General features: G+C 51.3%; 43 protein-coding genes and 1 tRNA gene (1 of these 44 cut by a window edge). 17 read left to right on the forward strand and 27 right to left on the reverse strand.

Annotation, left to right across the window (positions count from 1 at the left end; translation table 11 throughout):
* Positions 1 to 174: 174 nt before the first annotated feature.
* On the forward strand, positions 175 to 930 hold the full coding sequence (locus EYB48_RS06875; RefSeq protein ID WP_162019575.1) for a tetratricopeptide repeat protein: 756 nt from the start codon (positions 175 to 177) through the stop codon (positions 928 to 930).
* On the opposite strand, the gene EYB48_RS06880 is transcribed toward EYB48_RS06875, so the two are convergent.
* The 7 genes from EYB48_RS06880 to EYB48_RS06910 form a co-directional block, all read right to left on the reverse strand.
* Positions 894 to 3,326 (reverse strand): sensor domain-containing protein, encoded by a 2,433-nt coding sequence (locus tag EYB48_RS06880; RefSeq protein ID WP_162019576.1) that lies wholly within the window; start codon positions 3,324 to 3,326, stop codon positions 894 to 896. The genes EYB48_RS06875 and EYB48_RS06880 overlap by 37 nt on opposite strands.
* A complete protein-coding gene (locus EYB48_RS06885; protein ID WP_162019577.1) occupies positions 3,323 to 4,600 on the reverse strand; it encodes an HD-GYP domain-containing protein in 1,278 nt (425 codons plus the stop codon). Before EYB48_RS06885 ends, EYB48_RS06880 begins: the two co-directional genes overlap by 4 nt.
* Before the next feature lie 245 nt (positions 4,601 to 4,845).
* Positions 4,846 to 5,865: a transporter gene (locus EYB48_RS06890; protein WP_162019578.1), complete on the reverse strand. Its 1,020-nt coding sequence runs from the start codon at positions 5,863 to 5,865 to the stop codon at positions 4,846 to 4,848.
* Between the two features lie 184 nt (positions 5,866 to 6,049).
* Positions 6,050 to 6,739, reverse strand: a complete 690-nt coding sequence (aqpZ, locus tag EYB48_RS06895; RefSeq protein ID WP_162019579.1) for an aquaporin Z — start codon at positions 6,737 to 6,739, stop codon at positions 6,050 to 6,052.
* 162 nt (positions 6,740 to 6,901) lie between these two features.
* Complete coding sequence (locus EYB48_RS06900; protein ID WP_162019580.1) at positions 6,902 to 7,756, reverse strand: hypothetical protein; 855 nt, start codon at positions 7,754 to 7,756, stop codon at positions 6,902 to 6,904.
* 237 nt (positions 7,757 to 7,993) lie between these two features.
* A complete protein-coding gene (locus EYB48_RS06905) occupies positions 7,994 to 8,476 on the reverse strand; it encodes an SRPBCC family protein (protein WP_162019581.1) in 483 nt (160 codons plus the stop codon).
* 137 nt (positions 8,477 to 8,613) lie between these two features.
* Entirely contained in the window at positions 8,614 to 10,089 is a 1,476-nt protein-coding gene (locus EYB48_RS06910; protein WP_202927706.1) for a M28 family peptidase, read from the reverse strand.
* Positions 10,090 to 10,230: 141 nt separating this feature from the next.
* Between EYB48_RS06910 and EYB48_RS06915 the strand changes: the two genes are divergently transcribed.
* Both EYB48_RS06915 and EYB48_RS06920 read left to right on the forward strand, forming a co-directional pair.
* Entirely contained in the window at positions 10,231 to 12,273 is a 2,043-nt protein-coding gene (locus tag EYB48_RS06915; protein WP_162019582.1) for a UvrD-helicase domain-containing protein, read from the forward strand.
* A gap of 39 nt (positions 12,274 to 12,312) precedes the next feature.
* Positions 12,313 to 13,236: a TraB/GumN family protein gene (locus EYB48_RS06920; protein ID WP_162019583.1), complete on the forward strand. Its 924-nt coding sequence runs from the start codon at positions 12,313 to 12,315 to the stop codon at positions 13,234 to 13,236.
* 314 nt (positions 13,237 to 13,550) lie between these two features.
* Here EYB48_RS06920 and EYB48_RS06925 read toward each other — a convergent pair whose 3' ends face one another.
* From EYB48_RS06925 to sodC, 5 genes are all read right to left on the reverse strand, one after another.
* Positions 13,551 to 14,591, reverse strand: a complete 1,041-nt coding sequence (locus EYB48_RS06925) for a hypothetical protein (protein ID WP_162019584.1) — start codon at positions 14,589 to 14,591, stop codon at positions 13,551 to 13,553.
* A 513-nt stretch (positions 14,592 to 15,104) separates the two neighbouring features.
* Positions 15,105 to 16,178: a hypothetical protein gene (locus EYB48_RS06930; RefSeq protein WP_162019585.1), complete on the reverse strand. Its 1,074-nt coding sequence runs from the start codon at positions 16,176 to 16,178 to the stop codon at positions 15,105 to 15,107.
* Between the two features lie 654 nt (positions 16,179 to 16,832).
* Positions 16,833 to 17,081: a hypothetical protein gene (locus EYB48_RS06935; protein WP_162019586.1), complete on the reverse strand. Its 249-nt coding sequence runs from the start codon at positions 17,079 to 17,081 to the stop codon at positions 16,833 to 16,835.
* A 298-nt stretch (positions 17,082 to 17,379) separates the two neighbouring features.
* Positions 17,380 to 17,760: a hypothetical protein gene (locus EYB48_RS06940; protein ID WP_162019587.1), complete on the reverse strand. Its 381-nt coding sequence runs from the start codon at positions 17,758 to 17,760 to the stop codon at positions 17,380 to 17,382.
* Positions 17,761 to 17,918: 158 nt separating this feature from the next.
* Positions 17,919 to 18,437 (reverse strand): superoxide dismutase family protein, encoded by a 519-nt coding sequence (gene sodC, locus EYB48_RS06945; RefSeq protein WP_162019588.1) that lies wholly within the window; start codon positions 18,435 to 18,437, stop codon positions 17,919 to 17,921.
* Positions 18,438 to 18,752: 315 nt separating this feature from the next.
* Here sodC and EYB48_RS06950 point away from each other — a divergent pair, with 315 nt between their 5' ends.
* The gene (locus EYB48_RS06950) at positions 18,753 to 19,151 is read left to right on the forward strand and encodes a hypothetical protein (RefSeq protein WP_162019589.1); all 399 of its coding nucleotides are present in this window, start codon (positions 18,753 to 18,755) and stop codon (positions 19,149 to 19,151) included.
* A gap of 27 nt (positions 19,152 to 19,178) precedes the next feature.
* Here EYB48_RS06950 and EYB48_RS06955 read toward each other — a convergent pair whose 3' ends face one another.
* Together EYB48_RS06955 and EYB48_RS06960 are read right to left on the reverse strand one after the other, a co-directional pair.
* On the reverse strand, positions 19,179 to 19,985 hold the full coding sequence (locus EYB48_RS06955; protein WP_162019590.1) for a substrate-binding periplasmic protein: 807 nt from the start codon (positions 19,983 to 19,985) through the stop codon (positions 19,179 to 19,181).
* Between the two features lie 179 nt (positions 19,986 to 20,164).
* Positions 20,165 to 21,364: a GIN domain-containing protein gene (locus EYB48_RS06960; protein WP_162019591.1), complete on the reverse strand. Its 1,200-nt coding sequence runs from the start codon at positions 21,362 to 21,364 to the stop codon at positions 20,165 to 20,167.
* A 201-nt stretch (positions 21,365 to 21,565) separates the two neighbouring features.
* Between EYB48_RS06960 and EYB48_RS06965 the strand changes: the two genes are divergently transcribed.
* Both EYB48_RS06965 and EYB48_RS06970 read left to right on the forward strand, forming a co-directional pair.
* Entirely contained in the window at positions 21,566 to 22,201 is a 636-nt protein-coding gene (locus tag EYB48_RS06965) for a YcbK family protein (RefSeq protein ID WP_162019592.1), read from the forward strand.
* 134 nt (positions 22,202 to 22,335) lie between these two features.
* The gene (locus EYB48_RS06970; RefSeq protein WP_328823291.1) at positions 22,336 to 23,088 is read left to right on the forward strand and encodes a substrate-binding periplasmic protein; all 753 of its coding nucleotides are present in this window, start codon (positions 22,336 to 22,338) and stop codon (positions 23,086 to 23,088) included.
* A 77-nt stretch (positions 23,089 to 23,165) separates the two neighbouring features.
* Here the strand turns inward: EYB48_RS06970 and EYB48_RS06975 are convergent, their stop codons facing one another.
* The 3 genes from EYB48_RS06975 to EYB48_RS06985 form a co-directional block, all read right to left on the reverse strand.
* The gene (locus EYB48_RS06975) at positions 23,166 to 25,868 is read right to left on the reverse strand and encodes a M16 family metallopeptidase (RefSeq protein ID WP_162019594.1); all 2,703 of its coding nucleotides are present in this window, start codon (positions 25,866 to 25,868) and stop codon (positions 23,166 to 23,168) included.
* Positions 25,869 to 26,037: 169 nt separating this feature from the next.
* Positions 26,038 to 28,800: a M16 family metallopeptidase gene (locus EYB48_RS06980; protein WP_162019595.1), complete on the reverse strand. Its 2,763-nt coding sequence runs from the start codon at positions 28,798 to 28,800 to the stop codon at positions 26,038 to 26,040.
* A 98-nt stretch (positions 28,801 to 28,898) separates the two neighbouring features.
* Positions 28,899 to 29,723, reverse strand: a complete 825-nt coding sequence (locus EYB48_RS06985) for a D-hexose-6-phosphate mutarotase (protein WP_162019596.1) — start codon at positions 29,721 to 29,723, stop codon at positions 28,899 to 28,901.
* A gap of 139 nt (positions 29,724 to 29,862) precedes the next feature.
* Here EYB48_RS06985 and EYB48_RS06990 point away from each other — a divergent pair, with 139 nt between their 5' ends.
* From EYB48_RS06990 to EYB48_RS06995, 3 genes are read left to right on the forward strand one after another with little or no spacing between them, the layout of a single operon-like run.
* Positions 29,863 to 30,237, forward strand: a complete 375-nt coding sequence (locus EYB48_RS06990) for a SirB2 family protein (protein ID WP_162019597.1) — start codon at positions 29,863 to 29,865, stop codon at positions 30,235 to 30,237.
* Positions 30,238 to 30,253: 16 nt separating this feature from the next.
* A complete protein-coding gene (locus EYB48_RS19060; protein WP_202927707.1) occupies positions 30,254 to 30,595 on the forward strand; it encodes a hypothetical protein in 342 nt (113 codons plus the stop codon).
* A complete protein-coding gene (locus EYB48_RS06995) occupies positions 30,531 to 31,778 on the forward strand; it encodes an amidase (RefSeq protein ID WP_235934985.1) in 1,248 nt (415 codons plus the stop codon). Before EYB48_RS19060 ends, EYB48_RS06995 begins: the two co-directional genes overlap by 65 nt.
* 80 nt (positions 31,779 to 31,858) lie before the next feature.
* On the opposite strand, the gene EYB48_RS07000 is transcribed toward EYB48_RS06995, so the two are convergent.
* Positions 31,859 to 33,466, reverse strand: a complete 1,608-nt coding sequence (locus EYB48_RS07000; RefSeq protein WP_162019598.1) for a GMC family oxidoreductase — start codon at positions 33,464 to 33,466, stop codon at positions 31,859 to 31,861.
* Positions 33,467 to 33,609: 143 nt separating this feature from the next.
* Here EYB48_RS07000 and EYB48_RS07005 point away from each other — a divergent pair, with 143 nt between their 5' ends.
* Positions 33,610 to 34,632, forward strand: coding sequence for an AraC family transcriptional regulator (locus tag EYB48_RS07005; RefSeq protein WP_162019599.1), 1,023 nt, complete (start codon positions 33,610 to 33,612; stop codon positions 34,630 to 34,632).
* Here EYB48_RS07005 and EYB48_RS07010 read toward each other — a convergent pair.
* Positions 34,615 to 36,954: a PAS domain S-box protein gene (locus EYB48_RS07010; RefSeq protein WP_162019600.1), complete on the reverse strand. Its 2,340-nt coding sequence runs from the start codon at positions 36,952 to 36,954 to the stop codon at positions 34,615 to 34,617. The two genes, EYB48_RS07005 and EYB48_RS07010, sit on opposite strands and share 18 nt — an antisense overlap.
* Positions 36,955 to 37,032: 78 nt before the next feature.
* Positions 37,033 to 37,500, reverse strand: a complete 468-nt coding sequence (locus EYB48_RS07015) for a thioredoxin family protein (protein WP_162019601.1) — start codon at positions 37,498 to 37,500, stop codon at positions 37,033 to 37,035.
* Positions 37,501 to 37,770: 270 nt separating this feature from the next.
* Between EYB48_RS07015 and dinB the strand changes: the two genes are divergently transcribed.
* Positions 37,771 to 38,826, forward strand: a complete 1,056-nt coding sequence (gene dinB / locus EYB48_RS07020; protein WP_268895122.1) for a DNA polymerase IV — start codon at positions 37,771 to 37,773, stop codon at positions 38,824 to 38,826.
* Here dinB and EYB48_RS07025 read toward each other — a convergent pair.
* The 3 genes from EYB48_RS07025 to EYB48_RS07035 all read right to left on the reverse strand — a co-directional run bounded on the left by EYB48_RS07025 (position 38,809) and on the right by EYB48_RS07035 (position 40,619).
* The gene (locus EYB48_RS07025) at positions 38,809 to 39,624 is read right to left on the reverse strand and encodes a substrate-binding periplasmic protein (protein WP_162019603.1); all 816 of its coding nucleotides are present in this window, start codon (positions 39,622 to 39,624) and stop codon (positions 38,809 to 38,811) included. The two genes, dinB and EYB48_RS07025, sit on opposite strands and share 18 nt — an antisense overlap.
* Positions 39,625 to 39,653: 29 nt before the next feature.
* Positions 39,654 to 40,436 carry a substrate-binding periplasmic protein gene (locus tag EYB48_RS07030; protein ID WP_162019604.1) on the reverse strand — a complete coding sequence of 261 codons (783 nt, stop codon included), beginning with the start codon at positions 40,434 to 40,436 and terminating at the stop codon, positions 39,654 to 39,656.
* A gap of 106 nt (positions 40,437 to 40,542) precedes the next feature.
* Positions 40,543 to 40,619, reverse strand: a tRNA-Arg gene (locus tag EYB48_RS07035).
* A 225-nt stretch (positions 40,620 to 40,844) separates the two neighbouring features.
* On the opposite strand from EYB48_RS07035, the gene EYB48_RS07040 reads away from it, so the two are divergent.
* From EYB48_RS07040 to EYB48_RS07055, 4 genes are all read left to right on the forward strand, one after another.
* Positions 40,845 to 41,387 carry a c-type cytochrome gene (locus EYB48_RS07040; protein WP_162019605.1) on the forward strand — a complete coding sequence of 181 codons (543 nt, stop codon included), beginning with the start codon at positions 40,845 to 40,847 and terminating at the stop codon, positions 41,385 to 41,387.
* A gap of 8 nt (positions 41,388 to 41,395) precedes the next feature.
* The gene (locus EYB48_RS07045) at positions 41,396 to 41,617 is read left to right on the forward strand and encodes a hypothetical protein (protein ID WP_162019606.1); all 222 of its coding nucleotides are present in this window, start codon (positions 41,396 to 41,398) and stop codon (positions 41,615 to 41,617) included.
* A gap of 596 nt (positions 41,618 to 42,213) precedes the next feature.
* Complete coding sequence (locus EYB48_RS07050; protein ID WP_202927709.1) at positions 42,214 to 45,318, forward strand: TonB-dependent receptor; 3,105 nt, start codon at positions 42,214 to 42,216, stop codon at positions 45,316 to 45,318.
* A gap of 535 nt (positions 45,319 to 45,853) precedes the next feature.
* On the forward strand, positions 45,854 to 48,625 hold the full coding sequence (locus EYB48_RS07055) for a TonB-dependent receptor (RefSeq protein ID WP_162019607.1): 2,772 nt from the start codon (positions 45,854 to 45,856) through the stop codon (positions 48,623 to 48,625).
* A gap of 283 nt (positions 48,626 to 48,908) precedes the next feature.
* On the opposite strand, the gene guaD is transcribed toward EYB48_RS07055, so the two are convergent.
* The 3 genes from guaD to xdhA are packed head-to-tail and all read right to left on the reverse strand — an operon-like array spanning position 48,909 to position 54,021.
* Positions 48,909 to 50,204, reverse strand: a complete 1,296-nt coding sequence (gene guaD / locus EYB48_RS07060; protein ID WP_162019608.1) for a guanine deaminase — start codon at positions 50,202 to 50,204, stop codon at positions 48,909 to 48,911.
* A complete protein-coding gene (gene xdhB / locus EYB48_RS07065) occupies positions 50,201 to 52,528 on the reverse strand; it encodes a xanthine dehydrogenase molybdopterin binding subunit (protein WP_162019609.1) in 2,328 nt (775 codons plus the stop codon). Before xdhB ends, guaD begins: the two co-directional genes overlap by 4 nt.
* Positions 52,525 to 54,021 (reverse strand): xanthine dehydrogenase small subunit, encoded by a 1,497-nt coding sequence (xdhA, locus tag EYB48_RS07070; RefSeq protein WP_162019610.1) that lies wholly within the window; start codon positions 54,019 to 54,021, stop codon positions 52,525 to 52,527. Before xdhA ends, xdhB begins: the two co-directional genes overlap by 4 nt.
* A 524-nt stretch (positions 54,022 to 54,545) precedes the next feature.
* Between xdhA and EYB48_RS07075 the strand changes: the two genes are divergently transcribed.
* Positions 54,546 to 56,276, forward strand: a complete 1,731-nt coding sequence (locus EYB48_RS07075) for a methyl-accepting chemotaxis protein (protein ID WP_162019611.1) — start codon at positions 54,546 to 54,548, stop codon at positions 56,274 to 56,276.
* Between the two features lie 82 nt (positions 56,277 to 56,358).
* Positions 56,359 to 56,706 (forward strand): energy transducer TonB, encoded by a 348-nt coding sequence (locus tag EYB48_RS07080; protein ID WP_162019612.1) that lies wholly within the window; start codon positions 56,359 to 56,361, stop codon positions 56,704 to 56,706.
* A 79-nt stretch (positions 56,707 to 56,785) separates the two neighbouring features.
* Here the strand turns inward: EYB48_RS07080 and EYB48_RS07085 are convergent, their stop codons facing one another.
* On the reverse strand, positions 56,786 to 57,671 hold the 3' end of the coding sequence (locus EYB48_RS07085; protein WP_162019613.1) for a M3 family metallopeptidase. The gene runs 1,268 nt beyond the window's last position; 886 of the gene's 2,154 nt are visible here — the last part of the coding sequence; its start codon lies beyond the right edge, outside the window; its stop codon occupies positions 56,786 to 56,788.

Consider the following 57,671-nt stretch of genomic DNA (forward strand, 5'->3'; position numbering starts at 1 on the left):
TGGAACTCCGTAACAGTCTGTCGAGGAAACGAGCAGTGTAGCTTGAGAATTGCAACATTTGTGGCAACTGCCTACAATTCGTTACTGAAAGCAAGTACAGAGATATATGATTCTTAAAAGAAATGCGTACACTTTGTACATCATGTCAAAACGGGGAAGGCAAGCATGAAAAAAATGCGCCATCTTTTATTGTGTCTGACGATATTGCTCGCCTGTACCAGTGCGATGAGTGATGACGAGTTTGAGGATGACGAAAGTCTGCTTCAGCGTTGGGCATTGCTAGGCGATATGCAGGCGCAAAACACGCTGGGTTTGCTGTATCTGAATGGTGATCTGGGTTTTCAGAGTATAGAAGATGCCAAACTTTGGCTGAGCCGGGCGGCTTTGCAGGGACATCCGGGTGCGCAGACGAATCTGGGTCTGCTGTATCTGACCGGTGAAGGTAACGAGCGCGACGAAAGGAAAGCCCTCGAATTTCTGAACCTGGCCGCGCGCCAGCAGTTTTCTTCCGCCCAGATGGTCATGGGTTTTCTGTATGAGAGTGGTCGTGGTGTCGCTCAGAATTATCAACAGGCAGCGGCTTGGTATGAAGCTGCAGCGGGCCAGGGGAATAGCAGTGCGCAATACCATCTGGCGATGATGTATCGCGATGGCCGGGGCGTCAAACGCAATGATGTCAAAGCGGCTTACTGGTTCCGGCAAGCTGCAGATCGTGGCATGTCATCGGCCCGCTTTCAGTTGGGTATGCTGTATCTGTATGGCCAGGGCGTGGAAAAAAGTATGCTGACCGGCTATCAGCATGTGCTGTCTGCCAGCTTGCAGATAGGTTTAAAGTCTATAGATAGCCGCGATCTGGTCAGCAGTGCATTGACGGCTGAGCAGATCGCCGACATTCAGGAAGAAACCCGCAACTGGCAGCTCAAAACCTGATCAGATAAAAACAAACGCTCAAATTCACTTGCGCTGATCGCCGGCGAGCACAGAAAACCCTGGTATTCATCACATTGCAAATGCTCGAGTAAGCAGCGTTGCTGTTCGGTTTCCACACCCTCTGCGATCACTTGTTTTTGCAATGCGTGCGCAAGATGCACAATCGCTGTCACGATGGCGACGTCGCTGTCATCTTCAGGTAAATCATCCACAAATGAGCGGTCGATTTTCAGCTTGTGGATAGGGAAGCGTTTCAGATAGCTCAGGCTGGAGTAGCCTGTGCCAAAATCATCTATCGATAAACGTACGCCTAATTGGGACAAGGCCTCCAGTTTGCGCAGGGTTTCATCGGCATCACGTATCAGCACGGATTCGGTCAGCTCCAGCTCTATGTAATCGGGCGCGACTCCATATTCTTCCAGTGTCTGCGCCACGCTGCTGACAAAGTTAGCCTGTTGAAATTGCAGTGCTGAGACATTAAACGCCATGCATATACGATGCCCTGCACGCTGCCATTGCGCAGCCTGCGAAATAGCCTCACGCATTACCCAGTGACCGATAGGTACGATGGCGCCGGACTCTTCCGCAATCGGAATAAATTGTGCAGGGCTGATCTCACCCAGTTCTTCGTCATGCCAGCGTATCAGTGCTTCTGCACCAAAAATCTGCCCGGTTTTTAAATGGACTTGCGGCTGGTAATGTAAGCGGAATTCCTGCTTCTCCAGAGCCTGGCGCATGGCATGATCCAGCTTCATGCGTGACAGCAGACCGATATTCATCTTCTTTTGATAAAAACGAAAATCCGAGCGGCCACGCTCTTTGACGTGATACATCGCGCTGTCGGCATTCTTAATCAGATCCGCCATATTGGTGCCATCGCCCGGAAACAGCGCAATGCCGATACTTGAGGTAACGGTAAAGCTCATGCCATCTAACAAAATAGGAACGGCCAGTTCTTCCAGCACGCGGCGGGCACAGATTTCCGCGCCCTCTGCATTGGCTTCATGCAGCAACAGCACGAATTCATCGCCCCCCAGACGCGCGGCGGTGTCGACCTGCCGTATGCAGTGCTTAAGGCGTTCCGTCACTTCCAGCAAGACGCGGTCGCCAAACGGATGGCCTAGCGAGTCATTAATCTGTTTAAAGTGATCCAGATCCAGAAACAATAAGGCAAAGCTCCCGTTTTTGCGGCTGGCGATCGTGATCGATTGTTTGATACGCTCGGCCAGCAAGATGCGGTTTGGCAGACCGGTCAGCGCATCGGTAAATGCCAGCTCTTCGATACGCTGTTTCGCCAGATGGGTTTCGGTGCGGTCTTTGAAAAAACCGATGTAATGGATGGTTTTACCGAACTGATCCTGCACCCTGACCAGAGTGATCATGCACAAATAGGCATGACCATTTTTGCGGCGATTCCATAGTTCACCTTCCCAGAACCCCGCCAGTTCCAGTTTTTGCAGTATCTGGTCGATCAGATCTACATTACTTTCCGACGCAAAAAACTCACGCGGGGTTTTGCCACGCATTTCATCTTCGTGGTAACTGCTCAGACGTTCAAAACTGGGATTGGTGGTGATGATGCGCTGATCGGCATCAGTAATAAAGATCGCATCGGTACTGGATTCAAACACTTTGGCCGCCAGCTGCAGACGGGCTTCATCTTCCAGCTTCTGGGTGATGTCACGATAGGAAAACACCCTGCCTATTGGTCTGCCCCTTGCATACTGTGGCAAGGTTACCCGCTCCAGAATTTTTCCAGAACGCAGCACCAGCACATCGGTTGCTTCCATCAAGGGGGAACGGGTGATCGTACCCAGACGCTCGGTGTAGTGCTCGGCATCAATCATGCATTTATCCATCCATGCATAGATTGCCGCATCATCGCGCTGCGTCATCAGCTTATCTGGCAAACCCCACAGTTCAGCAAACAAGTGATTGTAGCTGCGGATGCCGCCTTCCATATCTGTCACCAGTATGCCGTCCGCCGTTGATTCCAGCGTAGCACGCAATTCAGCGATCAGTTTTTCCAATTCATTTTCGACCTGACGCTGATCGGAATGATCGCAAATGGCGACCACATACACTGAGCTGTCCATACCGACTTTGACCAGGCTGACCCGGCGCTCAACCTGCACCACGCTGTTATCGGCACGGCGCAGCAGGGTCTCAGAATAAATACTGTCGGATAAACCAGCCGCCACATCTTCCCAAAAAAACACATCTTCAGGTGCTGCAGCAATATCGATCACGGAGCTGCCGTGTAAGCTGTGCTCAGGCAGTTGCAGTATCTGATGTATCTGGCGGTTAGCCGCGATGATTTTCAATTCTATCGGGTCGACCAGTATCACTGCTTCCAGCATGCCCTCTATCAGTGCCTGAAGTTGATGTGGCTTCATGTGCTTTCTCCCAGCGTTGTGCTGGCCTCCAGTCCACGCTCAAAGAAATAGCAAAGGCGTTTGCGTGGCGACAGATAGTCGTAAGCAGCTTTTGGAAGTTGCACCGGTTTCAGGCTGCGATGTATGCCCAGCTGCTTTTCATGTTCCAGATTAATGACGAGTGCGTCTTCGCGCGGCACACGGCTGTCATGGATGATGACTTTGGGTTTGATAGGACGACTGGAATTCACCGATACCACCAGTGCATAGCGGTCATCGGTCAGCTGTACCACTGAGCCCGGAGGATAGATACCCATCATGCGGATAAAAGCTGTGAGTGTGGCCGCATCAAAGCGCGCCTTACCCTGAGTGAAAATCTGTGACAGGGCTTCATGTGGTGTGACGGCAAGTGCAGGATTGGATGGATTGCACAAATTATCGTAATGATTGACCAGCGCCACGATGCGTGCCAGAGGCGAAATTTTATCGCCGCTCACCCGGCTAGGGTAACCACTGCCGTCGATAAATTCATGATGCTGGGCGATTAGTAACATAGCTGACGGTGTCAGTGCCATTTTGCGCGCCAGTGCCACGCTGTGGCTCACATGCTCATGGAAAAGCAGTTTTTCTGCATGATTGAATTGTTCATCCATCCAACGCAGACGATCAGGCAGATTGACTTTACCTATATCGTGCAGCAATGCACCCAATCCCAGTTGCAGCATGTCGGCCTTGCTCAGTTGCATGGCTTTTCCCAGCAACAGGGAAATCACAGTCACATTAATTGAGTGTAGCGAGGTTTTTTCACCGGCTTTTTCTGACAGTAAACGGATTGCAGCTTCATCTTCACTCAGCACTTCGCCCAGGAAATCCTGAATTAATTTCTCCGTTAATTCTCTGGCCAGTACAGGTTGCGCATGTACCTGGTCGTTTACTTGCCGCAAGGTCTGGGCAGCATGGTTGAATTGTTTTTCGCAGACTTGCAGACTGGCTGCCTGGCAGGCCAATAATTCGCGGCGCAGTCTGGCGGCCTGGTTTTGTTCGGACTCCTGCGAGATAGGTGTCACGATGCTCGCCGTAACAGCGGCGGATTCTTGCGTTGCCTGGGCGCTTTTATCTGGTGCATAGCGCACCTGTTCCAGGCCCAGCGAGCGTATGGTATTGATTTGTTCCTGGCTACTGATTTTGAAATTACTTACAGGAAATGGATGATCCATCCACCCCATATCCAGGTAGATAAACATCCCGATTCTGAGCAGGGACACATCAATAAACTGGGTCTGAATATCAGTCATGGTTCCCGCTGTACGCATAGTGTTGTGGCGCAGCATTGTTCCCTTGGGGAAAAGGCTAAAAATCTTAAGCACCTAATGGTACATCAAAGTATTGCCCTAACTACTACATTGGCATACGGAATTGCAGTTTCGCAAGAAATATCTCTGTTTAATCAGCCCAAGCTTGTCATTCAGCGCCAGAGTGTCTCACGGATGACGCATAGTTTGCTGTGAGAACCGCAAACTATGCCGGGTTGATTTCCTGTCTAGTCGTCGCGCCGGCTGCGGAATGCCAGCCACCCTGCGATCAGGGTGAAACTGATGACTATCGCGACCACGATCCAGAAACCATATTCATGTTGTGCCAGTGGAATACCACCCACATTCATGCCCAGCAGACCAGCGATCATATTAATCGGCAAAGCCAGCACTGTCACGATGGTCAGCACGAACAAAGAACGGTTGTTCTGTTCATTGACGCGGGCCGCAATTTCTTCTTGCAGCAGCTTGATTCTTTCCTGCAAAGAGGCCATGTCGCTGAGTACCATGGCAAATTCTTCGGTGGATTGTCGTAATTCCTGAATATCGTTTTCGGCAACCCAGGCCGGCGGTTTTTGCAGCAGGCGGAATAAGGCTGCAGGTTCTGGCGCGAGCAGCCTTTGCAGGCGCACTAGTACGCGGCGTATCCCGCCCAGATTGGCACGCTTATGGTTCAGTCGCTCTGCCAGTAAATGGTCTTCGATCTCATCGACTTTACGAATCACGTTACGAACGATGCCGATCAGCACATCGGCCTGGTCGCGCAGCAGATGGATCAATAAATCGGTAGTTGAATGAAAGCGTTCGCCATGGTTCACCGCATGGCGTAAACGATCCACTGCTTTCAGTGAGGTGCGGCGGGTACTGATCATCATGCCCTGATTCAGACATACCCACAGCGTGGCGATATCCGAGGCTTCATAAGAAAAATCATGCACCACATCATTCACTACCGCGATCAGATGCTGATCTGCATGCTCAATCCGGGTTGAACGTGAGCCTTCGTGTAGCGTTTCGAAAAACTCTTCGGGTGCATCAGCATGTTCTTGCAGCCATTTTTCTGTCGACACATTACTGAGGTTGAAATGCAGCCAGATAAAGCTGCCGTCGTCCGTATGCTGGCGCTGTTGCAGCCAATGTGCTGCTTCTTCGCTGGAGATGGTTTTACCTGCCTGATTGGCGCAGAACAAATAGCCGCAAATTAAACCGGTCGCGTCTGAGCCATAAGAGAGGTGTTCCAATGCCATATCCAATTCCCTGCAGAAATGATCGTGATGTCAGCATTGTAAGGGCTTTGTTATGCGTATTGTGTATGTTATGCATGTTGTGCAATTCAGCACGCCCAAATTGAGGGCGCTATCAGCTATGCGCGGCGAAAAAAAACGGCAGCTTTGCAGCTACCGTTTTTTTTCGCATGCTTTTGTTTCCGTATCAGTCTTCTGCGCTGGCCAGGAAGTTATACACTGCCGCACCGATGACGGCTCCCACCAATGGCGCGACCCAGAACAGCCACAGCTGTTCTACCGCCCAGCCGCCTGCATATAAGGCAACGCCGGTACTGCGTGCCGGATTTACCGAGGTATTAGTAACCGGAATACTGATCAGATGTATCAGTGTCAGGCACAGACCAATCGCGATAGGTGCAAAACCTTTGGGCGCACGTGCATCAGTGGCACCCATAATCACCAGCAGGAACATGGCAGTCATTACCACTTCTGTGACCAGTGCTGCAACCATCGAATAGCCGCCAGGCGAATGTTCGGCATACCCATTCAGCGCAAAGCCGGCGCTTATTTCAAAGCCAGGCTTGCCGCTGGCGATCAGCAGCAGCACGCCGCCTGCCAGTAAGCCACCGGCAACCTGAGCGATGATGTAGGGTAGTAATTGTTTTCCGGGGAAGCGTCCACCTACCCATAAACCCACAGACACGGCGGGATTCAAATGGCAGCCTGAAATATGGCCGATCGCAAACGCCATCGTCAGCACGGTCAGACCAAATGCCAAAGAGACACCGTGCAAACCTATGCCCACGCCGGGAATAGCGGCTGCCAGCACTGCACTGCCACAGCCACCAAGCACCAACCAGAAAGTGCCGAAAAACTCTGCTGCATATCGTTTCATATCGATTCTCCAAAAATTAAGTTCTCGGTGATTCAGGGCTTCTCACCAGTTCCTGCATGCTAGGGCAGCAGCCATATTGGTGGCTGTTAATTTTTGTCAAAAATGAAATGAGAGAATGGCATTTAACAATCGTTCATCGAAAGATTTCCCAGGGGAATTGAATTACAACCTGGCATCATAAAACACCTGATGGCTGGCGCTTCGCTCTCCGCTGATAGTGCTGTATTTATTCAGACTGGGGTGGGTGTTACCGATCGTGTAATGCGACCAGATCAATTCCAGATCACAATAACTGACTAATGCGGTATTCGCATTATTGTTATTGGCCGCTACGCTGCGCGCATTCAGCACGCGGTCCAGATCCAGGGTATCAATGCGATAGGCGTCAGGTTCCAGTTTGAACGGCAGATCAGATTGCTCGTTGAAACTGCTGCCATCGTAGCGCGTACATTTCATGGTGACGCGGATAGACAGGTTGCCAGGCATGCTGCGGCTGAATTGCACCCGTAACTTGCCTGCACTGCGCGCCAGGGTCACAGGGCCAGCAGGATTCACGATGCTGAATGCCGGTGGCAGTGTGACCGTATTTGAGTAAGTGGTGCCGGCTCTGATGAAATTCACAATGACGAAAGGCTGTGCACTGGCATCCGGGATTTGTGCGCTGTAGCGGTTACGCAGCTCATCGGTGGCACTGAGCGCCACCGCCTGGCCATTGATGCTGGCGCTGAGCTGGTCATTGCCGCTGGGGCGAACTACGGTCAGGAGATTGGCACTTTGTCCCAGGCCGCCATTAATCTGCACCACGCCATTGCGCTGTGTGACGACAAAGTGCGTGGAAATATCCTGCAAGGCCAGATCCGCTGAATCTTTGCAATTCAGTAGGGCACAGGCAATCTCTGTACCGACCGCATTTCCCTCATTGGTGCCGGCACTGCCACCACCGCAGGCGCTCAGTATCAGCAGCATGCCCGCAACACTGCTTTGTTTCAGTAGGGATGTTGGATAGTTCTTACGCATTGCAGTCTCCTGATGGATATTGAGGACTGTATCTGCATCACCGCAGGCAGAAGCTGGCAACAACTTTTCGGGATGAGCAAATGAGCCCTGATTGTTTTCTGTTGATCAGGATTTACACACATTTGCTCAATTGGCTGCGTCTTAAGGCTTTACTGTCATCAATGTGTCAATCCTGTTAATTTTTATAGTAACAAAAAAATATCAATTTGTGTGCTTGTCTGACAAGAATTTTATGGCTCAGCTAGGTAAGGCATCCAGCCGGCCCGCCTCTGCCAGTTCCCGTATCACTTTGACGGTATCAATATCTGCTTCCTGATAAGCCGATTTACGGTAGTTGTTGTACATCCTGCTTTCCTGGTCTTTCGCTTCCGGCATGCCGTCGTCATAGGTAAAACGCAGGAACAGGCGTTGCGTTTGTGGCTCTTCGATTTGCATACGCAGTGTGGAAGGCGTGATTTCACCTTGTGCCGGTACCGCGTAATGCACATGTTGCTGATGCTCGAAAGTCACGGTATCGCGCACTTCCAGCGCACCGTATTTCAGCGTGCGTTGCATGCTGACTTCGGTGCGTTCTGCGATCAGCGCCTCATCCAGATAGGGAACAAACATTTTTGGCGCTTCGGCGCGCAATATCAGTCCGCGCCACAATTGTTCGCGCGTGATGAAGTAAGCGAGGGGGTTGAGCAGATCGTTGATTTCGATCAGATGTTCAAATTTCATGGTTTGCCCTTTCAAGTTGGGCATAGTTTACCGGAGTTTGCGCTGCTGTATGTTGCGCTGTGCCTGAAGCCAGGCACAGCGTATCGCTTCAGGCCGCTGTACAAAACCGTTATGCAAACAGTTCTGCAAACCCTGATTCAGCCTGCAGTGCGGTTTTTACGGCCCTGAATTAACTCATCACCGGAACCGAAATCCACTGGCGATTGCGCCGCCATCCAGGCAAACACCGCAAACGCAGCACAGGATTGGCGTAGGCGCGCCGGTTCGATTTTATCGAAGGTATCGTCGGCCGTATGATGCACATCGAAGTAATCATCAGCCTGCATATCCAGACTGAAGCTGGCTGCACCGGCTTCGCGCAGCACGCCCATATCCGGTCCCGGATGGGCCTGATTGCCACCGGCGCTGACGCCTAGTCCAGCCAGCACTTGCTGCATCTGGCCGACTACGGCCAAGGCTGCGGGACGCACATCGGAACGCAGCATCTTGACTGGTCCCTGACCCGAATCGGCTTCCGAGGCAGCCTGGATGCGGCTGATCTCATGGCGATGCGCAGCGTGGTAAGCGCGGCCGCCGATCAGGCCCTGCTCTTCATTGGCATACAACACCACGCGTATGCTGCGGCGTGGACGCAACTGATGACGCAGTAAAAACTCTGCCGCACCGAGCGTGATGGCGCAGCCCGCACCATCATCGACCGCACCGGTGCCCAGATCCCAGGAATCCAGATGGCCACCGATCAGCACATAGTCATCCGGCTGTTCGCTGCCGCGCAATTCACCGATCACGTTATACGAGGTGAAGTTGCCCTGCATCGCAGTCTGTATGCGCAAATCCAGCCGCACCGGTTCGCCACGGCTCAGCATGCGTACCAACAGATCGGCATCCGGATTCGAAATCGCGGCGGCCGCGATACGTGGAGCATCTTCATCGTAATGCATCACGCCGGTATGTGGCAGCCGGTGGCTGTCGGTGCCGACTGAGCGTATCACCAGAGCCAGTGCACCTTTGCGCGCTGCTTCCGAGGCACCGCGCGAACGGCCCGCAGCAACCTCGCCATAGTCTGCCGACTTCTTCAATTTGTGGTCGATGAAGACGATCTTGCCGCGTACCTTGGCAGCATCAGTATTTTTTAAGTCTTGCAGGCTGGCGACGCGCACGATGTCGGCCTGCACCCCGCCAGCCGGGGTTGATACGCTGTGGCCCAGCGCCGTGACCTGTAAGCGGTGAGCATAAGGGCTGATGACACTGGCTTGTTCCGACAAACGCTGCCAGACCGGATACTGCACTGGTTCTTTCCAGACTTTGTCCATGCCCAGCGCACGCATCTTGGCTTCGGCCCAGGCCACCGCACGCAGATCGGCTTCGCTGCCAGCCAGGCGCGCTCCGACTTCGGTGGTCAGGCTCTCCAGAATTTCATAGCTGCGGTTATCGCTAAGTGCATGCTCGCGTATCCATGCTGCAGTTTGCATCTCGCTGGCGCTGAGTTTGGCCGGAACAGCATTGGCTGTGGCTTCCGCCGCCCTGAGCAGTGGACTGGCGCTGATACCGCCCAGCGTACTGAGCAGACCTGCGATCACACGGCGACGGCCGGCCTGATATTGCTGATCCATGCATTTCTCCTGTTATTGCTGCTTATTGTTATGCTGCTGATTATTAGGCTGATTGAGCGCTATTGCGCTGCTTAGTAGCGGAATTCCGATAAGAGTTCCCGCTCTGGGCTAGAATACGTCGCTCAACCAGAAGAGCGAGTTATGTCACACGGATTAAATGCCCCCCAGCGCAATGCAGTCAACTACATGGATGGCCCGTGTCTGGTGCTGGCCGGAGCCGGCTCCGGCAAGACCCGCGTGATTACCCAAAAAATCGTGAACCTGATTGAATTACACGGTTACGACCCAAAACACATCGCTGCGCTGACCTTTACCAACAAGGCCGCGCTGGAAATGCAGGAAAGGATAGGCAAACTGCTGGCAGAGCCACGCCAGGCGCGGCAATTGACGGTATCCACCTTTCACTCGCTGGGCGTCAAAATTCTGCGTCAGGAAGCCCAGGCGCTGGGTTTGAAAGACCGCTTTTCCATCATGGACAGCGATGACTGCTTTTCACTGGTACAGGATTTGGCGATCACCACTGACAAGCAATTGATACGCCGCATCCAGACCGCCATGTCGCTCTGGAAAAATGCGCTGATCACGCCTGAGCTGGCGCTGCAGCAAGCCAAAGACGAGGATGAAGCAACGGCGGCGCGGATTTACGCCAGCTATGTCGCCACCTTGTCGGCCTATCAGGCAGTGGATTTTGATGATCTGATACGCTTGCCGGTCGAGCTGTTCCGCCACAATGAAGCGGTGCGCGATAAATGGCAGCGCCGCCTGCGTTATTTGCTGGTGGATGAATACCAGGATACCAACACCTGCCAGTATGAACTGGTTAAACTGTTGGTGACCGGTATAGGCAAGAAGCCCATGTTTACTGCGGTGGGGGACGATGATCAGGCGATTTACGCCTGGCGTGGTGCCACCATAGAAAATCTGAAAACGCTGCAAGTCGATTTTCCGAATCTGGAAATCATCAAGCTGGAACAAAACTACCGCTCCACCACCCGCATTCTGCAGGCAGCGAATGCGGTGATCGGCAACAACCCCAAGCTGTTTGAAAAGTCCCTGTGGTCAGAACATGGCTTAGGTGATCCCATCAAAGTGCTGGGCATGGCTGATGATGAACAAGAGGCTGAGCAGGTTGCGATCATGCTGTCGGCGCACCGTTTCGAGCGGCGCGCCAAATTTTCGGATTACGCGATTCTGTATCGCGGTAACCATCAGGCGCGTGTGATCGAACAGGCTTTGCGGCGCGAACGTATTCCTTACACCATCTCCGGTGGTCAGAGTTTTTTCGACCGCGCTGAAATCAAGGACATCATCGCCTATCTGCGTCTGATCGCCAACGAAGACGATGATCCTGCCTTCATCCGCGCTATCACGACGCCTAAGCGTGGCGTTGGTCAGGCCACGCTGGAAGTGCTGGGTGCGTTTGCCGGACAATGGCAGTGCTCGCTGTTTAATGCCGTGTTCAAAGGTGGCATAGAAGCGAAACTGACTGATCGCCAGCTGCGTCCGCTGCGCGAATTCTGCACCTTCATTAATCAGGTCGAGGCCCATGCCCATCGCGAGGGTCATGCCGAGCAATTGCTGGACGACCTGATGAAAGAAATTAATTACGAAGCCTATTTGTACGACAGCTTCGATGACCGCGCCGCGCAAAACAAATGGCAGAACGTACTCGACTTTACCCAGTGGCTGAAAACCAAGGGCAGTGGCGGCAAAGACGGCACCGACGATCACCGCAGTCTGCTCGACCTGACCCAGATGGTCGCGCTCATGAGTATGATGGAAGGCAAAGACGAAGAGCCGGACGCGGTACGCATGTCCACCCTGCATGCCTCCAAGGGACTGGAATATCCGCATGTGTTTTTGGTCGGCGTGGAAGAAGGCATACTGCCGCATAAAGGCGACAGCGACGCGCCGATAGAAACTCTGGCGGCGCGCATAGAAGAAGAGCGCAGGCTGATGTATGTCGGCATCACACGCGCGCAGCGCAGTCTGCATGTGACCTGGTGCAAAAAGCGCAAACGCGCCGGTGCGCCGGTACATTGTGATCCTTCACGTTTTATCAAAGAAATGAAACTGGATGAGGGTGATGCCCCGCCCAAAGAAAACGAGATACTCACGCCTAAAGAAAGACTGGCGAATCTCAAAGCCCTGCTCAGTCAGCCTAAGGATAATAATCCGCTGTGAGCAGCAGGATGTGAACCATACACCCAAACAGATAAAACCATGATCCCAACCCTTCCATTGCTGCGTCGTTTATCACAAGGTCTGGCTGCCGTTTGTGGCAGCCTGCTGATCGCTGGCAGTGTCCTGGCTGAAGGCGCAAGCCGCACACCGGAAAGCCCGGCCAAGGGGGTGTTATGGGAAGTCGTTCAAGGTGGGCAAACCGCCTATCTGTTTGGCTCAGTACATCTGGCTAAAAAAAGCTTTTATCCTTTTCCTGAAGCGGTACAGCAAGCCTATCAGCAAGCCGATACCCTGGCTGTGGAAGTCGACAGCAGCGATGCCCAGGCCAATCTGAAAGCCATGCCTTTGCTGATGTACAGCGGTGGCGACAAACTGGAAAACCATCTGCAAAAATCGACCTGGGAAGACTTGCGTAAAACCGTGGGCGCTGCCTCGGCTCAGTTCCAGCCACTGAAGCCCGCCATCGTTGCGACTGGTCTGATGATGGGCGTGTTTTCTCAACTTGGCTACGATCCGCGTCTGGGTGTGGATTTGCATTTCATCGAGCGCGCCAAAAAAGATAAGAAAACCGTGGTTGAACTGGAGAGCATGGAATTTCAGGCTCAGGTACTCGGTGGACTCAGCGATGAAGAAGGCGATGCCATGCTGGCACAAACCCTGAGTGCCATGAAAAACGGCGAAGCCCTGCGCGATACCCAGTTCATGATAGACGCCTGGAAGCGCGGCGACGCCGAGACCCTGGGCAGCATCATGGAAGACATCGCGAATAAAGACGAAGGCTCACGCAAAACCATGAAGGCCTTGCTCGACGACAGAAACCTGCCCATGGTCGAAAAAATCCTGAGCATGATGGACAGCGGAAAACGCCTGTTCATCGTCGTCGGCGCCGGCCACCTGTCCGGCAAAAACAGCCTGACCGATTTACTGCGGCAACGTGGGGTGCAGGTGAGGCAGATTAAGTAAAACGCCACCCGAATTTACTGCCAAGTCTGATTTGTTTATGGTGAAGTGTCTGTCGACGTGTGATTAAAGGTAAGGCTTAGCTGTGACCGACAGCTTGCTAACGCGAGTTGGCTTGAGCTGATGATTCGGACTCACGTCAGCAGGTCAATGCTTTCAGACCACGCGTCGGTATAAATGCCTAAGCTGAGATCCTCAGGCATGGAGTCAGCGAGGATACACTTTAGCGCGTACACCGCATTCTGCACGCGCCTTGCGTTGGCGATTGTGATCGCTCGCACTTGTTTCAAATTGAAAATAAGAAGCTAACATACCAATCACTTTTTATTCTTCCGGTGTCCCTCATAGAACTGGCGCATTTTTTTCTCTAGCTCAGAGTGGTCTAACTGCCAAAGCCCCAATCGGCCATGCACTAAGTCAAAATGGTGGATGGAGCCTTCTTCAAATTGGGCCCAGTATTCTTTTTTGCCTGCGTAATCAATATTTGGCGGGCCAGAGGATACAGGCATCAGTAAAGCATTTTCGCCTAGCCGATATGCATACGACTGCGGCCCTGTAACGGAAAGAAACTGATCCACTCTCTTGATGGCGGGAATGTAGGCAATGCTTAGGCCTACAGCCATGAGCGTAGACAAGGTAAGGGATTCCCGCGCAGGGACCCTGGCTTTTGTGAGCCACCAGTAAACAGGCAATGCACACAGCATGATCATTTGCATCCCCGGCATTAGTAGCCAAGCTGTTGTCTCAGTCCTTAACCATTCGTATTTATTGAGGAATTTGCCGTCGATCAGTGCAAATGCCAGCAGCAGGAAGAACGCTGACACAACAACGAGCGAGGCGGGGTTTTTCTCCAGCGCGAAATCTGACTTGGCAAGGGCTGGCAAACGAAATTCAGCGTTCACCCTCCGGCACATATCTGCCGTTGCTTCGCGCGATTGTAGGGCATTAAAACCAACATCAGCGGAAAGCATCAGCGGGTTTTCGCTTGATCCAATCGCTATCCAATGCAAGTTTGAACTGGCAATCCCCGTGTTGCCTAGCCACCGTAATCCCAGGTTGTTTTTCGGATAGATTTTTTCCAGGCGTTCGCCTGAAGGCAATTCTGCGATCAGGCGAACTTCATGCTGCAAGTTGACTAATATTCCCCTGGCTTCAAATCCAGATAACTTGAACCGCCTGGAGAAGAACGGTGCTCTGGCGACGTAGACGCGACACCAGTCATTTAAACCTTCACGTCCCAAAGCTTCGACAATTTGATCCTGTGCCCGCTTGCCGCGCTGTCCTTTTCTGAGGCTTAGCCAAAGTATCGGAATCAAGGTAAGCAAGAAGATTCCTTGAATTGTGGAGAGAGTGCTCATGTTCATAGGATGGTGTGATTTCTAAAAATGGCGAAATCGCCAGGTCAGTCGTAAAGTGAAGTGCAATGGGTGATTTTCTGGTGCTTAAACTGTTAAGTCTCGGTCTTAGCACTGTCATAGCGATATCCCAAAATCAGCCACGGTAATTGAAGATTGCTGCAAACAAAAAGAACAGTGTTGGAATCCATGCTTAAACCAGAAATTGTCGTAAAGAGGTCTGGAATTACCTCATCGCTGTAGCAGCTATGGATCATGACACCCAGCCATCCGGCAAACCCGGGAATGAGTGACATAACAGGCAGTCTGACGCTCAGAGAAGTACGGCAAACGGACATTTACCATAAGCTTTGGCGCGACCAATACGTACTTGGATGTGCCGGTCATTCAGTCTTTTTTACATTGAGGGCAAATCCAATAGGCCACTAAGAACCTTCACTTGTACGCAATTGCAAAAACTGACATTAACATAACGATGCATGTATGGCAATAAAGCAGCAAATGCCACATAAAGACTTAATTATGTAGACCATTCTTTTCCTTGCGGCGCTCTTCATAGAACTGGCGCATTTTTTTGTCTGGTTCAGAGTGGTCAAATTGCCAGAGCCCCAGTGGTCCATGCACCAGGTCAAAATGGTGGATGGAGCCTTCATTAAACTGGGCCCAGTATTCTTTTCTGCCCGGGTAATCAATCGTCGGCGGGCCAGAGGACAGGGGTTCCAGTGACGCGTTTTTCCCAAGCCGATAAGCGAACGATTGGAAGCCAGTATCAGAAAGAAGCTGATCTATTCTCTTGATCGCTGGAACGTAAGCGAGGCAGAGGGCTATGCTTACCAGCACTGATAAGGTCATTGATTCTTTCACCGGAACTTTGGCTCTTGCGAGCAAGCGGTAAACTGGAAATACACAAAGCATGAGTGCCGGTAAGCCGAAAATCGGGAACCCAAATTGCATTGTAGCGGTCGCCAACAACTTGTATTTGTTAAGGGATATTCCATCAACAAGTGCAAATGTCAGCAGCAGGAAAAACGCTAAAACAACCGTCAGTGAGACGAGATTTTTATCTAATGCGAATTCTGATCTGGCGTTGTCGGGTAAGCGAAAGTCTGTGTCAATTCTCAGGCACATATCCGCTGTCGCCTCGCTCGACTGTAAGGCATTAAAAGCGGTATCAGCGGAAAGCATCAGTTTGTCTTCATCTGATCCAATCGCTATCCAGGCTAAGCTCGAACTGGCAGGCCACTTCTTGCCTATCCAGCGTAGCCTCAGATTCTCTTTCGGATAGGTTTTGTCCAGGCGTTCACCCGACGGTAATTCTGCGATCAGGCGAAGCTGATCCTGCAAGTTGACTAATACGCCCCTGGCTTCGAATTCAATCAAGGTATGCGATTTTGAGAAGTGCGATGCTCTTGCGACGTAGACGCGACACCAGTTATCTACGCCATCACGTACTAAAGAATCGACAAGTCGATCCTGCGTCTGTTTAGTGAGCTTTGCTTTTCTTATACTGACCCAGTGCTTTAGTAAGAGCGGCGCAATCAGTATCAGCGCGAATATGCCATGATCAAAGCTGAAGTCGGAGATGTTCATAGGAGGCTGTGATGTTCAAACTTGGGCTGGTGCTGATTGTTGACATGGCGAGATGGCGCACTCGCGAACTCGCCGTCCAACTGCGCTGGTGCGCAGGTCAAACAACATCATGGCGCTCAGACCGGTTGCCACGTCAGGAATCTGACTTTTCATAGTGAATCATCGCTTTAGCGCACCATAGCGTCGCAAAGGTAGCGATTACTGGACAGCCCACTGCAATAAGCTCGAAACCAAGCGTCAGTGTCACCGGCTTGGGCAATGAAACTGCCAGCAATATACCGCTAGGAAGCGAAATAAGTGTGCCAAAGAAAAGGATGGTTCGGCTTAGTAAGCGCCTTCGCGGCCTGACCGCACCGTCACAGAAAGGGCATAGTGGCTGTGACAGAACAGGCGGAGACCAAGCTACCCCTGCCCGCAGTACTTTTCTGCGTACATCCACAAAATTGAGAGATCTTTGACAGTGCGGGCAGCAAGACATCAAGAATCCTGACTTGATTTACGAAGAGAAAACTGACATTAGCATAATGATGCCTATGGCACAACAAAACGCCTGTCGTTTCCACTGCCGCATAGATCAAATGTTTGTATGCAGGCTTTTACTTCATGCACTTGTCTGATTCTGTGCGTCCTGAACAACGCACAGTTTGTTGATGTTTAAGCGCTTGCTTTTTTGGTGAATTCTTTTAAGTAGCCAACGACGATGCCGACGGTGATCAGGATGGCGCCTATGCCTGCTGAGATGGCGTACCAAAGGATGGATGGTTCAGGTGGATTGACTGTGGTATTGGTGGCTGCGATCACTGCGACCAGATTGGTGAATTCATGATTGTTGTACATATTGCCCAATACCGGCAACGCGACCAGCAATACACCAAAACTCAACAGGGAAATAGCAAACTTCATCTCTATGGTCACTCCAGAAAAAACGACTATGGCGGATACGAATTAAGCTGGCAACATTAACATAATGATGTAAATGATACAACTACATTCACCTCATCATCATTCCTAAGCTGACGGGAGTTGGTACGGCCAGTCGTGTGTTTGCCACTGCGATGTGATCACTAAGTAAGCTGTCTGCACAAGAAAAATTACCTGGCGTTTCATGGCAAAAGGACGTGTGCGCAGTCAAGCGCATAATCACTGTAATGCAATTAAAAGCGATTATGCAGTTTCCGTATCGGGTGCTAGGTGTAAGACTTTACACAATTTTGCAGTGGATGAGCTCATCTTCATCAAATCCATACACAGCACAAAGCCGGTGGTAGCCATCAGCGATGATGACCTTGGCATTCACTTCATCTCTGACCAATAACAAAGGAGACAGGCTGTTGCCTTTCCTGATCTTTTTTCTGTCTTTTTCTACATGCGAATTACTGACACCGAGCAAAGATAATTGTGAGGCTCTGAAAATATCTTTAGCCTTAAATTTGACGATAGCGGCATCTCTCAGTTTCGCAACCAATTCACTGACCTTGTCATCAGCGTAGATGATGCTGAGGTAAGACTCTGCAGCCGGGTAGTCATGTTCTTCCACTTCACTGAGCCACTGGATTTGCACAGTAGTCTGGGATTTGGGCATAAAAGTTCTCCGTAATAGCAGGTGGTCAGTGCGCCTGAACCAGCACCAGACTGCGCTGTTGAGTGCATCACAGCCGTAGCCGGGTGACTTGAAGCAGGATACAGGCCCTTGCCATCGTTGGCTGCGGCCTGCACGCAATGCCGAGTCTTAGCACTGACTTACTTCACGATGCCGCAAGCGACGCGTGCGCCGCCACCGCCCAATGGTGCCGGATGATCAGAATGGTTGTCACCACCGGCATGTACCATGACGGAGCGCCCGGCCAGATCGGCGAGTTTCAGGCGCGGTGCCAGTACTGGCTGTGTTGCATTGCCAGCGGCATCGACGAATAGGGGCGGCAGATCGCCCAAATGCCCGTCGCCCCAAGGCTCGCCGTGCTTATTGCTGCCTGCCGGGTCCAGATGGCCGCCGGCGCCGAGTGCAGGAACCAGCTTGCCGTCTTTTTCTTTGGTATCGCAGTTAGGATTTTGATGGATATGAAAACCATGCAGGCCAGGCGCGAGTCCCCGCAATGCAGGCGTCAACACCAGCCCGTACTTGGTATCGACCGCAGAGATACTGCCTATGGCGGCGCCTGCTCCTTTTTCATCGACGATATTCAGGTTGATGTCTGTACTCGCGTTGACGCTGGCAGCAGCGACTGAAAGTAAGGCGATGAGAGAAAGTTGTAATTTCATGTTGACTCTCCATTGAGGTAACTACAAAGTTTTCTGGGTACCCGGAAGTCACGGACACTATCCTCAGCGTCATGAAACCTGGCAGCAGCTTGCATGATAGTGAAATATACGAAACTGCGCAGTGTATACCTACAACACGGGTAAAAAGTCTGATCCCGGCTCAAGTGGTAGTGCCGTAGCTAGCTATGCAGTCCAGCCTTACCCCAAGCATGCCGTCATCCATTACAATCTGCGTCCCGGCGGAGTAACTGGCTCCGCTGAGGATGGCTAGTCCCTCAACGACCGCGCGCCGGTCTTATTTGCAAAGTAGATGGAATGAAAACGGAAGTGAAGCGCTATCCTGACCTGCCCTGGGTCGTGTTGGAAGATATCCATGAGGCGGAAGCCTGGCTGGATTTGTATAACCGTGAACTGCAGCAGCTGATACCAGCGCAGCAGCAGTCGCAGGGGCAGGGGGTATGTTTTACTTTATTGCATGGTGGTGAGCTGTATCTGCACACCAATAGCGATGGCGATATCCTGCTCGACGTCTTGCCGGAAGCAGCCTGGGCGGTGCCGGTACTGAGCGCCATCACTGGCGTGCAGCCGCCACGCGGCCAGGTCTGGCTGATTGCAGCGGAACATTTACTGCCGCTGGTGCTGGGTTTGAATAGTCTGATAGCAAGCACCCGTCTGGTGTTGCAGCATGATTTTGGCATCCGCCGTCAGGCCTGAGCTGGCTTGCCTAAGGCTGAACGCGCCTCACTGGCTGAACATTTTCTGGAATGCGTCGCTTTGCCTGAGCTTCATCAGGGCCGCATCCAGTTTGTGTAAGCGACCCTGATTGATGTCATTGCGTATCGCAAAATGGATATCCACACTCGAGATAGCCTTGGGCTGGACGCAGAACAATTTTCCGGACTGGCTGGCCTGACCTTGAATTTCTGAGAAATAATAGTGATTCAGGCTGGATTCCAGCGCAATTGGATGTAGATAGCTGTAGTGAAAAAAGCCATCCATGCGGCCTTGTAGTAACTTGGTCATGCGTCCAGACAGGCGGCTGGTATCCTGCTCGACCTCAAACAGCTTGCCCATTTGCTGGTCCACGGCTTCGCCATAACTGGTGCCACGCACCACACCGATGCGTTTGCTTTTTAAATCCTGCAGGGTTTCGTAGCGAAAGCTGCTTTGACAGCGCGTGACCAGATGCACCCGTTCGGTATAGACCACTTGGGAAAAGTCCAGTTTGCTACGTCTTTCTGTGGTGGGAGAGATCCCGAATATCATGCCCTCACCCTGATAAGCTTTTTCCAGCGCACGTTTCCAGGGATAGCGTTGTACGATCAGTTGTACCTGCATCTCTTTGCTCAGACTGCGGAACAGCTGGATATTTTGCTCGGACAGAGGGATGACTTTGCCATACGCATCGGTTTCTTCGCTGACCAGTAAAGTCAGAAATTCCGCAGGGCTGCCGGCCCGGCTGATCTGGGATGTCAGAGCAAGGCTGCAGACCAGGCTCCAGTACAAGAGGCGGCGTAATGCCGGAACATATCTGAAAATAGACATCATCAAAAGTAGGCAAGAATTTGACTACCCACACTGGGCCGGCGACCAGTATGGAAAAAAGTCAGCTTTTTACATCTTAGCTGACTTTTTTCTGTGAATTCAGATTTCTTCCTCTACTTTTGACAGTATGTTGCATATGGTTAATATCGAAATGGCAGCATACACAGTGTGACAGCGATTGATTAGTCCAGCACCCCCGTCCGGTCTATCTTGACCTGACGCGAGCCACCCGCTTTCTTCACGTTGACCACGGCCTGGCTGGGACCGGTCACCTGCACACGTGCGGTTTCCAGCAACAAAGCTTCCGCATCGAGGTCGCCTGAGCCGCTGATCTGGGCGCGCAGGGATTTTGCCTTGCCCTGCATACTGACTTTGCCAGCACCACGCATGGTCAGATCGATCTGGGCATCAGAAGAAAAATCCGCCTCCAGGTCGCCGGAGCCGCTGAGCTCTGCTTGCAATGTTTGTTGCACGCCACCCACACGGATATTGGCCGGACCCTGATTGATCAGATGCATACTGCCGGTTTTCAGCTGGTCGATATCCACATCACCTGAGCCTTTGAGCACGGTTTTCAAGTCATCGACCTCGCCACGCAAACGCAATTCGCCTGAGCCGTGTAATTGCAGATCGGCATTTTTACTGCGTAAGCCAGAGATTTCAACATCACCGGAACCTGAGTGTTCCAGTTGCAGCCCGCTGATTGGACCACGTAATTCGACATTACCTGAACCCGAATGGCTGAGCTTGACCGGCACGCTTTGCAAGTCACTGACGTGCAGATCACCGCTGCTGCTATGGCGCGCATTGAATTCACCCGCGACGGTTGCCAGGCTGACTGAGCCCGAGCCGTCCAGATCGAGTTCAGTCGCCCCGGCGCGTAGCATTTCCAGCTGCAGATCGCCGCTGCCGGCTGACGTGATTTTGAGCTTACCGGTTTTTCCGGATACTTTCACATCGCCCGAACCATGGTGTTCCAGCGTGAATTGCTCGTTATTGAGAGATCGTACTTCTATGTCACCTGAGCCGGATTGCAGCAGGCTTAGCAATACCGGGGTACTGACCGAAACCGTTCCTGGCCGGTTAGTCCAGCTCATGCGATAAGACTTGCTCTTGGTGCGGATAATCAGGCGCTTGTTTTCCACCACCGCGATGATTTCGGGTACCAGTTTTTCATCGCCTGTGATCTCGACAGGGCTCTTCTGACCCTGAGTGATCACGACATCAAAAAAACTCTCGTTTTCTACGCTGTCGAAATCGGCGACTTCTACGCGTTGTGTGGTGGTTTTTCCATTCGCTTTGATGTCAACGCCATTCACTTTGACTTCGCAGGCGCAGAGCGCCAGAACGAACAGACTACTCAGGGTCAGGGTTTTGAACATGATAGATATTGAGAAATGATCAATGAGTCGCCAGTGTAGTCGGGTTCACCGGATTTTCGCATTGGCTTTGCGACAGATTGCATAAATCGCAGTGTCAGCGGCAAAAAGTATGACCATCTTTATTCGGATCCAGCTTGGGTATTCTGGAATCTGGCGCCATAATGTGTATACTGTGCTCACATTTTCCTACCCTGATTTCCTATGCCGACCAGACGCCAACTGCTCAAACAAAGCCTGATCCTGACAGCTGCCGGCCTGACCGTGAACCGTGTCTTTGCTGCCGATCAGCCCGCTGAAAAAAGTACGGCGCTGGAACCCCCGCCAGATCTGTTCGATGCCCAGACCCTGGATCTGGATTTCTGGGTCAAACCACGTACGATAGACTTTATCCGGCCCGCGTCGGGCGAACGCAGTCGTCTGCTGTACTGGAAAGATGGCGAAATGCTGGGCTCCGCTTATCAGGAGTTGTGCCATATCCTGCGTGATGTTCACGGTAAAAAAACTGCGCCTATCGATCCGAAATTGCTGGAAACCCTATGGGCTACCCAGGCCTATGTCGCCCGATTTGGTCTGACCCGGCCGCTGGAAATCCTGTCCGGCTACCGCACCCCGGAATCGAATAAGCATCTGATCGAACAAGGCGTCCCGGCCGCACGCAAATCCTTGCATATGGATGGTAAGGCCGCTGATATCCGGATCGGTAACCTGCATGAAGAGGTATTGGGCGGTTTGGTCAAAAGCTTCCGTCAGGGCGGTGTCGGGTTTTACTACCGGGCCAGCGCAAATGGCGGCTGGATACACGCAGATACGGGCTTACAGCGCACCTGGAAGGGGTGAACAGCCGCGACGGGTTTTGTTGTTGCTATCCGTCAGAATGTGAACATTGTTAATATTTTCTGCGCAGTACTTGTTTCTAAATTGAAATTTAGTAAGCTTTGCATATACACGCTGACTAATCGAGAGGTAGAAACGTGCGCAAAGCCTGTCTGTGCCTGATTGCGACATGGGCCATGTCTGTCATGACACTGGTTCAGGTGCAAGCACAGACACCGGCGCAGACCCATACCCCGCTCACCCTGGTGACAGAGGACTACCCGCCCTTCAATATGCAGCAGAACGGCAGTACTGAGATTTCAGGAATTGCGACAGACAAAGTGCGGCAACTGATGCAGCGCGCCGGAGAAAAATACACACTGCGCTTATTACCCTGGTCACGTGCCTATCAGATGGGTCAGCGTGACCCTGATACTTGCGTATTCTCCACCACCCGCACCGCTGAACGCGAAGCCTTATTCAAATGGGTAGGGCCGCTGGTCAAAAATAACTGGACGATTTTCGCGCGTGCTGACGATACCCGCCATCCAAAAACGCTGGAAGAACTGCGTATTTATACCCTGGGTGGCTATCGCAATGACGCGGTGGCTGAATATCTGGCCACCCGCTCTTACAAAGTCGATCTGGCCAGCTATGACACCGATAATCCGCGTAAATTACTGTACCGGCGCTTTGACTACTGGGCTACCGGTGAGTTGCTGGGCTTGTCCATCCTGAAGCAGCAAGGCTTGCAGCAGCAAATCGTCCCTTTATTTCAGTTTAATCAGACCGAGATGTATCTGGCCTGTCATCCCGGCATGGCGCAGGAGAAGGTGGACCATTTCAACCAGATACTGAAAGAAATGGAACGCGACGGCAGTAATGCGGCAATAGAGAAAAAATACAAATAAAGCGCTGTCACAATGCAGCCCCGGCAGTGCGTACTGTCGGGGCTGCATTGAGGAGTGACGGCCATTTATTCAATCACTTATCTGGTAGAGGCAGCCTTGCCAGCTTTTGCTGCATCGGCCGTCGTCACTACGCTCCAGCTCTCCGGTAGCACATATTTTTTCGCCGCCTGGTTGACTTGTTCCAGTGTCAGTGCCTGTATCGATGCTTCCAAACGCTGAAATACGCGCAGATCCTGACCTTCATGCAAGGCGGCATTCCACATATCCGCCAGTTGCTGATTGCTTTGCCGGTGCTGCGCATCTGCGCGTGCGATGTTCAGCTTCGCCTTCTTCAGCTCGGCTTCCAGAAAACCTTGTTGCTGGACATTCTGCAACACTTCAGTCACTGCCTGGCGCAGTTTCAGCAGGTTTTCCGGAGCACTGCTGGCGACTATATCCCAGCGTGCATAGGGATCAGTCTGATCGGCAGAAAATTGTGACTGCACGCTGTAACTCCAGCCCTCCTGCTGACGCAGTCTTTGCATCAGACGGGATTCCAGCCCTGCTTGCCCCAGCAAATAATTGATTACCACCAGTGCCGGAAAATCCGGATGTGCTTTACCGACAGACAGATAGCGGCGACCATAAAAGTAGGCACTGCTCTCACCCGGCGTATCGATGCTGGCTGACATGGCAGGACGCTCCGGCGCTTGCTGATGAATTTCGGCATAAGGCGATTTACTATCCCAGCCACTTAATTCCGGCGTCAGGCTGGCCAGCACATCTTGCGGTTCAAAATCGCCGACGATCACCAGATGACCGCTGCTCGCACCATAAAAATTTTTATGGAACTCAAAAAAGTCAGCGCTTTTGATGGCATTCATTTCAGAGATACTCTGCTGGCTGGTTTCCAGCCGGCGCGGATCGCTGGTCGGGTAAGTGTTGAAGTGCTGGGCGTAGCGGTCTTCGATTTTACGTAGGGGGGTTTTCCTTTCCAGATCCAGCGAAACGCGATGTCTGGCAACGATGTCCATCGCCTGCCCAAAGCCGGGTTGCTTCAGATTCAGCATCATCAGACTCAGTGCTTCGCGCAAATCGGCTCTGGTGGTGGAAAAATGTCTGACACTGCCTTGCATATGCAAGCGCGCACGTTCTGCTTCCAGGCTTTCTTTCCCGTATTGGCCCGCGCCATTGAGCAGCGCCTGATCGGTAAAATATTCCAGCCATTTTTTTTCATGCAAGGATTGCAGATTACCCCAGTGCAGACGTAAATCTACCGTGACGACTTGTCCACGGCTGGGTTTGGGCAGCAGCACGACCTCGATATTTCCTATCTTGATACGCTGAGATTGTGCCATCAGATTATCGTAAGATGCATCAAAGCCGCTGACCGGTGCGTATTCATCCACATGTTTGAATTGCTTCAGGATGTCGTTCACATCTGGCGCAGCGGGTATCTCCACTGGCTGGTTTGGCTCAGCGTACAGCAGGCCGGAAATGCGGTTATTTTTTTTCAGATATTTTTTGGCAGCGGCCTGTACCTGTTCGGCTGTCAGAGCAGCGATTCTGGCTTTCTCGACAAAAAACATGCGCCAGTCACCCAGCGCAATATATTCGGACAGACGTATCGCCAGCGCCTCCGGGTCATCCAGCGTACGGGTATAGGTAGCGGCAAATTGCGCTTTAAAGAAACGCAAATCCTGCTCACTTATCAGGCGTTGCGGAAACTGATCTATCGCTTTTTGCATCAGTTTGCTCTGGTCTTCAATTTGCTTAGCCGATTGTTGGCGCGTGATGAAATAAATCAGACCGCTGTCACGCATACCAGGACTCAGGCTGTACATGCTGTGCGATAAGCGGTGTAAAGACTGATCGGCATCGCGCTGTTCCCGCTCAGATGACACTACGGTTGCAGCGAATTTAATCGCCGCGAAATCCGGATGCAGCGCGGAGGGGACATGGTAAGCCTCGATTGCCGCGCTGAAATTCGCGGGCTTACGCACGATGACGCTGCGTTCACCTAAAGCCCCTGGCTCTACCGTTGCGATCAGCGGCAGTGACTGCGCCGGTTTCGGTATGCTGCCAAAGTATTTTTGAATACTGCCTAATACTTGCTCAGGCTGGAACTGTCCGGCCACCAGCAAGACCGCATTGTCCGGGCGGTAGTAGCGGTGGTAAAACTGTTCCAGTTCAGCGGTTTGGGCGGCATCCAGATCGCTGCGTTCGCCAATCGCAATATGTCCATAGCCATGCCAGTCAAATGCGACCGCCTTCACCTGATGCATCAGGCTGTTATACGGATTCCCTTCACGTAGTTCCAGCTCGTTTTTGACTATCGTGACTTCACGCCGCAGTTCGTCCGCGCTAAAGCGCACATTGCGCATACGGTCGGCTTCCATTGCCAGCATCCAGTCCAGCTCTGTCTCAGAAGCAGGAATGATTTCAAAAAAATTGGTACGGTCATCGGTAGTGGTGCCATTCCAGCGGCCACCACGCCGGCTGATTTCCTCAGCGATTTTTGGGAATTGCTGGCTGCTTTTGTACAGCATATGTTCGAGCAAATGTGCATAACCCGATTGCCCCGCGTTCTCGTGCCGGGAGCCGACCAGATAAGTCATATTGATCGTGACGGTATTTTTACTATTGTCCGGCATCAGTAATACCCGTAAGCCATTCGGCAGGCGGTATTCGGAAATACCTTCTGCGCTGGCGATCAGCGGCGGGTTACTGGCAGCCTGCGCTGGTGTGACCGGCGCGGCCAGTGTGTAGCATGTGAACAGTGCAATCAGGAGTGTGCGCATAATGGTTGGAGGACGGAGGTAAAACACAAGAAACGTAAGATGACTGCTGCCGGTTCCAACATGTAGCCTTAGCAGCTTTATCCTGAAAATAAAAAATCAGGCACCGCTTACAGCTGGTGCCTGACAGTTGCGCATACCTAAGTAAAACCAGGCAAGCGAATTGACTTCATCACTTGCCTGGTACGGCAGCAGCCTGCGCGGCTTTTGCCTTTACCTCATCGCCCGCGATAAAGGTGCTCATACGGGCTGGATTGACGTATTGACGGAAGGCGGCATTGACTTGTTCCAGCGTCAGATTTTTAATTTTGTCATCCATCGCCTGTGACCATGCCCAGTTGCGTTTGAGTTCAAGGTGATTGGTCCACCCTGCTGTCAAGGCGCCGTCGGTGGTGCGGCCTTGTGCGCGTTGCTGCAGCATGCCGGATTTCGCTTTCGCCAGTTCCTCGGCAGTGAAGCCATCTTTCAGGGCACGCTTGAGTTCTTCCTGGATCGCGATTTCCAATTTCTCCAAATTTTGCGGCGCTGCCGTGGCTGAGATCGCGAAACTGCCAACCGGGTCGATTTCACCGACCGATAAGCTGGAACCTCCGCCATAGGACAGACCATCTTTCTGACGTATGCGTTCCATGATGCGTGAATTCATACCGGCACCACCGAAGATGTAGTTTGCCACACGCAGGGCTGGATAATCGGCATCATCTTCGCGCATAGTAATCGTCATGGCGCTGGAGTAAACCCCGTTTTCCTTATCCGGTGTATGGAAGGTTTTACGAACTACAGCCGGATCATTCCGCTTGCTGACCATGCGGGTGTAGGGCGCTTTGCTGGTCCAGCCATCGAAGGCTTTGGCAATTGCGGCTTTGGCTGCCGCTACATCCATGTCACCGACTATCGCGATCTCGCCTTTAGAGGCACCGTAAAAGTCTGCATGATAGGCTTTGATATCTGCCAGCTTGACGGCGCGGATATCGGCCAGACTTTCATCCAGTGTTTTCGCGGCACGGAAGTCGCCTTTCGGATAGCTGTTGAAATGCTGACCCAATTCGCGGTTCACGATAGAGCCAGGTTCATTGCGTGAGGCTTCCAGGCCGACGATGGCGCGGTCCCGCAACTGGATGAATTCGCTTTCCGGGAAATTCGCTTCACGTAACACATGCGAAACCAGTTCCAGTGCGGCTGGCAGATGTTCTTTCGTGGTCTGGAAGGAGTACAGGCCACCGCTCATTTTCAACTTCGACATTTCATCCGCCAGCTGAGCGCGACTGTACTTACTGGTGCCAGTCATCAGCAGGCTGCCAGCCAGACTGGAGACTGTGCTCTTACCAAACAGGCTCTTTTCATCACCCCAGTGCAGATTCAGCGAGACATTGACCGCTTCACCACGGTTCTTTTTAGGCAGTAAAGCGACTTGCAGATTGCCGATCTGGGTGATTTCTGTGCGTTTATCGATATTTGCCGGCGCCGGATCGAAGGCTTCACCACTCAGCACTGAGGCTTTGGGTTTGAAGTCTTTCATCACCTCAGCCATGCTGGGTGCAGCCGGGATCTCTGCGCGCTGTGGTGTGTCTTCCGGGATGAACATGCCAACGGTGCGATTGTCACGCACCAGATAGCGTTTGGCGACTTCATTCACCTGTTCCGGTGTGATGCTATCGACTTCATCGCGGTCTTTGAATAAGTAGCGCCAATCACCCATTGCGATGTATTCCGACATGCTGATGCCGATGGACTCGTGATTGTTCAGCATTTTCTCGAAAAAATTATGCGTATCACGTTTGATGCGGTCGATTTCTTCTTTGCTCGGTGGCGCTTTCTTGAAATCTTCTATCGCGGCCAGCAAGGCATCGCGTGCGGCATCCACCGATTCGCCTTTTTTCACCACCGCACCGATGATGGACAAACCAGGGTCAACCTGACCGACGGCGCTAGAAAATACCTGCACTACTTTGCCGGTCTCCACCAATTGCTTATGCAAACGGCCATGCGGTGCGCTGGTCAGCACGCTGCCCGCAAAGCTGAGCGCATCGCGGTCAGGATGCAGGCCGGATGGGACTTTATAGCCTATCATGACAAACTGCACATCGCCTTTGCGGCGTACGATCACATTACGTTCACCATCCTGGGTTGGCTCTACTGTCCATAACTGTGGCAGGCTGCGTTTAGGTTTAGGGATTTTGCTGAAGGCGCCATCTATCCATTGCAAAACTTTTGCAGTATCGAACTTACCCGCGACCAGCAGGACCGCGTTATCTGGCTGGTAGTACTGACGGTAAAATGCTTGCAGGTTGTCGATTTTGACGTTTTCGATATCGCTGCGATTGCCGATGGTGGAGTTGCCATAGTTATGCCAGTCATAGGCCACACTTTGCATGCGCTTCATCAGCACGCTGCCCGGCGAATTTTCACCGCGTTCATATTCATTGCGCACGACCGTCATTTCGGTATCGAGATCTTTTTTAGCAATGAAGGAATTGACCATGCGGTCGGCTTCCATTTCCAGCGCCCATTTCAGATTGTCGTCATTGGCCTGGAATAACTCGTAGTAATTGGTGCGGTCGAGCGATGTGGTGCCGTTCATGCGCATGCCGCGCTTATTGAATTCTTCCGGAATTTTCGGATTGCCCGGCGTGCCTTTGAACAGCAGATGTTCGAGCAAATGCGCCATACCGGTTTCGCCATAGTTTTCATGGCGTGAGCCAACCAGATAAGTCATGTTGACCGTAACAGTAGGTTTGCTGGCATCTGGCATCAGCAATACGCGCAGGCCGTTCGGTAAGCGGTATTCAGTGATGCCTTCTACGCTGGTAACCTGACTGACGCCCTTAGGCAGGCTATCCGCCAGCAACAGCGGTGCGGTGAACAGCAGAGCGCCGCCGAGTATCAGCGAGCGCAATACAGGTTTGAGAGACAAAGTGATTGTGGCATTTGGCATATTTTTTCCATTGTGTCAGGTTAAAGTCAGCAGCAAATTCAGCTGCTGGCCAATAGAGTTTCCCTTCGTGTCGTCAGCACAGGGGGATGCTGTATTCCTCAGGCGAGCAGTTCGCATTGCAAGAGCTGGCTACCGCTCCAATGCGCACCGGGTGCAAGGTGTATAGGCTGGCTGATCGCTGCAGCCTCGACGCATAACATTTTTTGTTCGCCTCCGGATTCAAAGTCCGGCAGTTTGACAGCGGCAGCGGGTCCGGGGTTCCATACCACGGCATCCTTAAATCCCTGCTGCCGGATGTCCAGTCGCTGATGCGCCTGTTCCAGGCGCAGTAAATCTGGCACATCACGGTAAATGCGGTCGGTTTCGCCATTGATCTGCACATACGCATCCTGTTCTAAGCAATTATCCTGAGCCAGCACGCTGTCACGATAACGGCAATCCTGCAAACCAAGCAAGCGCGCCTGACTCAGCTCACTGACTGCCAGATAGGTATGCAGTGCTGAGGTAAAACTGAAGGCAGTGTCACCGCTATTGTGCACAGTCAGTGTCACCTGCAATTGCTGTGCAAGCAGCTGCACCCGGATGGTGGCTTGAAATACATAAGGCCAGATCGTCAGGCGGGCGATGTTTTCCTTCAGATGGAATTCCACCACTGCGGCACCATCCTCTTGCAGAAACGGGGTATCCGCCTGCCACAGTGCGGTGCGCGCAAAGCCATGTTTGGGCAGACTGCCGAGACCTGCAAATTGCGGAAAGATCACAGGAATGCCCCCGCGTATCGCCACCCCTTCTTTGAATTCCGTTTTTTGACTCAGAAATAGTTGTTCCTTGCCTTGAGCAGGTATCCATGAACAGACATGAGCACCGAGGGGACTGATTTTTGCCGTTGCACCATCGGCTGCGCGGAGATGAATGAATTCCATACGTGAAGATTTCAGCAAAGAGGATTAATGATAATTTTATATTCTATGTCAGCTTTACCACATCCTGCATGAACGCTTACAGCACACACAACAATTTCGGGTAGTATCGCCTGCATGTCATGGTATTTGGAGCTGAGGATTGAACACCCTGTGGTTAAAACATCTGCATATCAGCCTTGCATTGCTGAGTGGTGCTCTGTTTGGTTTGCGTGCTTACTGGCGCTGGACGAGGCCGGAACGCCTGCAACTGCGCTGGGTCAGGCTCACGCCCCATGTGGTTGACAGTGGGCTGCTCATGAGTGCGGTCGGCCTGATGTGGCTGACTCAGCAATACCCTTTGGTACAACACTGGCTGACGCTGAAACTGGCGGCTTTGCTGCTGTATATCGTGGCTGGCAGCTTTGCTTTAAAACGCGGAAAAACCCCGCTGGTGCGCGCGCTGGCGCTGCTGCTGGCAGTATCCGCATTCTTCAGTATTGCAGGCATCGCTCTGCATCATTCCACAACCTGGTAAAGAAAGAACTGTAACGATGAAACTTTCCCGACTCAGCCTGATGTTAGCTACTTTGCTCACGACCCACAGCAGCTTTGCGGAGATGCCGGCTACCCTGGAGCAGCAACAAAGTGCGCTGCGCAGCGGCAAGCTCAGCGCCACCGAACTCTTGCAGTATTACGGGCAGCAGATTGCCGCGCGCAATCCGGCGACTGGTGCGGTGCAAGCGCTGGATCCGCAGGCTAAGGAAGTCGCAGCACGTATCGATCAGCAAAAAAAAATACAAAGGTGCATTGACTGGCCTGCCTTTGCTATTGAAAGACAATATCGATGCGCAAGGCATGATCACAACGGCCGGTTCACTCGCGCTGGCCGATAATCTGGTGCAAAAAGATGCGCCGCTGGTGGCCAGGTTACGTGCTGCCGGTGCGGTGATCGTCGGTAAAACGAATCTCAGTGAATGGGCCAATCTGCGCTCATCCAAATCGACCAGTGGCTGGAGCAGTGCCGGTGCGCAGGTGCGTAATCCATATGATCTGAGCCGCAGCCCCTGTGGTTCCAGCTCAGGTTCAGGCGCAGCGGTGGCGGCACGCATGATACCGGCTGCGATCGGTACCGAGACTGATGGCTCCATCGTCTGCCCGGCTTCTGTGAACGGCCTGGTCGGGTTGAAGCCTACTGTAGGGCTGGTCAGCCGCACCGGTATTGTGCCTATCAGTCATACCCAGGATACGGCGGGACCGATGACACTGACGGTAAAAGATGCGGCGCTGTTGTTGAATGTAATGGCGGGTAGCGATCCGGCCGATCCGGCGACCTTGGAAGCTGATAAACGTCGCAGTAAAGATTACGCTAAAGGCTTAAGCCGCAATGGCCTGCAAGGGCGCAGGCTGGGTCTGGTCAGGCAATTGGCAGAAGGCTACGATGCCGAAACCAAAGCCTTATTTCAGCGTTCACTGGCTACCTTGAAAGCCGCAGGCGCGACCGTGGTTGAGGTGGATTTGCCAGGGCTGGAGGAGCTCGATAAAGATGAACTGACGGTTTTGCTATATGACTTTAAAGCCGACCTGAATCAGTATCTGGCAGCGACTCCGGCCACGGTGAAGCACAGGCAGATGGCGGATGTGATTGCTTTCAATCAGGCGCAGGCCGAACGGGTGATGCCTTACTTTGCTCAGGATTTGATGGAACAGGCCCAGGCTACCAGCGGTTTGCAGGATCCGGTCTATCTGGCAGCGGCGGCACGTGTCCGGCAAAAGGCAGGAATACAAGGTATCGATGCCACCATGAGACGGCATGGTCTGGATGCACTGATCGCACCGACGACTGGCACCGCCTGGCCTATCGATTACAAAGCGGGTGATGTGATCGAAGGGAGTGCCAGTACACCGGCAGCGGTTGCGGGTTATCCGCATCTGACGGTACCAATGGGGCTGGTACGTGGCTTGCCGGTCGGGCTCTCGTTTTTCGGACATGCCTGGGGTGAAGCGAGATTGCTGCAATTAGGTTATGCGTTTGAAAAAGCGCGCCCTGCCTTGCCTGCGCCGCAGTTAGTGCGCTGAGGCCAACTCAGCCAGACAAGCAGCACCGGACGCAAAACTGCTGCGCCCGGTGTGCTGTCAGGTCTGGTGGCTGAATAGATTCACACCTGGTTTTTCAAACCATCTCGTATCATCGCAGCGGCCTTCTCCCCTATCATCATGGCTGGCGCATTGGTATTGCCACCAATCAGAGTCGGCATAATCGATGCATCCACCACCCGTAAGCCTTGCAGACCAATGACTTGCAATTGTGGATTCACCACCGCCATCGCATCGACGCCCATCTTGCAGGTGCCGACCGGGTGATACACGGTATCGGCGGTCTGGCGTATGACGGCGCGGATTTCATCATCGCTGTGTACCGCAGCAGTCTGGAAGTCGCTGTCGCGCAGGCTGGCCAGCGCCGGTGCATCCATGATGCGCCGCGTCAGGCGAAAGCCTTTGACCATGTTGTCCATGTCCTCAGGATGCTCAAGGAAACGCGGATTAATCAGCGGTACCGCCAGCGGGTCCGGACTCGCGAGCCTGACATCGCCGATACTCTTAGGCCTGAGCAGGCACATATGGCAGGAATAGCCATGTCCCAGATGTAGCTTACGTGCATGGTCGTCCAGCATGGCGATCACAAAATGCAATTGGATGTCCGGCATGCTGAGTGATGGATCGGTTTTCAGGAAGGCACCACCCTCGGCACCATTGGAGGACAGGATGCCGCGCCGCTCCCGCTGATAACGCAACAGTTCTTTGCCCATGCGCAGAGTGCCAGCCGCAGAAATGCCAAGCAGATCCAGGCTTTTGGCACGGTATTTGAACACAAAATCCGGATGATCCTGCAAATTCTGGCCCACACCCGGCAAGTGTTGAAGCACGGGGATGCCCATTGCCTGTAACTGTGCTGCATCGCCTACGCCAGACAGCATCAGCAATTGCGGGGTTTGGAAAGCGCCAGCGGCCAGCAGGATTTCGCGTCTGGCACGCAGGGTTTTGCGTACCCCGCCCTGCAGATACTCAACAGCACAGGCACGCTTGCCTTCAAACAGGATGCGGGTTACCTGACAGCCGGTTTCTACCTGCAGATTAGCCCGCTTGCCCTGATGCGGGCGCAGATAGGCACGCGCGGCAGTCCAGCGCTCCCCATCACCCTGGGTGACCTGATAAATGCCTACCCCTTCCTGCTCGCTGCCGTTGAAATCGGAATTCAGGCGGAAACCAGCCTGTTGTCCGGCCTGCAGAAAATGCTGCTGGAAAGGATTGTCACTGCGTAATTCGCTGACTCGCAACGGACCGGACTGACCATGCAGCGGCAGGCCATGGGTTTCATTGCATTCTGAATGCATGAAATACGGCAGTACATCCTGATATGACCAGCCGCTATTACCGAGTGACGCCCAATGATCGTAATCCTGCTGATGGCCACGGATATAGACCATGGCATTGAGACCGGATGAGCCACCCAGCATCTTGCCGCGCGGCTGATAGCCGCGTCTGCCGTTCAGGCCAGGTTGTGGTACGGTTTCAAAAGCCCAGTTATTGAGGCGGGTCGGCAACATCGCCACCACCCCGGCCGGGGTATTGACGACCCAGCTGTCGCCGGCACCGCCAGCCTCCAGCATAGTCACGCCTAGTTGCGGGTCTTCGCTCAGCCGTCCGGCGACGGCGCAGCCGCCCGATCCGCCGCCGACTACGATGTAATCAGTTTCAGTTTGCATACGGTCTCCTGTCGTTTTTTTGTTTTTTCGCAGCACGGCGTTGCCGAAAGCAGGCAAGCAGTGTACGTTGTCAGCATAGTAGAACGCACGTTCGTTTCCGGTAAGGACAAATCCTGCCAACCCCTCATCAGCACTGTATTCCTATGCCATCTGTTGTTGCGCCACCACTGCTCTCTGTGAAAGATGCTGTGTTTCCTTTGCATCCGCTCAGCGGCGTGCTGAGCCTGGCACGGGAACAGCAATGGCAGTGGTCAGCATCTTTGCTGGCGCTGGAAGCACAGCCAGGCAATCAAGCCCAGCCCAGACTGAGCTATGTGCAGGCGCGCGAAGCCTTGCTGCTCGCTAAGCATCAGTTGGGAAATCAGCTCGGCGTCTTGTCCGGCGCACGCAAAGCCTTGCCGCAGTTGAGCTACCTGGCGGCCGGGATGGCAGCGCAAGCGAATCTGGCAGATGCTTTGCGCTTTGGACTCGATTATCAGTTAATCGCCGGTGCCATGATGCATTTGAGTCTGGAACCGCAAAGCGAAGGTGTGGCGCTGGTCGCCTGTGCCTTGTTTGAAGATGCTGAACTGGAAGATGTACTGGCGATTGATCACCTGGCAACCGCAGTCAATGCGGCACGCCAGCTGTGCCCGCTGCCTTTCAGCTTACAGCGCGCGGAATTCCGCATTTGCGATGATGGTAACCGCTCTGTGTACGAGGCATTTTTTCACTGTCCTGTGATGTTTGGTGCAGACAGAAATCAGGTGTATTTTGATGCCTGCCAGCTGCAACAGGAATTGACACGATCTGACCCGGTGCAAGTCATGCTGGCCCGCTCAGCCTGCGAGCAAGAGTTAGCGATGCTCGGTGTGCTGGGACAGCAAAGCCTGCTACAGAAGTTGCTGGCGCTGCCTTGTGCGAATCATGGCATTGCGCAGGCGGCGCAAGCTTTGCAACTGAGTCCGCGCAGCTTGCACCGCTTACTGGCCAGAGAGGGTATTTCGTATTCAGCTCAAAGTGACAGGCAGCGTATTACGCGTGCCAAGAGTCTGTTGCTGCAAGGTATGGATCTGGAAGACATTGCGGCTCAGCTTGATTACTCAGACAGCCGCAGCCTGCGCCGCGCATTTCAAAGGCATACCGGTCTGAGCCCGGCCGCTTACCGATCAGGGAAACACCGGTAAATTGAACCAGAAGGTGGTGCCGTTGCCAGCCTGACTGCTGAAATGGATTTGTCCGCCCATGCCTTCTACCAGCGCTTTGGTGATGGCCAATCCCAGACCGGTACCGCCTTGCTGGCGGGTATTGGTGCCATCGGCCTGGGTAAAGGGCTCGAATAAATGGCTCTGAAACTCCGGCGGGATGCCGGGTCCACGGTCACTGACCGAAATATGGTAGTCCTGTTCCCGCCTGGCGATTCTGACCACCACGCTCTCGCCTTCGGGCGAGAACTTCGCAGCATTCGAAATCAGATTCGCCATCACTTGCATAAGCCTGTCGTAGTCGCCCAGACTGGTGGCACACAGCACTTCCTGTTCAAGAACCAGGCCCACTTGCAGCGAGCTGGTATAGGCTGCATTCGACTCGATTGTACTGTTCAGCAAGGCTATTAAATCGACAGGCTCAGATTTGATTGGCATTTTCCCATTGCTGAGTTTATCCATATCGAGGATGTCGTTGACCAGTTTGATGAGGCGCTTGCTATTGTTATGTGCGATCCGTATCAGTTGCCGCGCCGGTTCGCTGAGATCACCCGCTACGCCGGATTCCAGCAGACTCAGTGAGCCACGGATCGAAGTCAGTGGCGTGCGCAGTTCATGGCTGACCACGGAAATAAATTCTGTTTTAAGTTGATTGATGCGTAAGCGGTCGCTGATGTCCATCGCAAAGCCCACCCATTCCCGCTTGGAGTTTTCCAGATGATTAATCCCGACCAGAACCGGAACCGTATGGCCATCTGCATGTCTGAGCATGATTTCGAAAGGGGCTGTGGTACCGGTTTCGTTTAACTCGTTGTAGGCCAGCTTACACAGATACTGGTCATTTTCAGACAGCAATTCTTTCCAAATATAGGGTTCGCCGAGTAACTGGTCGCGGTGATAGCCACATAGCTGACAAAAAACATGATTAACGTCGATCAGGTAACGGCTTTGATTGCCTTGCACGATGCCGATCAGGCTGGAATTCATCAGGCGCTTGAGCCGACTCTCACTGTCGCGCAAGGCATTCAGCGTCTGGCGCTGTCCGGTGATGTCTTCTATCATCCAGACCGCGCCTTTCTGGTAATTTTCAGTTGGCAGAGCACGCCCGGCCAGCCGGGCGATAAATGGCTTACCATCCATGCGCCGCATCTTCCATTCCAGTTCTACCGGTTCATCCGCGAGTAAAGGCGCTTTCACGGTTTCTTTGAAGGCCAGATAATCTTCAGGAGTCAGGAATAAAAAACTGGTCAGTGCGCCTATCATCGCTTGTGCATTGGGGAAGTGGCACAGCGCGGCCAGCACATGATTCGCCCTGACGATCAGATCATTGCTGACAAACATAATGCCAACCGGCGCATTCGCAATCAGAATTTCCAGCTCACGCGCTAATTCTTTGTAGCGATTTTTGCTGGCGTTGAGCAAATCCTGATTCAGTTTGATTTGCTCTTCAGTCTGCTTGCGGTCCGTGATGTCGATATGTGTGCCCACGATGCGCACCGCACGATGGTTGCTATCCCATTCAACAACGGCGCCGACAGACATCATCCAGCGCCATTGTCCCGCCTTGTTTTTTTGCCGGAATTCCGCATGGTAATCGCCTTCGGCCTGCTGCGAGTAATGACGCTGATAGGCTTGCTTGAGCCCGGCGACATCGTCGGGATGGATGCCTTCGGTCCAGAAATATTCCCAAAAGCTGTCAGGATCGGGAAAGTCTTCATTGGAGTAGCCCAACAATTGCAGATATTCAGGACTAAAGCTGCCCATGCCGGTCTGCAGATTGATATCGTACAAACCCTGATTCGACGATTTCATGACCAGCCGACGCTGCTGCTCTGCCGCCTGCAGTTTTTGCTCGGTCTGCTTACGCTCAGTCTGATCGCTGACAAAACCATGCCAGAGTACACTACCGTCTGGCAGACGTTCCGGGGTAGCGTCACCCACTACCCAGCATTCCCTGCCTTCCGGCGTGGTAATACGATACTCATGCTTCCATACGGTCAGCCTGGCTGCCGATTCACGTATGCCCAGTATCAGGACGGGCAAGTCATCAGGATGTACTTTGGAAAACAGGATGGCCCCATCAACGCTGAGCTGCTCAGCGTTGACGCCGAACAGGGTCTCGACCGAGGCGCTGACATAAGGGAAAAAAAAGCGACTTTCTGAACAGCGCTGAAACTGGAAAAACATACCAGGCAGACAGCGTGAGAAGTTATTGAGTAAAGCATGACTACGTTGCAGAAGCGCCGCGCTGACGGCATCTGGTTCGGCTGGCGTTGCATTGATGATGGGCTGGCTACCGGTCATACCTACGCTCGCGAAACGTCATCGGGGAGCAGCGTCAGGTGGCTCCTGACGCTGTAAGTGTCGTCTGTTCAGACTGAATTACTGGTGCTGTGTGACGATTTGATTGAAGAAATCATACACGCCTTGTTCACTCATGCGGCGTGCATTTGACAATTCACCACCTTTGGAGGCAAACAATACGGTGTTGTCAGGTTTTAAAACGACGGCAGCCGGAATCCCTTTTTTGGTCGGATTACCGTAGGTCTCGATCAGTTCTTTGTTTTTATCAAACTGGCCCACATTCACTTTGACCACCACGAATTTTTTTGCAATCAGATCTGCGCTTTGGCCATGCATGGACTTGTCCAGTTCCAGGCAGTCTTTGCACCAGTTCGCACCGAAAATAAGCAGCACATTTTTTTTACTGGCTTGCGCCTGCTTCAGCGCGGCTCCTACTGCAGCCGGTGCGTCAGCGGTCTCATCATACGGGGCATTGCCAGCTGCATGAGCGCTGTGCAGTGACATACCGAGTACCAATGCAGAAATGAGTGTGAGGATTTTTTTCATAAATAGGATTCCTGTAATGCTGGCGGTACCAGCGAAATGACAGCAGAAGAATAGCGTGTTCCACAGCAACTGGAATGCAGTATTTCAATCTGACATATAAAACTATGCCGTAAAACTGAAACAGTTGCATGGGCGATAAACATTTTCTGCAAAAAAAGTCTACATTTGCAAAAAATGCTGGATGTATATACAGTTATGGTCAGTATTATTGGGCTTGACAGCTACTATATTCAGCCTGCTTACCTCCACGATCAAACAGTTGGTGTTGTATTGAAGAAAATTATTCATTGCGATTGTGATTGCTTTTATGCTGCCATCGAAATGCGTGATGACAGTTCCTTGCGCGGAAAGCCGCTCGCTGTGGGTGGGCGTCCCGATCAGCGTGGTGTGGTGGCGACTTGTAATTACGAGGCAAGGCGTTACGGTGTGCGCTCGGCCATGCCCATGTCGCAGGCAGTACGACGCTGTCCTGAGCTGGTGATCCTGCCGCCTGCAATGGAAAAATACCGGATTGCGTCACGCCAGATCCTCGCGATTTACCGCGACTACACAGACTTGGTTGAACCACTTTCATTAGATGAAGCCTATCTGGATGTGAGTGCTTCCTCTCATTATCAGGGCAGCGCAACAAGGATAGCGATGGCTATCCGGGCACGGGTCGCAAGCGAAGTCGGCATCATCGCGTCGGCAGGTGTGGCACCGAATAAGTTCCTGGCAAAAATTGCCAGTGACTGGAATAAACCCGATGGTCTGTTTGTGATTTTGCCGCATCAGGTTCCCGATTTTGTCGCGGCGCTGCCTGTGGCCCGCTTATTTGGGGTTGGTAAGGTGACGGCTGCCAGGTTGCATCAGCTAGGCATACAGACTTGTGCTGATTTACTGAGCTGGTCTTTGCCTGACTTGTTGCAGCATTTTGGCAAATTGGGGCGCAGCCTGTATTTTCTGGCACGTGGCGTGGATGAAAGAGAGGTTATCGTCAGCAGCGAACGCAAGTCGGTGAGTGTGGAAGAAACCTATGTGCAGGATTTACCCAGTGCAGAAGCTTGTCTCGCTGAGTTACCTGCCTTGCTCGGTGATTTGCAGCGGCGCGCCAGTGCATGTAATGCATTGCCGCATATCCACAAGCTCTACGTCAAATTGCGCTTCTCGGATTTTCGTATCACGACTGTAGAGTGTGTCTCCCGCGAGCTGGATGCAGACTTGTTCCGGCAACTGCTACAGACCGGTTTTCAACGTCGCCAGTTGCCAGTACGTTTGCTGGGTGTCGGTGTGCGTCTGCATGAGCAAAAATCCCCGGAATCAGCGCAGTTAGAACTTTGCTTGTGACTGACTCATTTGCCATATCGGTTCACTGAACGATAGCTGTAGTTGCTGGAAATATTGGTTTTCCATTTTTTTGATATGCAGTTTTTCCAGACCGCCATTAAAAGCTTTCTGCTTTGCCAGTCCTTTGGCATTGCGCTGAAAACAGATATGCATAGAAAACTCGGTCAGTTCCTTAGGATGAAATACGATATTTTGCTTCTCTGGCCCCAGGCTGTGATCACTGATCAGCAGACTCTTATACACCCACTTATCAATCACGATCACATCCACCCGTTTTGCCAATAACTTACGCAAGTTGCTGATATCAGACGGTGCGCTATCAACCAATAACTGTTTCTGTCTGACCATGGCGTCGAACACTTCGCCGTTGGCATATTCGTGGACGGTACCGATTTTAAATTTCTTCAGATCTTTCAAAGTTTCCCAGTCGAAATGGGCTTCGCGGAGACTGGCAAATCCTATGATGCTATTGCCCAGACTACCGGAGAAGTAGCAGTCTTTTTCCCTTTCTTTAAGATAGAAAGCCGGAAAATAGCCATCGAATTGCTCACTATTGAGTCCATCCTGTACCGCCCGGCTCCAGGGGAAATAGTTGATTTCTGTGCGCAGCCCACCCAATTGCGCCGCCGTCCGCACGATGCTGGCGGTCATGCCATCGCCCGGCAGGGTTTTGGTCACATAGGGCGACCATTCCAGCGACGTCAGGCGCACTACATTCTGTTGCGCACAGGCTTGTGGGCTGGTCAGGACAGCAGCACAATACAGAATCAGAATGGTAGGGATAAATCGCGTTAACATTTCTGCCTCAGAGGGGAATGCAGGGCAGTTTAGCGCATGTATTTGATTCTGAGTCTTTCCATCAGGCCAGACTGTTGTACTTTTTCAAATGACTGTCTGATTCTTTGCAGTAATGCCGGATCAGTATCTTTTTGCATGGCCAGGTAATACTGGTGCTTATTGTCCAGTAACAGCACACTCTCCAGTTCATCCGGATGTCTGCCCAAGGTTTTCATCAAATAGGCTGCGCTCCAGTCCTGAGAAACGATCAGATCAACCCTGCCGAGCAGAAACTTTTTCATATTTGAGTCTACCGTTGGTGCGTAATCGATATGCTTGTCCTCAATCGCAACATTCCTGATCAGCTCTTTACTGGAAGCCATTTCCCTGACCAAGCCTATCTTATAAGCCCGCATATCGGCAGGAGCCCGGATCTGAATGTCTTTGCGGCTTTTTAATTTATACAAATGTATTTGTCGCGGGCTGACCGGACCTATCCATACAAATTCTTGTTCTCTTTCTTTTGTACGGGTCATCGAAAATATCAGCGTATTTGCCTGGGTCTGTGCAAGTTGATAGGCACGGGCCCACGGTAAAACCTGTATCGGGGCTTGCAGATTGGCGTTACGCAAAATTGCATTAACGATTTCCGTGCTGTAACCCGTGACAACACCATGCTCTTCATAACTCAGCGGGGGTAAATGCTCGGTGACGATAGTCAATTCCGCCGAGTGCGCATGGCAGGACGCTCCCAGCAGAGTAATAAGCAAGAAACGAGATATCAGCAATGTAGAGAAGGAAATACCCATAGGCTGATTGTAATCGCTGGACATGAAACTGCCATGACAGCGTTACAAACACTACGTTGGTTTTACAACACAAACTTTGCGAAGTTCTGGGGGATGAAAATGAGTTGGCGACTTGCTAAGGGAGAAATAATGGCGCGCCAGACACGAATCGAACGTGCGACCCCAGCCTTCGGAGGGCTGTACTCTATCCAACTGAGCTACTGGCGCGGGGATGATTTACTGCAAGCGCGGTATTTTACCCTAATTTACCCATAGTCCAAGGACCACTAGGCATAAATTGTCGATTAGCACATAAAATTGACACGTTTCTTGTTTCTGCTCAGATGGCGTGCGTTCCCAACCCTAATCTTTGGCTCTATAATCGTTCGCTTTCAGGCTGCCGATCTGGTCTTGCTGGCAAGCTTCCCTACACCTATTTTCAACGAGGACATCATGAGCGACGCGCACGACGAACACGAATCAGCGATTAAAACACCTAAACAACTGATCCTTGCTGTGCTGGCCGGATTCCTGGTGCCGATTATTGTGATTGTCCTGTTGGTAAAATTTGTATCGAGTGACAAACAAACCGGCGCAGGCTCGAATGCACAAAGTCCGGAAGCTATTGCTACCCGGATTCATCCAGTGGCTGATGAAGGCTACACCTTTAAAGATGTGAGTGGTCCTAAGCAATTGCAATCTGGCGAAGCCGTCTACAAAATGGTGTGTGCTGCCTGCCACGATAGCGGCGCGGCAGGTGCTCCAAAATTTGGCGATGCTGGCGCATGGGGCCCGCGTATTGCACAAGGATATGACAAGGTCATAGAGCACGCTATAGGCGGTCTGCGCGCCATGCCAGCAAAAGGCGGCAATCCCGACCTCGACGATGTTGAAGTCGCACGCGCTGTTGTGCATCTTGCCAATGCGGGTGGTGCCAAGTTTAAAGAGCCAGAAGTCAAAGCTGCTGCCGCATCGGCTGAGGCGAGTGCTAAATGAGCGCTTAAATGAAGATTCTGCATCAATTAGAAACCTCCGCTTGCGGAGGTTTTTTTTTTTACCAGTCCTCACAAGTGGCACTTGTAATTTATATTGAATACCAGGAAATAGCGCAGACGGCCAAAGTCCTTTTCTGTGTCGAAATCAAGTGCGGAAATGAGACAAAATTTTGTCAAGTCGCCAAATTTTCTTTAAGTCAACAAATTATTTTTCTTGCCCAGAAGAAGTGAATTTTTTGGCATAGAAGTGCGAAGTCTGCACAAAAATGGTGAAAACAAAAAAGCAGATCAGAAATAAGTCCCTTGATTTTTAGTGACTATCCGAAATTAGGGAAAACTTTATTTTGAATTTTTAGGATTTTTAGAGAATTAAGTACAGTTTTCTCTGGAAATGTGGCTTTTAGGAAATTAAATATTGCGACGCACAAAAAAGGATCATATTTTTTTGCTATGAACATATATTGGTTTTTTCGATGTTGTTTTTAAGGGAAAGCTGTCTAAGGAGCAATTGACACTTACGCTGACAAAATGGTTCTATGGCACATAATATTTTTTGGCAAATTAATTTACATCGATAAGTTTTTTTCGAAATACTTATTTACATGTAGATCACAACAATGAAACCCGCAGGGTGAAAAACTGATTTGCCAGAAGTATTGTTGAGGTGTTGAACAGTTTGCATGTCACTGAATGACCACGAAGCGTAGCAATGACTACAAAAAATTAATCGAGGCGTTCAGCGATGTGCAACAAAACAAGCTGCATAGAATCAGTTTCATCATTGTTTCGATGTTGCATTTTGTTGAATTGGATACTTAGGAACTCATATGTCAAAGAAAAATCTTGTGTTGAAAAAAACACTGGTAGCGCGTGCTCTGACACTGGCTTTTGGTGTTGGTGTAGCTTCGTTCGCCTATACGCCAGACGTTATGGCGCAGTCGAATGCCGCTGGTACGGCTTACGGTAAAGTAGGAGCTGGTGTTGCAACGAACGTTGTGCTGAAAAATGTGGATACCAATTTCACACGCAGCGTTTCCATTGATGCAACCGGTAAATTCCAGGCTACAGCACTGCCAGCAGGTCGCTATCAAGCAACGCTGATTAAAGAGGGCAAGACCCTTGGCACTGTTGAATTGGACGTTCTGATCGGCCAAGGTGCGGAAGTTGATTTTGGTGCGCAGACAACAGGGGTTCAGTCGGTTGAGGTTTCAGCTCGTCGTAGCAAAATTGACGTTTCAAGTGCAACAAACGGCGCAACTTTCACGGCGAAAGAATTGGCGAAACTGCCAGTGGCACACAATGTTGATGCGATCATTCAATTAGCGCCAAACACGACCAGAAGTGATCCAACATATGCAGCTGGTGCCAGCTTTGGTGGTGGTGCAGCTTCCGAAAATGCGTATTACATCAATGGTTTCCCTGTTACAAACCCATTAACACAGTTGGGTGCATCTGAATTGCCATTCGGTGCAATTTCTCAAGCACAAATTTTGACTGGTGGTTTTGGTGCAGAATTTGGCCGCTCCACAGGTGGTGTTGTTAACATCACCACTAAGGGTGGTACCAATAACTGGGAGGTTGGTGCTTCTGCTTCGATTATTCCTAATGCCTTAAGATCAAATCCTGTTGATATTTACTATCCAAATACTGGTCGTTACCCATATAAAGTAGTAAATGGTAAGGAAACAGGAACTGACGGTTCGTTAGCTGTACGTCGCGAGAATAACACCTATGATCAGAAGCAACTTGGTGGTTATGTCGGCGGTCCGATTATTCAAGACAAGTTGTTCATGTTTGTTGCTTTAGAGGGAACACAAACGGACACTGGATCAGTAAACGTAGGACGGACGTCTACTACAAGTGCAACAAATGGCTGGCAAGATGCAACCACTAAACTGACCCGTTACTACGGTAAGTTGGATTGGAATATCAACGATGATCACCGTCTCGAATTGACAGCGTTTGGTGATAAACCAAAAACTGATACAAGCTACCGCGGGTACAATTATGCCACGCGTACAATTGATAATGCGGTCACTTCATCTTTGCACGAGGATAACAACGGTGCGAATGGCGGTGACGTACAAATTCTGCGCTATGTCGGCAATATTACCGACAATCTGGTTGTGACTGGGCTGTATGGTCAGAGTAAGTCTAAACATATTTATCAACCAGCTGGATATAATCCTAACCTGTTCCAAGTCGCCTACGATACCGGTGCAGATGTGTCTGGATTGAATTACAAAAGCCCACAAGGTTTTTCCGGTAATTTGCCGTTCAGCGGGTCTACGGACGAAATTAAATCGTATCGTTTAGATATCGAGTATAAGCTGGGACAACATACGTTGCGTGCTGGTTTGGATAATAACAAATTGACTTCGCTGAATGCAGGTGATTCTTCTGCGGGCGGTGGCCTCTGGTCGTATCATAAAATTGATCCAACAGCGATAATTTCTGGTAGTAACATGACTCAGCCTATCGGTTCTTTCGGTGGACTGGCTGCGCAAGGTTATTATGTAGAAAAAATCCTGAGTTCAACGGTTTCGAATGCGTACTCTGATCAGTCTGCACAATATATTGAAGACAAGTATCAAGTGACAAAAGACGTTTTGCTGACGTTTGGTTTGCGTAATGAGCAGTTCTCAAATGCCAATCAGGACAAAGTAAAATACATCGAAATGAAGAACCAGATTGCACCACGTTTCAGTGCTGCATGGGATGTCAATGGTGACTCTTCGATGAAAGTGTTCGGTAGTGCAGGTCGTTACTCTGTTCAAATGCCAACGGTTGTTGCATTGCGTGGTGCGAACGGCTCTTTGAACACCAATCAGTTCTTCACTTACACTGGTACGGACGCAAATGGTATTCCAACTGGAACGACTCAGTTGACGGCACCTATCTCGGGTAACAATGAGTTTGGTCAGGCGAAAGATCCGAAAACGATCACTGCGCTCAATTTGAAGCCAAGTTTCCAGGACGAATTGACTTTGGGTTTTGAAAAGGCATATTCTCAAAATCTGAATTTCGGTGCGAAGTTCACATATCGTATGCTGCGTGCAACGATTGATGACTTCTGCGATCAACGTCCTTTTGATGCTTGGGCAAAACGTAAGACAGTGGATACCTCAAACTGGAATGGTTTTGGTTGCGCATCGTTTAATCCGGGAGAAGCAAACTCATTCTTAGTTGATTTTAACGATGCAGATCCAGCGAAGCGTGGTAAAAACTATACGCGGGTTGATTTGAGTAAGGAAGATCTGGGCTTCGAGAAAGCGGAACGTAAATATTACGCCGTGGATCTGTTCCTGGAACATCCATACCGAAATGGCTGGTACGGTAAAGTAAACTACACTTGGTCCAGAAATACCGGTAACACAGAAGGGCAGACTGCTTCCGATTTCAACACTGCACAAGGTGATATCTCTACTACGCAGACATGGGATAATCCTGAGGTGATGAAGTATGCAAATGGTTTGCTGCCAAACAACCGTACGCATCAAATCAAAGCATTTGGCTTCTATGAGTTAACGCCAGAATGGACGGTTGGTGCAAACCTGTTGTTAGCTTCTGGCCGCCCACGCAGCTGCGTATCCCGTGCTGCCGATCCAGCCTTTGGTATCAATCCAGCGTACACTGTCCACTATTGTTTTGGTGCAACTAAAACTGCTAATGTTCCGTCACCACGCGGTACCGTTGGTAACTTGGAATGGGACCGTCAGCTTGACTTGAATCTGACTTACAAACCTCAGTTCCTGAAAGGTTTAGCGTTGAAAGTAGACGTGTTCAACGTATTTAATGCACAGACTGTTCAAAAGGTATCTGAAGAATATATGAATCGTGCGGGTACAATTTCTTCAACTTATGAACGTGTTATCAGCTATAGCTCTCCACGGTTTGCGAAGCTGACTGCTGAATACAACTATAAGTTCTGACCACTAAACTGTATAAATAAACCTTTTTATAGTTAGTTGCAGCACATTAAAACTTCCACCAAGGAATTGGTGGAAGTTTTTTTTTGTTTTGAAATAAAATTTTGGTGTACGGAGGTCAGAATTTCATAAATATTTTTTGATAAATATTTTGCAAGTAAATTGCTCTGAAAAAGAAAGCACATATTGATAATATTTGGCATATACCCAGTATTTATAATTTATATATGAATAATCCAATTGGTAGATATATTTACTAAGTAAATGTCAAAAATGATTGGATTTATAGTATGTTAAAAAGTGTTGTTTTTATGGGAAAGTTGCCTTGATGTTCAATTGACACTCCCTCATTCAAGATGTTTTGATTGCGGCTCTGCTCTTTTTTTGATCATGGCAATACAAAATATTACTAATTGGAATTAATAGCTTGATTTTGCAAATGAGCACCGAGAGTCAGAAACATAATAAAAGAACATTTGATCACCAGCTGTTTTGGTTGGTGAGCCAAACTTTGTAAGTGTCTTAATGGAGGAATCCCATGTTAGTTGAGAAAAAAATATCCCGTGCAGTCAGGGTGATATGTGCAAGTGGTCTGGTGATGGGCGCAGGTCTGATGGCTCAGGCAGCTTATGCTGATGATGCTGTTCAGCGTGTGGAAGTGACAGGATCGTCGCTGAAACGTGTAGATGCTGAAACAGCATTACCAGTACAAGTCGTTAGCAAAGCAGAAATTGCAAAAAGCGGCGTCACAAGTACACAAGAATTGTTGTCAACAATTACAGCTATTGCATCATCAGGCAGTACCTCGAATGCTGCAGGTGCTGGTACTTCGACTGGTGGTTTGTCTTCGATCTCTCTGCGCGGTATCGGTGATTCACGCACTTTGGTCTTGGTAAACGGACGTCGTTTAGCACCATTCGCCAGTGGTGGCGGTACCGTCGTTAACGTTAACGTCATTCCATTGTCTGCGATTGAACGTGTAGAGGTTCTGAAAGACGGCGCTTCCGGTATTTACGGCAGTGATGCAATGGCTGGCGTAGTCAACTTTATTTTGGCTAAGAAGTACGACGGTATTGAACTCAGCGGTACATATGGTTCCCCGACTGAGAGTGGTGGCGGTCAAAATGGTCGCGCCTCTGTCGTAGCTGGCTTTGCCAGCGATATTGGCATCAGCGGTGTTGTGTCCGCTTCGTATGAAAAAGAAAAAGCATTGTTTGGTAAAGACCGCTCCTATGCGAAGTCTGCCAACAACTTCCCGTATTATGGCGCTGGTGCTACTGGTCAAGGTAATATTCAAGGCTCTTGGATTCGTGGCGGTGGCGATGATCAGGCAACTGGCGGCAGTGGCTTTGGTAACCCGCTCGCAGCTTCAGGTAAGTGTGATTCCATCGGTATGGTTCTGTATCCAGGGCTGTCAGCAAAAAAACAGAAATACTGTGCCTATGATAGCGGTCCCGATGTTGGTCTGACACCTGATCGTGAACTCATTAACTTCACTGGTAATTTGAATTATCGCGTGAATGACAGCGTCGAACTGTTTGCCGATGCTTTGTATTCTCAAAGTAAAGTGACGCAAACTTTCCAGGCTTCGCCAGCACGCAGCGATTTTTTTAATACCGATGCCCTGTTCGTTTCAAAGAATGTTGATCGTGCACTGTTGCTTGATCCAAGTAACCCTGCTTATCAAACAATCGCTGTGCCTTATCTGAATTCAATCGGTCAATCGGCTCTTATTGGCAAACCTTTGGCAATTACCGCACGCGTTAAAGATTTTGGCCCGCGCTCTGGTCTTGATACAGCAAGTCAATACCGTACGACTATTGGTGCAAAGGGTACTATTGCAAATCAGGATTATGAAGTTGCCTACTCAAAAAATCAGTCTAAATTAACCAGTAGTGTTACTAGTGGCTATTTCTCACAAGTTGCTTACGCGCAAGCGATTAACGATCCGAATAGTGGCTGGAACCCATGGGCACCAGGTGGTGTGCAAAACCCTGCATTGACAGCAAAGATCAAAGCAGCGGCGTTCGCAGGTGATTACTTGTCTGCAACTTCAAAACTGGATACTTTCGATGGAAGAATTTCTGGCGATTTGTTTAAGCTGGGTGATTCTGCTGTTCAATATGCAGCTGGTGGCCAACTGTCGAAGCAGAATTATGTTTTGAATCCTAGCCAAGTTTATATCGACGGTGACATTGCAGGTTTGGGGGGCTCAATAGTTCCATTGGATAGAAGCCGTACCATTAAGTCCGTCTTTGGCGAATTGAACGTTCCTATCATCAAAAATCTGGATGGTAACCTGTCGGTACGTAATGATCGCTACGACGATGTGGGTAATACAACCAACTACAAGGCAAATCTGCGTTATCAACCGATTAAGTCCGTTTTGCTGCGTTCATCTTATGGTACTGGTTTCCGTGCGCCAACTTTGGTTGACTTGTGGTATCCACAAACGCTCGGTACTTCCAGCCAATTTGACGATCCTACAACAAATCAATACCAAATCCAGGTCAATCAAAAATCTGGTGGTAACCCGGATCTGAAGCCTGAGAAATCAAAGCAGTTCTCTTTGGGTATCGTATTGCAGCCGACGAACAACCTGAGTTTCAGTTTCGACTGGTTCCGTATCAGAATCAGCGACTATATCTCTACGCCATCCGAGCAAGAAATTGTTGATGGTTTCCGTCGCGGAGATCCGACTTATGCGCGTTCGGTGATTGTTGATGCAACTAACAATATCACTCGAATTAACGCAATCACGGCAAATGCCGGTACTGCCGACGTGCAAGGTTTGGACATCGCTGCAAATTGGAAAGATAAATTTGCATTCGGTGGTTTGAGTTTGAGTTTAAGCGGCACTTATATGAACAAATTTGACCAGACTTCACCAGGTGGTCAGTTGTTCGGTAAAGTTGGCACTTTGGTCAATGACATTGATGGCACAGCTACGCCAGTAATTGGTGCAAACAATGGTGGTGTGATTTTGCGTTGGAAGCACCAAATTGCTGCTACATGGACACATGAAGCTTGGGCAACGACATTTATCCAAAATTTCTCGTCTGGGTATCGTACAAAGAACACTACTCAAGACAAGCCTAACTTTATTGGTTCTTCGCAAGTATATGATCTGAACGTGACGTACACAGGTTTCAAAAACACGACGCTCGCAGTTGGTGTCAAAAATCTGTTTAATAAGCAACCAGATGTATTTATTCCTGCAAGCAATCAGTTCCAAAGTGGCTATGATATTTATCAATATGATCCACGTGGCCGTTTCGTTTATGCCACTGCATCATATAAGTTTAAATAACGATATATAGCAAGGTTTGCACGTCGCAATGAATTCATTATTGCGACGTGCAGATAAAAAGTCTGACCTGATGTTGAGCTGTATAGCTTCAAAGCGTCACTAATTCCGCCCTATTTACGGTTTTAACCCGTATCCCTTCCTGTCACGCCACACTGATACAGCGACTTATACTTCCGCAGTAAACGTACTACGGATCTGGAGTTGTGGTATTTCTCGACGAAGATGTTGTATCGGTTTGAAATCAATTGGATTGCAATGAAGATGTGAAGCAAGTCGTTGGAATTTATAGAGGTGAACTCAATTCCCCCGCAATATAAGTCCGCTCCACAACGCGGTCATCGCCCAGCATGGCAAGCACAAATAATTGCTCTTCGAGTGAATTCAGATGCGCGCTGCGGCGTGCCAGCAAAGGGGTAGCCTGAGGATTCAGGACGATGAAATCGGCTTCCTTGCCAGCTTCAAAATTGCCGATCAGATGATCCAGTTGCATGGCTTTTGCGCCACCCAGCGTGGCCAGATAAAACATTTGGCTGGCTGGCAGATAGCGTCCTCCCATGCGGGCGACTTTATACAGTTCGTTCATGGTCTGCAGCATAGAAAACGAAGTGCCGCCGCCAACGTCGGTCGCGACCGACAGCTGGACTTTGGCGGCATCGGCCGCATCAAAATCAAATAAGCCGCTACCCAGGAACAGATTCGAAGTCGGGCATAAAGAGATGGCTGAACCGGTTTCTGCCATACGCGCACGGTCGGTATCATCGAGCCAGATACAGTGTGCATACATGGCGCGTTCGCGCATCAGGCCGAACTGATCGTAGATATCCAGATAGCTGCGCGCGTTGGGGAACAGCGATCTGGCCCATGCACATTCATCTTTGTTTTCAGCGACATGGGTCTGGATGAAAGTATCGCGGTATTGTTGGGCTAGCTCCCCGGCTAATCCCAGTTGCTGTGTGGTAGAGGTAGGCGCAAAACGCGGTGTGATCGCATACAGCTGACGGCCATTGCCATGCCAGCGTTGTATCAGCGTTTCCGTATCCCGTGCGCCACTCTCTGCGGTATCGCGTAAAAATTCCGGGCAATGTCGGTCCATCAGTACTTTACCAGTCACCATGCGCATATTACGCGCAGCGCTTTCGGTAAAAAATGCGTCTACCGATTCCTTATGCACGGTGCTGTACACCATGGCAGTCGTGGTGCCGCAGGCGCTGAGCTGATCCAGGAAAAATCGCGCCACTTCGCTCGCGTGTTCGCTATCCTCAAATTGCCGCTCGGTTGGAAAAGTGTATTGTTCCAGCCACGGCAGTAAGCCCGGTGCCGGCGAGGCGATCATATCCGTTTGCGGATAATGCACATGGCTGTCGATAAAACCCGGCATGATAATGCGGCCAGGCAGATGCTGGACCTCTAGCCCTGCCGGAATCTGTGCTTGCAGCTGAGTGTAGTCACCCGCTGCGACGACCCTTCCTTCATTGATCAACAGCAGGCCATCCGTGTGCCAATGCAAGGCATCCGGGTGGTACTGAGGGTCGGCGCTAAAGTGCAGGATACTGGCGCGCAAGGCGAGTGTGGCTGTCATGATGCTTTCTGTGAGTTGATGGCCTGCACCGCGCGTAGTATCGCTTCCGGCGTGGCAGGTGCGGTCAGCGCTACGCTGATGTTCGCATCAGGATTCAGGCTGGCGATGGCATCGCGCAGCGCAAAGAAGACGGAAAACGCCAGTAACAAGGGCGGTTCGCCGACCGCTTTGGAGCGATGGATGCTATCGGCACGGTTAGGCTTGTTGAATAATTTTACGCGGAAATCTTCAGGACAATCTGAGATGGCCGGGATTTTATAGGTAGACGGGGCATGCGTGGTCAGCTTACCCTGTGCATTCCACACCAGCTCTTCGCTGGTCAGCCAGCCCATACCCTGTATGAAGGCGCCTTCTACCTGACCGATGTCCAGCGCCGGATTCAGTGAATTACCTGCATCATATAAGGCATCGGCGCGTAACAGCTTCCATTCGCCGCTCAGGGTATCAACCAGCACTTCGGACACCGCTGCGCCATAGGCGAAATACTGGAAAGGGCTGCCTTTCATGGCCTTGCCATCCCAGTGTAAGCCCGGTGTCGCATAAAAGCCGTCAGACCATAGCTGAACCCGCGCCAGATAGGCTTTTTGTACCAGATCGCTGAAAGTCATACTCCATTGATCTATCGTCACCTGGCCTGCTGCAAAACTCACTTGTTCAGCGCTGAGGCCAGACAAGCCTGCAGCAAATGCGGCCAGCCGCTCACGGATCTGGCTGGCTGCATGTTGCGCCGCCTTGCCGTTCAGATCAGCGCCGGTAGAGGCTGCGGTGGCTGAGGTATTCGCGACTTTAGAGGTGTCGGTCGCACTCACGCGTACCTGTGTCAGCGGGATGCCCAGCTCATGCGCCACCACCTGCGCCACCTTGGTGTTGACGCCTTGTCCCATTTCTGTCCCGCCATGATTCACCAGTACCGAGCCATCCAGGTACACGTGAACCAGCGCCCCGGCCTGATTCAGATGCGTGACATTAAATGCGATACCGAACTTATGCGGTGTCAGCGCGAGTCCTTTTTTTAAGACAGGACTGCTGGCATTGAATGCAGCAATCGCGCTGCGGCGCTGTTGGTATTCACTGCTAAGTTCTAACTCTGCGACTAATTCATGGATCACATTATCAGCCACGGTCTGGCCGTAATGCGTGACATTGCGTTCGCCGCTGTCGGGACGGTCGTAGAAATTCTGGCGTCTGACTTCCAGTGCATCTTTACCCAGGTAGCGTGCGATATCATCCATGATGTATTCAATCAGGATCGCACCTTGCGGCCCGCCAAAACCACGGAAAGCGGTATTTGACTGGGTATTGGTCTTCGCACACATGGCACGGATATCGACATCGGATAAAAAGTAGGTGTTATCCAGATGGCAGACTGCACGGGTTGCTACCGGACCTGACAAGTCTGCTGAAAAGCCGGCGCGCGAAATCATGGCAACACGGATTCCCGTTAAACGTCCGTCATCATCGAAGCCAGCTTCATAGTCGTAGTGGAACTCATGCCGTTTACCGGTAACCAACATGTCGTCATCACGGTCGGCACGCAGCTTGACCGGACGTTGCAGCAGCCAGGCGCTTAGTGCTGCTGCGCCTGCCCACAAGGCAGACTGGGATTCTTTGCCGCCAAAGCCACCACCCATGCGGCGGCATTCCACCTGCACACTGTGTGAGGGAATATGCAGTGCATGCGCAACGACATGTTGCATTTCACTCGGATGCTGGGTGGAGCAGTAGACGTGCATGCCCTGCGCTTCTTTAGGAATAGCATAGGCAATTTGCCCTTCAAGATAAAACTGCTCCTGCCCACCGACCTGCCACTGACCTTGTATGCGATGCTTAGCTTGCAGCAAAGCCTGTTCCGCATCGCCACGTCGCAATGCCATAGGCGGTAACACATAGCTGCCAGCTGCGTGTGCCGCGCGCGGATCGAGTACCGCGGGCAGGGCTTCCACTTTAAATTGGGCTAAACGCGCTGCGCTGCGCGCCTGCTGATGGCTGTTGGCGACCACCACAAACACCGGCTGCCCCAGATATTCGACTGTATCCTGCGCCAGAATAGGGTCGTCTTTCAGGATAGGGCCGCACTGGTTATCCCCAGGGAAATCACTGGCGGTGAATACCGCAACCACACCCGGTGACGCACGCACCGCATCCAGATTCAGTTCCAGCAGTCTGGCATGCGCATATGGTGACAAGCCCAGTGCCGCATGCAGGGTGCCGTGCAATTCCGGTATATCGTCGGTATAGCTGGCTGTTCCGCATACATGCAGATGCGCCGATTCGTGCGGATGGGATACGCCAACTTCAGCCCAGTTCATAGCGCTGGATTTCATACTCGCTCCATCTGGTCAGCGACCGCAAAAACATTCGTGTGTGAGGCTGGTGACGCCAGTCCGGCGCGGGTTTCCAGCCAAAAGCGTTTCAGCAGATTCTGTGCGCTCAGCAAACGGTATTCAGCACTTGCACGCATGTCTGACAAAGGCTGAAAGTCGTTCGCCAGTGCCGTCATTGCAGCCTGCAAATGGGCTTCATCCCATGCTTGTCCTTCCAGCGCCAGTTCAGCCTGCGTCGCACGTTTGGGCGTGGCAGCCATGCCACCGTAGGCGATGCGGACTTGCTGTAGTTTGTTGTCCACTAAGCGTGCGGAAAATGCGGCACATACCGCAGAGATATCCTGGTCATAGCGTTTAGCCAGTTTATAGGTGCGGAACAGTCTTGGCGATTGTGGCGGCAACTCAGGCAGAGGAATCCGGATCGCACTGACGATTTCATCGCCGCGCAAATCTTTCTTCTGATAAGCCAGATAAAAGTCTTCCAGTGCCAGGTGCCGCTGACCGGACAGGCTGCTCAAAACGATTTGCGCACCCAATGCAATCAGCCAAGGCATAGAGTCGCCTATTGGGGAGCCATTGGCCACATTGCCGCCCAGCGTACCCGCATGGCGTATCGGCAGCGATGCAAAGCGCTGCGCTAATTCACCAAGCTGATCGGGGTAATATGTACACAGGCGTTGGTAAGCCTGATCCAGCGTCACGCCGGCGCCGATTTCCAGCATATCGCCTTGCTCACGGATGGACTGCAACTCCTTCACTTTTCCCAGCGAGATCAGATGCGGTAAAGCGCGGAATTGCTTGGTCACCCAAAGGCCGATATCGGTGCCGCCTGCAAGCAGCACGGCATCAGGATGTGCTGCTCTTAATTCCAGCAATTCTTGCAAATTCTGCGGCGCATCAAAACGCTGACCTTCATGTTCCACGCGCAGACTGTGTTCACGTTCTAACAGACCTAGTTGCTGCGCCAGCGCCTGACTATTGAATTTGACGCGTGGCAGTTGTTCCATCCTGTAGGCAGCGTCGATGATGGGCCGGTAGCCAGTGCAACGGCACAAATTGCCAGACAGCGCGATGTTGATGGTTTTGCGGTTCAGTGGCGTCTGACTTTCCTCACGCTGCAGATACAAATCCCATAAGGACATCACAAAGCCTGGCGTGCAAAATCCACATTGTGAGCCGTGGCATTCCACCAGCGCCTGCTGTACCGGATGCAGTTGCCGGGCTTGTTGTAGATCCTCAACGGTAAAGACTGCTTTGCCATCAATTGCTGGCAGAAACTGCAAACAAGCGTTAACAGACTTCATTTCCAGCTTGCCATCACGCAGTTCACCCACTACAACGGTACAAGCACCACAATCACCTTCAGCACAACCTTCTTTCGTCCCTGTGCAATGCAAATCTTCGCGCAGGTGCTGCAACAGCGTGCGGGTTGGTGATACCTGAGTCACCTCACGGACTTGTTGTTGAAACAGATAACGAATCGGCGCAGACATGGCGTCTCCATGAAAAGTTGTTGTGAAAGTGCAGCTCAGTGTCAGAATTTTTGAATGCAACACAGGTTAGCATTTCCATAAACCCAGATTCATATCATTTAGATGATGCGCGTTATCAAGAGCCAAATGCTTGCAGGTAAATCGCAGTAATTCCCGCATCTAAAGCAAAGAAAATTCAGACATTTTGCAGTTGGCAGCGTAAAAAGTGACTGCACAAAAATAGTGCAATTAATTAGTTTGCCTGAAATCAGATTTTGTATTGTCAGAGGTGCATAAAAAGTGCCGCTTTACTTTGATAAAACTCCAAAAAAGCGATTGCCACGCGGCAAAATTAAAGTATATTTGTTACATATTCCCTGAATAGTCTTTTTTTGTCGGAAGTTCGCTTTGGTTTGCGCCGGTGAGGATGAAAAAAATCAGTGGTTTTGCTTCCTGGTCCTGCTGTGCAGTGTTTCAGTTTTCATGGCGGGATTTTGTTCTTGTTTTACTTTTTCATACCAGTCACGTACATGAATTTTTCAAATATGACCGTTAGCAAGCGTCTGGGGTTAGGTTTCGCTCTGGTATTAGCTTTTCTTATTGCCGTAACTATTGTCGGCATTACCCAGATGTCCAGAATTCAGGGGCGACTGGAAAAAATCGTCAATGTCAGCAATGTAGAAACCCGCCTTGCCTTGGATATGCGTGCGATTGTGTATGATCGCATGGTGTCACTGCGTAATCTGACGCTGTTAAACGATGCCGCAGATATGGAAAAAGATCTGGCGAAAATCGCGGAACAGACTAAAAAGTATGCGGACGCCAATGACAAGCTGTTTAAACTGATAGAAGCAGAAGGCAGCACTACGCCAGAGAAAAAAACACTGCTCGATAAGCTGAAAGAAAAAGAAACTGCAGCTGCTTCTTTGCCAGCCAAAGCGCAGGAATTAGGCCTGGCAAATAATCCTGAAGTCGCAACTATTACCCTGATCAAAAAAGTACGTCCGGTACAGCAAGCCTGGTTAGACACCCTGGATGAACTGGTCACACTGGAAGATAAGATTAATAATGAAGTGGCTGAAGAAGCCAAATCAGCCTTTGGTTCCGCGACCCGCTGGATGTTGTTGCTGGGTGCACTGGCAACTGTTGGCGGTATCGCTGCAGCCGTTTTCATCAGCCGCAGCCTGCTCAAGCAACTCGGCGGTGAACCTGATTATGCGGCTCAGATCGCTGGTCAGATTGCAGCCGGTGAACTGACTGCTCCGATAGACATCAGCCACGGCGACAACGACAGCCTGGTCGCCGAAATGAAAAAAATGCGTGACAGTCTGGTGCACATCGTGGCTCAGGTACGTTCAGGCACAGATACTATCGCCACAGCATCCAGCGAAATCGCGACCGGTAATCTGGATCTGTCTTCCCGTACTGAGCAGCAAGCCAGCTCATTGGAAAAAACCACTTCGTCCATGCGTGAACTGACTTCGACCGTGAAGCAAAATGCGGACAATGCACGCGAAGCGAATCAACTGGCCGCATCGGCATCGGAAGTTGCGCGTCAGGGTGGTGTGGTAGTGGCCCAAGTGGTCGACACCATGGGCTCTATCAATGAGTCGTCCAAGAAAATCGTCGACATCATCAGTGTGATTGATGGTATTGCGTTCCAGACCAATATTCTGGCGCTGAATGCAGCGGTAGAAGCGGCACGTGCGGGTGAACAGGGTCGTGGCTTTGCAGTGGTGGCAGCGGAAGTTCGTAATCTGGCACAACGCAGTGCGGCAGCGGCCAAGGAAATTAAAACCCTGATCGATACCTCGGTTGAGAAAGTCGAAGTCGGTACTAAACTGGTAGGACAAGCCGGTGTGACGATAGATCAGGTGGTCAGCAGTGTTAAACATGTGACCGACATCATTGCCGAAATTACGGCAGCGAGTCAGGAACAAAGCGTGGGTATTGAGCAGGTCAATCATGCCATAATCGAGATGGATGGCGTGACCCAGCAAAATGCTGCATTGGTAGAACAAGCGGCGGCAGCAGCGCAGAGTCTGCAGGATCAGGCGGCAGAACTGGCGAAAGTAGTCAGTGTATTTAAACTGGATGCCAACGAAGGCTATTCGTCCTACCAGGCAGCAGCGGTGCCGGTTCATACACCGCAAGCGCGTCGTGTAGAGCCAGTCAGCGTAAAACCTAAGGCAAAGCCAGCTTCTGTGAAGTCTCTGCCAGCGGCGAAACCTGTATCCAGGAAAGCAGCTGCTGATGATGATTGGGAAGAGTTTTAACTGAGTTAGCGCCCGCTCGCGCTGCTGGCGGGGCAGTCACAACAATTCCTGTTTATTTTTACCAGAAATGAAAAGAAACGATATGATGAAATCTCTGCGCTCCTCCCTCCTCCCTGCCATGTTACTGGTGGCAGCATCCAATGCGATGGCTGCAGACACTGCGCCTGTCATGGACAGTAAATCCTGCGAGCCGCCGAAGTATCCTAAGGCTGCCCTGATCAACGAGGAAACCGGCACGGTCACTATGGGTTTTCTGGTTGGTACAGACGGTAAAGTGGTTGATTCCAAAGTCGAGAAATCCAGCGGCTCTAAGAGCCTGGATAAAGCGGCGCTGACGGCGTTGGCGCAGTGCAAATTCAGACCTGGTACTAAGGATGGTAAGGCGGATCAGGCCTGGGCTAAGGTGGATTTCGTCTGGAAGCTGGAATAAGTGATTAAGTAGTTCAATAAAAAAGAGCGCCGCGGCGCTCTTTTTTATTGACGGGGCAAACTTCTGCCCCGGTTAAGTCTTATTTCAAACCACGGCGTAACAGCAGCGGTTCTATCTTGGGATCACGTCCACGGAACTGACGGAAAGACTCCATCGGATCAATACTGCCGCCGCGTGACAGCAATTGCTGACGGAACCAGTCGCCGTTTTTACGGTTCAGACCACCCTGCTCATGGAACCATTCCACCGTGTCTGCATCCAGCACTTCACTCCACAGATAGGCGTAGTAGCCAGCGGAATAGCCACCGCCAAAGATATGCGAGAAATACGTGGTGCGGTAACGCGGTGGTACCGGTGCAAAATCGACACCCATGTCTTTCAAGGCAGCCTGCTCAAACGCGATTGCGTCGCCAGGGATCTGCGCCGGCGTCAGCTGATGCCAGCGTTGATCCAGTAAAGAAGCGGCGATGTATTCCGTCGTGGTGTAACCCTGATTGAATTTTTTGCTGGCTGCGACTTTGTCCAGCAAAGTCTGCGGAATCGGTGCGCCGGTCTGGTAGTGTTTTGCATAATTTTTCAGCACTTCCGGCCAGGTCGCCCACATTTCATTGACCTGGGATGGATATTCCACAAAGTCGCGCGGCACATTGGTACCGGAGAAGCGTGGATACTTCACATTAGAGAACAAGCCGTGCAGCGCATGGCCGAATTCATGGAAGGCGGTTTTGACTTCATCCACAGTCAGCAGCGTTGGTTCGCCCGCTGGCGGCTGAGGAATATTCAAATGATTTGCGATCACTGGCTTCTTGCCGAACAAATGCGATTGTTCGACATAAGAATTCATCCAGGCACCGCCGCGTTTGCTGTCACGCGCATACATGTCAGCGAGGAACAGCGCCATCGGCTTACCATCGGCATCAAAAATCTCATAGACGCGTACGCTAGGGTGATAGACCGGCAAGTCT

The sequence above is a fragment of the Cognatundibacterium crateris genome, assembly GCF_010078235.1.
In the GTDB taxonomy this organism is placed as follows: domain Bacteria; phylum Pseudomonadota; class Gammaproteobacteria; order Burkholderiales; family Burkholderiaceae_D; genus Undibacterium; species Undibacterium crateris.

Coding starts and splice junctions, on each gene's coding strand:
- EYB48_RS19060 (WP_202927707.1), top strand. CDS start 30,254: ATGAAACTTTCCCGACTCAGCCTGATGTTAGCTACTTTGCTCACGACC.
- guaD (WP_162019608.1), bottom strand. CDS start 50,204: ATGACAGCCACACTCGCCTTGCGCGCCAGTATCCTGCACTTTAGCGCC.
- EYB48_RS06960 (WP_162019591.1), bottom strand. CDS start 21,364: ATGTTCAAAACCCTGACCCTGAGTAGTCTGTTCGTTCTGGCGCTCTGC.
- EYB48_RS06890 (WP_162019578.1), bottom strand. CDS start 5,865: ATGGCATTGGAACACCTCTCTTATGGCTCAGACGCGACCGGTTTAATT.
- EYB48_RS07025 (WP_162019603.1), bottom strand. CDS start 39,624: ATGTTAACGCGATTTATCCCTACCATTCTGATTCTGTATTGTGCTGCT.
- EYB48_RS06910 (WP_202927706.1), bottom strand. CDS start 10,089: ATGGATCAGCAATATCAGGCCGGCCGTCGCCGTGTGATCGCAGGTCTG.
- EYB48_RS06925 (WP_162019584.1), bottom strand. CDS start 14,591: ATGAGCACTCTCTCCACAATTCAAGGAATCTTCTTGCTTACCTTGATT.
- EYB48_RS06935 (WP_162019586.1), bottom strand. CDS start 17,081: ATGAAGTTTGCTATTTCCCTGTTGAGTTTTGGTGTATTGCTGGTCGCG.
- EYB48_RS07030 (WP_162019604.1), bottom strand. CDS start 40,436: ATGTCCAGCGATTACAATCAGCCTATGGGTATTTCCTTCTCTACATTG.
- EYB48_RS06915 (WP_162019582.1), top strand. CDS start 10,231: ATGTCACACGGATTAAATGCCCCCCAGCGCAATGCAGTCAACTACATG.
- EYB48_RS07055 (WP_162019607.1), top strand. CDS start 45,854: ATGTTAGTTGAGAAAAAAATATCCCGTGCAGTCAGGGTGATATGTGCA.
- EYB48_RS07005 (WP_162019599.1), top strand. CDS start 33,610: ATGCCATCTGTTGTTGCGCCACCACTGCTCTCTGTGAAAGATGCTGTG.
- EYB48_RS06975 (WP_162019594.1), bottom strand. CDS start 25,868: ATGCGCACACTCCTGATTGCACTGTTCACATGCTACACACTGGCCGCG.
- EYB48_RS07040 (WP_162019605.1), top strand. CDS start 40,845: ATGAGCGACGCGCACGACGAACACGAATCAGCGATTAAAACACCTAAA.
- EYB48_RS07015 (WP_162019601.1), bottom strand. CDS start 37,500: ATGAAAAAAATCCTCACACTCATTTCTGCATTGGTACTCGGTATGTCA.
- EYB48_RS06980 (WP_162019595.1), bottom strand. CDS start 28,800: ATGCCAAATGCCACAATCACTTTGTCTCTCAAACCTGTATTGCGCTCG.
- EYB48_RS06940 (WP_162019587.1), bottom strand. CDS start 17,760: ATGCCCAAATCCCAGACTACTGTGCAAATCCAGTGGCTCAGTGAAGTG.
- EYB48_RS07045 (WP_162019606.1), top strand. CDS start 41,396: ATGAAGATTCTGCATCAATTAGAAACCTCCGCTTGCGGAGGTTTTTTT.
- EYB48_RS06920 (WP_162019583.1), top strand. CDS start 12,313: ATGATCCCAACCCTTCCATTGCTGCGTCGTTTATCACAAGGTCTGGCT.
- EYB48_RS07000 (WP_162019598.1), bottom strand. CDS start 33,466: ATGCAAACTGAAACTGATTACATCGTAGTCGGCGGCGGATCGGGCGGC.
- xdhA (WP_162019610.1), bottom strand. CDS start 54,021: ATGTCTGCGCCGATTCGTTATCTGTTTCAACAACAAGTCCGTGAGGTG.
- EYB48_RS07050 (WP_202927709.1), top strand. CDS start 42,214: ATGTCAAAGAAAAATCTTGTGTTGAAAAAAACACTGGTAGCGCGTGCT.
- EYB48_RS06885 (WP_162019577.1), bottom strand. CDS start 4,600: ATGACTGATATTCAGACCCAGTTTATTGATGTGTCCCTGCTCAGAATC.
- EYB48_RS07075 (WP_162019611.1), top strand. CDS start 54,546: ATGACCGTTAGCAAGCGTCTGGGGTTAGGTTTCGCTCTGGTATTAGCT.
- EYB48_RS06965 (WP_162019592.1), top strand. CDS start 21,566: ATGCCGACCAGACGCCAACTGCTCAAACAAAGCCTGATCCTGACAGCT.
- EYB48_RS06880 (WP_162019576.1), bottom strand. CDS start 3,326: ATGAAGCCACATCAACTTCAGGCACTGATAGAGGGCATGCTGGAAGCA.
- EYB48_RS06950 (WP_162019589.1), top strand. CDS start 18,753: ATGAAAACGGAAGTGAAGCGCTATCCTGACCTGCCCTGGGTCGTGTTG.
- EYB48_RS06955 (WP_162019590.1), bottom strand. CDS start 19,985: ATGATGTCTATTTTCAGATATGTTCCGGCATTACGCCGCCTCTTGTAC.
- EYB48_RS06985 (WP_162019596.1), bottom strand. CDS start 29,723: ATGGAATTCATTCATCTCCGCGCAGCCGATGGTGCAACGGCAAAAATC.
- EYB48_RS06900 (WP_162019580.1), bottom strand. CDS start 7,756: ATGCGTAAGAACTATCCAACATCCCTACTGAAACAAAGCAGTGTTGCG.
- aqpZ (WP_162019579.1), bottom strand. CDS start 6,739: ATGAAACGATATGCAGCAGAGTTTTTCGGCACTTTCTGGTTGGTGCTT.
- EYB48_RS07080 (WP_162019612.1), top strand. CDS start 56,359: ATGATGAAATCTCTGCGCTCCTCCCTCCTCCCTGCCATGTTACTGGTG.
- xdhB (WP_162019609.1), bottom strand. CDS start 52,528: ATGAAATCCAGCGCTATGAACTGGGCTGAAGTTGGCGTATCCCATCCG.
- sodC (WP_162019588.1), bottom strand. CDS start 18,437: ATGAAATTACAACTTTCTCTCATCGCCTTACTTTCAGTCGCTGCTGCC.
- EYB48_RS06875 (WP_162019575.1), top strand. CDS start 175: ATGCGCCATCTTTTATTGTGTCTGACGATATTGCTCGCCTGTACCAGT.
- EYB48_RS07010 (WP_162019600.1), bottom strand. CDS start 36,954: ATGACCGGTAGCCAGCCCATCATCAATGCAACGCCAGCCGAACCAGAT.
- EYB48_RS06905 (WP_162019581.1), bottom strand. CDS start 8,476: ATGAAATTTGAACATCTGATCGAAATCAACGATCTGCTCAACCCCCTC.
- EYB48_RS06930 (WP_162019585.1), bottom strand. CDS start 16,178: ATGAACATCTCCGACTTCAGCTTTGATCATGGCATATTCGCGCTGATA.